Origin of the sequence: Burkholderia sp. SJZ089 (assembly GCF_007828315.1) — a bacterium.
GTDB lineage: Bacteria > Pseudomonadota > Gammaproteobacteria > Burkholderiales > Burkholderiaceae > Burkholderia > Burkholderia gladioli.
Map to the genome: position 1 here is coordinate 615,308 of NZ_VIUM01000002.1, position 53,242 is coordinate 668,549.

Sequence of the window (53,242 nt, forward strand, 5' to 3'; positions counted from 1 at the left end):
TTATCCCAAGGGAACGATTCCGATTCTGCAGTGCTTGTACAACAGCAGGCACCGTCACAACACTAAACAAGTTAGATAGAAGCAATGCCCCTTACCCCCGAGATGCGCCGCGATGTCGAACAGATACGCAACTATCTGTTCGGCGGCGGCTACCCTGATCCCGTCAGCAACGCAGAACAGCTTTCGTTCCTGTTTTACTTCTATCTGGTCGAAGGAATCGACGCCCAGAACCAGATACGCGCCAAGGTATTGAAGCAACCTTACGAAAGCGTGTTTGCTGGAGACTGGACACTCAAAAATCCGCTGAACGCCCCGCAGAAGGGCAAGAAAACCATCGCGCGGGAGCGTTTTCGCTGGTCCATTTGGGCCAAGGGCCTGTCTGGTGAGCCCCTGGTTCGCTTCGTGCGCGACGAGGTTTTCTCGTTCTTCACCGAGCTGGCTGGGGACTCCGCCGTAAACTTCATGCACGGCGCGCGACTCGTGATTGATGAGCCGACGGTGCTGACTCAGGTGGTGACGCTGATTGACGGCCTTCGGCTTGACCGTGCCGATGCCGACACCAAGGGCGACCTGTTCGAACATGTGTTGCGACAGATCAAGCAGGCAGGCGAACTTGGCCAGTTTCGCACGCCACGCCATATCATCCGCGCCATTGTCGAGATGATCGACCCACAGGTGGGCGAGACGATCTACGATCCAGCGGTGGGTACGTCCGGCTTCCTCGTTGCCGCCTATAACCATATTCGCCTGGCGAATTCTTCGCCTGCCGCGATTCAGCGCGTTGAGCTCGACGGCAAAGTTCAGGCACGGGGGCTGGGCGACCGGCTATCGACGAGGCAAATGTCGGCGTTGCAAAATCAGACGTTCTTCGGCAACGATGTCGACCCGAAGATGGTGCGATTGGCAACCATGAACCTGACGCTGCGTGGCTTACCGAATGTGCGTATTCTGCAGCGTAACGTGCTGACGACGACGCTTGATGCCGAAAGCAAGGCAGAGCTAGGCTTGCCCGAGTCTGGTTATCACGTTGTCCTAGCAAACCCACCGTTCTCTGGTCGAGTGGACAAGGACCGCATTGTCGATGATGTGAAGATCGGCACGACGACGGCGACCGAACTCCTGTTCCTGAAATACATGGTGGACTCGCTGCGTCCGGGAGGGCGCTGCGGAGTGGTCGTGCCCGAGGGCGTGCTTTTCGGCTCGACCGGCGCGCACAAGGAGCTGCGGCGCCAGTTAATCGAAAACAACCGCGTTGAGGCGGTAATGAGTTTGCCGGGTGGTGTTTTCCAGCCGTATTCGGGGGTGAAGACGTCCGTACTGTTTTTCCGCAAAGGAGGCAAGACTGAGAACGTCCTATTCCTACACGCCGAAAACGACGGCTACAAGCTGGACGCGAATCACGACGTTGCCATCGAGGACGATGACCTGCCGATGCTGATCGCCGCCTATCGCGACCGCGAGCAGAACCTCCGGACGTGGGGAGCGCGTGATGCGGCTGCACAATGGTCGGCACAGTGGTGGTTTGCCGATATCGACACCTTGCGCGCCAACGACTTTAATCTCGCCGCTGGGCATTACCGTCCGATGAGCCAGGAGCAGATCGAGCACCAAAATCCGGGTGAGTTGCTTGGCGAGCTGGCCGCTATCGAAGCTGAGATTACTGAAGAAATCGAGGCACTGCGCGCTGCGTTGGCGGAGCGTGCAGCATGAGTCGGTGGGAAGTGAAAACAATCGGAGAAATTTGCGAGATCAACCCTCGGTTGTCACGGGACCATAGTATTGGTAACGATCAACAGGTCTCGTTTGTTCCGATGGCAGCAATTGATGAAGTGTCGGGCACGATACAGGATCGCCAAGAGAGACCATTTTCCCAGGTGAGGAAGGGTTACACGCACTTCAAAAACGGTGACGTGCTATTCGCCAAGATCACACCTTGCATGGAAAACGGCAAGGCGGCGATCGCCTCTAACTTGACGGGTGGGCTCGGTTTCGGTTCGACAGAGTTCCATGTTCTTCGCGCGAAGAACGAAGTTCTCCCCGAGTGGCTGTTTTACTTCGTTAGACAGTCAACCTTCCGTGCCGACGCAAAGCGAAATTTCACTGGAACGGCCGGTCAGCAGCGCGTTCCCACAACTTTTCTTTCTTCAGCAACGATCCCAGTTCCGCCGTTGGCCGAGCAGCGTCAGATCGTCGACCTTCTCTCCCGCGCCGAGGGCATCGTCCGCCTGCGCCGCGAAGCGCAGGCCAAGGCGCAAGCCATCATCCCAGCGTTGTTCGTTGAAATGTTCGGTGACCCGTCGACGAATCCGAAGGGGTGGGCGATACGAACAATCAGGGATCTTGTCGCTCGGTTTGAAGGCGGGAAGAACCTGCAAGCCGGTAGTGAAGACGGAACGCCTTACAGAATTCTGAAGGTCAGCGCAGTTACATCCGGCCATTACCTAGAGTCGGAGAGCAAGCCAGCGCCGGCTGGTTACGAGCCGCCGAGTAACCACCTAATTCAACCAGGAGATATGCTTTTCTCTCGAGCCAATACCCAGGAACTTGTGGGCGCTACGGCGATAGTCGCGAAGACGAACGGCAAAACCCTTTTGCCGGACAAGCTCTGGCGGTTCATTTGGAACGAAGAGGTCGATCAAGCCTACATGCACGCTCTGTTCCAGAACCGGTATGTACGAGGTGAACTCGGAACGCTGTCGACCGGGACAAGTGCCTCGATGCGAAACATCTCCCAGGAGAAGTTATTCCGGCTAAGACTGCCTGTTGCGCCGCTCCCAATGCAGAGGACGTTCGGCCGATACGTTGAAAACCTACGGTCAGTCCTCGACCAGCAAGCCCTCGCCTTGCAGAAGGCGGAACAGATCTTCGAGTCGATCCTAGCGCAGTCGTTCGCCGGTGAATCCAAACCAGTCAATGCAAGCGAGGAGCGATCCCCTGAACGTACTGAAGTAGGAACCGGGCAGCCGCCTCGCGGGCGAAATTCTCATCTACACCGTAGTGCGGGACATGCACGCGACCAGCGTGCAAATCAAGCCAATACGGCCCACGAATGAACCGCGTAGGCTCGTGGTTAACCTGCCGACGTAGCCGGACCTTGACCGTGGTGTCGGAGATTTCAGAGGTGGCCGTGAACTCTTCGATTGTCTCGAATTGGGGCTGCATCATGCTTTCTCCTGTACTAAGGGAAGTGACCGAAAACACCTTGACCAAAACTTGACCGAAGTAGGCAAAAATAGCCCCTAAATGGGCGGAAAGCGCAGCCGATTAGGAGGCGGCTACCGCTGCAAGTCATTGATTTGACTGCGCTTTGATTTTTGCCTATTTGCAGGAAGCGGGACTCTTAATCCGTAGGTCGAGTGTTCGAGTCACTCACGCCCCACCAGGAATTCTCGACAAAAAGCCCAGCCTTTACGGTTGGGCTTTTTGCTTTGCGGGATCGATGTCGGCGAGGTGGTCAGAAGTCGTATTGACGCTTCAGCAACCCTTCCATTGCCCGACTCGGCGCCCCCGTCACAGTGAGCTTTCCTGCGCCATCACGAAGAAAGTGACTGCCTTTCTCTCCACATCCATCCAATCCCCTCGTTCTTGACGCATGTACAACCGCACGCATCAACTCGCGATCAAGCACAAAACGGCCATGTTACGTTCCTCCGGATTGTCGGCGTAAGGAATCTGAGGAAGCCCTTCCACGGGCTTCCCATGGATATACGAATTCGTCTCCTGGAGGCGGGCGCTGCGATGACGGCCCTTCCCTCGTATATGGAGACGGTTGAACAATGGCCTCGGTCAAAATTAACTTGGGGTTTGGCGAACAAGCAATCCTCTCCGACAATGCAAGCTCGGGAATCTGGACGGCGAAGCATCAACAGGACGCCAAGGAATTTCTGCGGCGCTGGCCGCGAACACGTTCCGTCCACGAAGAGCGCGATTACCTGCGGCAACTCCGACTTCGCACGGAATACAACCCACTCGGCGTGAATTCCTGCGATGCGAGCGCTTCGCTTCGATCGGCCGTGAGAGGCGGCAAGCTAACGGTCGTGATAGAGCGCATGCCGAGACAATCGAGCGAGTGTTGCGGAGCGCCTCAGCCCACGTTCCAAAGCCGCGCTATTGGACCTTCTCGTCGATCGTTCGCTGAGATGGCAGCAGATAGGCCTGGCACGTCCACCATCCTGAGTGATGCAGCTTCCGCTCCGAAGTCGTACTCTTGGGCGCAGCGTTACGACGACGTGAGCGCCGCCGATCTGGTCAAATATCTGGAAAGCGTTATCGCCAGCACGCAGAGCGCAGCGATTGCTCCAGACACCGCCCCATCTTCGTCACTTGGCGACGCGCACGCATTCGAGTACGTCGACAAGATGCCAGGCGACGGCTCCTTCGAGATCGCAAAAACGCCGAATACAGGCAAACCGGGCACCTGGCACACGAATCCCGGCAGCGGCCAAATGCGGTTGTACGGAGGTGATGGCAACCCGGCGGTCGATTTCGATTTTGACCATGATCACGGCCAAGGCATCCCACACGCACATAACTGGGCAATCAGCCCACTTACTGGCAAGCCGCTACGTGGGCCCGGGTCGCCTATGTCCATTCTTCCCTGAGCACAGTCGGAGCACGAGGATGCAATACGAAAATTATCAAAACGTCGTCGCACTCAAGGGCGATGGGCCGACATTTCACGACGCCGAGTTGGTCGGAATCGAACATCGTCCGGCCGATCGGGAGTTGCTACTTCGATTCGCCCGGTTTGGCGGAACGACAGGGATTTTCCGCTTCGTAGGTGTTGTCTCCCAGCGAATCGTCGACTTCGCCGAACAAAACGTCGTCTCGCGTCTTCTCATTTCGCCGACATACAGCTTCTCTGCGACCGAGGTCGAACAGTGGTCCCGATGGGTGGACAGCAGAGACGACTTCCAAGCAACTGTGGATCGAAAGCTAATCGATCAGCGTCTCGCCGATTTCGTCGCGGGACGGAAGGCTTTGTTTGTTCTCGAGCCGTCGTGTGGAGCGGAGGTAGCCGTGGTGTGTGACTCGATCTTTCTTGGCTTGGCACCAGAGGCTTGATATGCAAAGGGACTGGTGATGAAGAAAGATCGGGAGATGGCCCGGGCCGTGAGCGGAGAAGATACGATCCCTCCAGCGTAACCGGTGCACGAATTTACGGCGTTGGAGGCAGCCGGCTTTCTCAATGTATCGCGCTCGTTCGTGGTCAACGCAATCAAAGCCGGCCTACTCAAGTGTCGAATGGTCGGAGCGCGATCCCGGACCGCGCTCGCGGACTTCATCACATACTCAAGTCGAATATGCGAAAGACAGGTCGCGGTGCTGAATCTGCTAGCGGCCAGCGCAACGGAGTTGGAACCGAATTGCCAAGGCGGATGTCTGCTGACTCCATATCGGGCGCCGCGCTGAGATCACGCCCGAACTCAGACTCGACGTCATCAACTCGTCCGGCCACGCAGGAATATCCACCTTGCTCAGCCAGCCCAATCGAATCAAGCCGACCTAGAAAATCCGAGGCACAGCGGCGATATCCATTCACATCCATCCCGCCGTTGGCCCCATGCTCGCCGCCCACCCGCAGCAATGAGCCTTCGGCTTCCAACTCACATATACGTTGCATAAGCGCCTCAATCTGCTCGGCCTGACGATAGCATTCAGCGCCCATCGCAACCAGTTGTGCGATCAGATCTTCGCGGGTGTAGTCGTTCGGAAAATTGCGCTGTCGCGGATGAACAGGCTTGGCATGCTTGTGTTTGCTCATTGCGTGCTTCCCTCGATCAGAGCGCCCGCAACAGGAGTAAAAGCGGGCGCCGTGGCGGGTCGGCAGATCGGACACGGCACCATTTCCACCGAGACCCGCACATTGAAACGATGGGCGTGCCATGTCAGGCGCACGCCCACGTGAGGTATTGCACTACCAGAGCCGCCAAGCTCGGGCCGCCGCTGTTTCGGTAGCACTGCGGAATATAAAGCACGATGGACTTCCGAGCCGCCATGGATTCAGCAAAGTCTGTCCTTCGACAAACAACAGCCAGCAAATCCAATCGCAGCCCTGCCCGGACCTCACACGCTGAACCGATTCAACGTATAAGCCCGATAAGCCGCCACGAACGCATCGAACGACCCACCATCCTTGCCTTCGAGTTCCACCTGCTCGGCCAGCGACTTCTCCGCGAGCCGCTTCGCCGCATCCGCCGCCCCCGCATCAAGCGGCCGCGCACGGAAGTAAGCCGCATGCGCCTCGCTCTGCCGCCGCGCGAAGTCAAGAAACGACTCCCCCCGCTCCCGCATCTCGCGCAGCACACGCGCCGAAGGCGTGGACTCCGGATCATCGAGCTTGACGCGCTGCGCCGCCACCGCGCGCGCATGCACATCATCACCACGAATCTCATCAAGCACGCGCGCCGCCGCCTCGATCTTCACGAACACTTCCTCGGCCCAGTCGCGCATCGAGATCGCCGCGCCGTCGCGCACCAGTTCCAGCCCCGGCTTGCGCCCTTCCATCGTCACGCGGCCGAAGTTCGCATTGGCTTCGCGATACGCATCGCATTCGAGCTTCGCGCTGTCATCCAGCGCACACACCAGCAGATACGCATCCATGAAGCGCGCCGTGTCCAGCGCGATCCCCGTCGGCTCGAACGGATCGATATCGAGGCAGCGCACCTCGATGTACTGCACGCCGCGCGAGGCGAGCGCATGCAACGGCCGCTCGCCCGAGTAGGTCACGCGCTTCGGGCGGATCGTCGAGTAGAACTCGTTCTCGATCTGCAGCACGTTGGTATTGAGCTGGATCCACTCGCCGTCGCGATGCGTGCCGATCGCCTCGTAGGCCGGATAAGGCTCGCTGACCGCCTTCGACAGCGCATCGAGGTAGGCATCCAGCGAGTTGTAGTCCGCCACCAACGCAGCCTGCGCCGTGGTGTTCGAATACCCGAGATCGCTCATGCGCAGGCTGGTCGCGTAAGGCCGATACAGCGTGGTGGCGTCGAAGCTCTCCAGCGTGCTGTCGCGCCCGCGCAGAAAGGCCTTGTCGAGCGCCGGCGAAGCACCGAACAGATACATCAGCAGCCAGCTGGTGCGACGGAAATTGCGGATCTGCGCGAGATACCGCTCGGACTGAAAATCGACCTCGCTGGCCGCCGATTGCGCGTGCTCGCGCAGGCGCAGCCAGATGTCCTCGTGCAGCGAATAGTTGTAGTGGATTCCGGCGATGCACTGCATGGTGCGGCCGTAGCGATAGGCCAGGCCGCGCCGGTAGATGGTCTTCAGGCGGCCGATGTTCGAGCTGCCGTAATCGGCGATCGGGATCTCGTCGTCGGCCGGCAGCTTGCCGGGCATCGACTCGTTCCACAGCATCTCCTCGCCGAGCGCGGCATACACCTCCCGATGCAGCGCGTCGAGCCGCTCGAGCGTGAGCGCGACATCGCGCTCGGCCGGCGTGATCAGCTCGATCAGCGCCTCGGAATAATCGGTCGTCAGCGAGGGATGGGTGAGCGCGGAACCCAGCGCGCGCGGATGCGGCGTCATCGCGATCATGCCGTCGCGCGTCACGCGCAGGCTTTCCTTTTCGATGCCGCGCAGGCCGTCAACCAGACGCTCGCGCGAGGGCCCGGAGGCCAGCACGTCGAGGCGTTGCTGCAGCAAGTCGGTGTGGCTGGAAATCATCTTGTTCGACATGGATGCCAGGAAGCAGGCATGGCGGTTTGCTGCCACGCACACCGCCCGCCGGGATTGACGGTAGCGGGCACTTTAACATCTCGCCGTAAGGCTCGCTTGAGCCGCCCCGGAATCGCGTCAAAGCCAGGCTGGGCGGGGCTTTGCGCGATGCACCAGCGCCCGGCTCCACGCCCGTCGACAACCCTCAGCCGCCGCGCGCGCCGCCGGCCCGGTCGGCAATTTCATTCCACAGATGCATCGCCGCATAGGCGCGCCACGGGCGCCATGCGTCGCTGCGCGCGCGCTGGCTCGACAGACGCTCGAGCGCGGGGTCGCGCGCGGCGATCGACTGCATCAGCACCAGGTCCGAAGCCGGCCAGGCGTCGGCGTCGCGCCAGGCGCGCATCGCGATGTATTCGACGGTCCACGGGCCGATCCCCGGCAGCGCCAGCCAGGCCTGGCGCAGCGCGGCCAGGTCGAGCGGCACGCCGGCCGCGTCCACCGCGTCGACCGGCACCTCGCCCGCGGCCACCGCCGCCGCAACATCTTGCAGCGCGGCAATCCGCTTGCCCGGCATGCCGATCCCGGTCAGATCACAGGCCGCCAGCGCGGCCGGTTCGGGAAACCACCAGCCGACAGCGGGATGCGGGGGCGCCGCGAGCGGCTCGCCGGCGCGCTGGACCAATCGTCCGATGATGGTGGTGGCCGCCTTGACGCTGACCTGCTGGCCGACGATCGCGCGCAAGGCCAGCTCGAAGGCCGACCAGGCACCCGGCACGCGCAGGCCCGGCGCCGCGGCCAGCAGCGGCGCGAGCCAGGGATCGCGCGACAGGTCCCGGGCGATCGCCGAGGGCTCGGCGCCGCAGTCGAACATGGTGGAGAGCCGCGCGGCCAGCGCCGCGTCGGCCCGTTGCGCGACCGCGCCCTCGACGGTCGCGACCAGGCAGCGGCGACGCGCATGACGCCGCACGATCAGCACGCCATGCGCGCCGCGATATTCGATGGCGCGCAGGTAGGCGCCGTCGCTGACGGTTTCGACGCCGGGAATCGCGCGCCCGGCCAGGAAGCGCAGCAGGCGCGGCCAGTCGTAGGGCGGGCGCAACGGCAGGTCGATCTCGACGCGCGCCGCTTCGTCCGGCGCGCTGGCCGTGCTTGCCAGCACCTCGCTCATGCAGCGTCGTCGAGCGACAGCGCGGCCGGCTCGCCCGCCGCGTGCCGCGCCTCGGCGGCGAGCAGCGCGAGCTTGCGCGCCGTGCCCCAGCGATAGCCCGTGGCCGTGCCGTCCTTGTGGATCACGCGATGACAGGGGATCGCCAGCGCCACGGGATTCGAGGCGCAGGCGCTGGCGACGGCACGCACCGCGCGCGGCGAACCGACCGCCTCGGCGATCTGCGCGTAGCTGCGCGTCTCGCCGTAGGGGATCTTCTGCAGGGCTTCCCAGACGCGCTGCTGGAATGCCGTCGCGCTGATGTCGAGCGGCAGCGCGATGCGTTCGCTCGAACCGCGCAGATAGGCATCGATCTCGGCGAGGAAGGGCGCGAGCCGCTCGGGCGCGGCCACGCATTCGGCATTCGCGAAGGTATCGCCCAGGTCGGCGACGAGCGACGCTACAGCATCGCCAAACGCAATCTTGCAGATGCCGCGCTCAGTCGCGGCGACCAGCACCTGGCCCAGCGGCGTCGACGCGGTCGCGTACTCGATGCGCAGCCCCGCGCCCTTGCGCCGGAATGCCGAGGGCGCCATCCCGAGCTCGCGCGGCACGGCTTCGTAGACGCGCGACGAGGACTGATAACCGGCATCGACGGCCGCTCGCGTGACGGGCGCGCCGCCTTCCAGCGCATCGCGCAAGGCAGCGCCGCGGCGCGCGGCCTGGTACTGGCGCGGCGACACGCCGACAACGCGCTTGAACAGACGCTGCAGGTGGAAAGGGCTGACATGCACGGCCGCGCTCAACTCGGCCAGCGTGGCGCGATCGCTCGCGTCGAGCACCGCGCAGGCGCGCCGCACGATCTCGACCTCGCGCGGCTCGCGCTCGGGCTGGCAGCGCTTGCAGGCGCGAAAGCCGGCGGCACGCGCGGCGGCCGGATCGTCGAAGAAACTGACGTTCTGGCGGCGCGGCATGCGCGAGGCGCAGGTCGGGCGGCAGAACACGCCGGTGGTCTTCACGGCATAGAAAAAAGCGCCGTCGGCATCGGCGTCGCGCGCGACGAGAGCTTCCCAGCGGGCTTCGTCGGTCGAGTACGGGGTGGGCATGATCGCCTCGCAATAACAGTGAGAACGGGTTCAACTCTACGCGGCGAGCCACCCGCTGCCTGCCGGAATCTTGCTCTGATATTCGGGTGAACTAAAGGGGGCGCCATCGCCCTGGGGATGCCGCATCCCCGCATCCGCAATTAAGCGAAAACTACACCCAAATCCGCCAGCCTTTGCCGCAGCGCGCGATCGGGCCAAAAGGGTGCGACAGAACGACTCTCTGACGATTTTTTGCAGTTGGATTATTGCGCCGCACCATCCGCCTGTGTATAGTTGGACCTGTCTCCTCCATGTCTCCTCCTGATATGGATTAAGCCCGCTCCCCTTGAGCGGGCTTTTTTTCGTCCTGAATCTGCCAGGGCGAGCCATCGATCCAACGATTCTGCCCGCATCGGGCCACGCCCGCCGCCCTGCTTCCCCTGTCCATCACGCCTTCCCGGCGATCGTCTAGACTCGACGAGTCATTCGACAGGAGATTTCCCACAATGAAACCCCCGATACTCGGCATCGACCACGTGGTGCTGCGCGTGGCCGACATGAAGGCGATGGCGCGCTTCTACTGCGAGGTGATCGGCTGCCATATCGAGAAGGAACAGCCCGATCTCGGGCTGGTGCAGTTGCGCGCCGGCCATTCGCTGATCGACCTGCTGATCGAGAACGCACCGATCGACCGCGCGGACAGCGGCGTGCCCGGCGCCGGCCGCAACATGGATCATCTGTGCCTGCGCGTCGAGCCCTTCGACGCCGAAGCGCTGCGCGCGCATCTCGCGGCGCATGGCGCGCGGCCGGGCGAGCCCGCCGAGCGCTATGGCGCGGACGGCTACGGGCAGTCGATCTATCTGTTCGACCCGGAAGGCAACATGGTGGAGCTGAAGGGGCCGCCGCGCGCCGCGGCTGGCTGAGGGAGGTCCTAACGGACCGACGCGGGCCGGAAGCAAAACGAGGCGCGAAGAACCCGGCCCCGAATCGTGCGTCAGCCCTCGCCGCGCGGCTTGAGCACGGTCCATTCGACCGCGATCGGATCGTGCGTCGCGCTCGAGATCCACACCGTGCCGTCCTGGATCGTGCATTGCAGGCGCATGGTGCGTTCGGCCAGCGCGCCGAGCGCCTCGGCCGTACCCTCCAGCAGCGACAGCACGCGCACGTTGCGCAGCCGCTCGACCTTGCCGCGCACGCCCTGCCACCAGATGTCCGAGGTGCGGCCGCCGTAGGCGATCACGTCCACCTCGCCCGAGCGGCCGCTCGCCTTGGCGATGCGGCGCTCGTCGGGCTGGCCGATGTCGATCCAGGCCTCGATCGCGCCGGTCAGGTCCTTGAGCCAGAGGTCGGGCTCGTCGGTATCGGACAGCCCCTTGCAGAACTCCAGCCGCTCGTGCGCGAACAGCGCGAAGGCGACGATGCGCACCATCATCCGCTCGTCCGTTTCGGACGGGTGGCGGGCCACCGTCAGCGAATGATCGCCGTAGTAATGCCGATCCATGTCGGCAATTTGCAGTTCGGCCTTGTAGATCGTCGATTTGAGCGCCATCGGGGGTCTTGCCGCGTGCGGCGAAAAGTTCGGTCGGGGCGTGGATGATACCGAATGCGCGAGGCCCTCGCCGTGGCCCCGTTTCAAAAACAGTGCGGCATCAGCCTGGACGGGACGCTATGAAGATCGCCCGGTCATGCAAGAAAATCCAAAACGCCCGCGGCGCGCAATGCCTAGAATGAAAGCGAGGGTGCCGTCCCGCCCGCCAGCCGCATGGAGGCCATCGTGGTCGAGCAAGTGATCCTGGGCATTTTTCTGGTGCTGCCGCTCGTGATCGTCGCGGCCCTGTTCTCCGACGAGCTATGGCAGGAACATCGCCGGCGCCATCCGCGCGAGATGCGGCCCGTGCATGCCGGCCATATCGACTGGCGCCATCCCTGGAAACATTGGCGACGCGGGCATTGATCCCGCGCCAACGGCACGGCCGCTGAACAGCAACGCGCGTCGCTCCCTCCCTTCTTCTCTCGCCGCCGCCGGGCGCCAGGGCACGATGCCTGGCGCCCGGCGCGCTTCGTTCAGCGCGCGAAGCGGATATCGAGCGCGCGCAGGTAGGTCTGCAAGCCCGCGTCCTGCAGCGGAATCACATAGGCCACGTCGTTCGACTCGTTGAAGTGCGCATGCCAGTAGCCCGGCGGCGTGACGAAAGCCATGCCCGGCGTCCAGTCGACGCGCACCGGATCGACGATGTTGCCGGCCTCGTCCAGCTCGGTGCCCACCAGCGTGTACACGCCCGGGCGACAGGCGGGGATGAAGTCGAGCGCGATCGACTGGTGGCGATGCGGCTTCTGCACACTGTTGGCCGCGATCACGCCGAACATCGCCCACATCGAATGCGTGACCGTGCGCGTCTGCGGGAAATGGCGGTTGCCGAGCAACAGGCTCACGCGGTTGCGCAGCGCGGCGCCGGGTGCCGACGCCACCTTGTCCAGTTCCTCCTTCGCGCGCGCGGCCGGGTACAGCGTCGGCTCGAAGCGCGGGTTCGCGACGCGCGTGCCGAGATAGTCGAGCAGCGGCGCGTCGTTCACGTAGTACAGGCGCGCGGTGGAATCGGCGCTCAGCGTTGCCGGCGCGCCGCCCGGCAGCGAGAAGAAATCGCCCTGCGCGAAGCGGAACGCGCTGTCGCGCTGCGCCACCGAGCCGGCTCCCTCGAGCACGTAGAACACCAGCGAGGTCGCGTTCGGATCGACGCTGAGCTGCTCGCCCGCGACGATGCGCACGAAGTTCGCCATCAGGTCCGGGCCGGTTGCCGGGTAGTCGCAGCCGAGTTCGGCCGACAGGTCCAGCGGCACGATGCGCGTCGGGCCGCTGTCGTAGAGCGAGGCGGGGAAGCTGCGATACGGCACGCGCGAAATCAGCTTCGCGCCGATCGGGTTCGCCGACGAGGTGTATTCGAAATACTCGGCGTCGCGCATCGCGCGTTCGTCGTCGAGTTGCAGCGTGGGGGCGGGGGTCTTGTCGAGCATGATGCGGCTCCTTGATGGCGGGGAAGCGTCCGGCGCGCAGGGTCACGGCCGTCGACGTTGGAGCGACTATAGAGGCGCGCCCCGTGCCGACGGAACCGCGCCGCCGGGAAATGAGCTTTGCGCAAAAGGGACAACCCGGCCCCTGGCTTTGCCCTACACTGCATGCGACCCCAACCAGGCGCGCGCCAGCCGACGCGGCCCGTCATCCGCCATGGACTATTTCTCCGCGATCCGCGCCTTCCTGCATGCCGCCGAATCGGGCAGCTTCAGCAAGGCCGCCGACCGCATCGCCGTGAAGACCTCGACCGTCTCGCGCTACGTGAGCGAGCTCGAGCGCGACCTCGGCATCGCGCTGTTCAACCGCTCGACGCGCGGGCTGGTGCTGACCGAAGGCGGCCGCGTGTTTCGCGAGCATGCGCAGGCCGTGCTGGCGGCGCTCGACGAGGCGCGCGAGGCGACGTCCTCGCTGAATGCCTCGCCGCGCGGGCTGCTGCGCGTGACCATGCCGCGCGCCTTCGGCCTGCGTCACGTGATCCCGCACCTGCCCGAATTCACCGCGCGCTATCCCGGCATCGATATCGACGCGGTGCTCAGCGACGAGACCGTCAACCTGATCGACAACGGCATCGACCTCGCGATCCGGATCGGCGTGCTGCCCGATTCGCAGCTGATCGCGCGGCGGCTGGCCATGCATCGGCGCATCGTCTGCGCGAGCCCCACGTACCTGGAACAGCACGGCGCGCCGGACTCGCCGGCGGCGCTCGCCGGGCACGAGGTGCTGCGCTTCCCGCTGATGCCGGACGATCGCTGGTGGTTCGCGGCACGCGCGCCGCGCGACGAAGAGCAGGTTGACGAGCCGATCCCGGTGCAGCTGCGCGGCCGACTGCGCGCCGACGATACCGACGCGCTGCGGCAGCTCGCGATCGCCGGCTGCGGCATCGCCCTGCTGCCGGTCTGGGCGCTCGGCCATGCCTTGCGCGACGGCCGGCTGGTGCATTTGCTGGCCGATTGGGACGTGCAGACGGCGCGAACCGCATCGGCGATCTGGGCGGTTTATCCGCCGAAGAAAACGGTGTCGTCAAAGGTGCGCGCGTTCATCGATTTTTATGCCGATCGATATGCGCGGCTGGTGGATTGGGAAAGCTGACGACGTGGCGGATCAATAACCAGCAGGCTGGCGCTGCTCGTAGGCGCGCTCCTGGCGCACGCGTTCGTCGCGGATCCGCTGTTCGCGCTGATGCTCGTAGAGCAGGCGCTGGTTGCGCAGCTCGTCCTGGTAGTGGCGCTGGGCGCGCAGGTAGTCGTCGTGGTCATTGACGCGCAGGTAGCGCGACGCGTCGGGGCGAGCGCCCTCATCAATACGTGATTGCGCCGCGGCCGGCGTCGCGGCGGTCAGGCTGGCAAGGGCGAAAGCGCAGCAAGCGAGTGAAAACCGTGAACGTGGCGACATGCTCGTTTCCCGGTGAAAAGGTGAAGGGTCACCGTAGCATTCCCACGGCGAGCCAATCGGAAGATGGCGAAGCGGATTTCGGGGATGCGAAGCGGGGCACGCATCCAGGTTAGAGGGTGACTTGCCCAAATCGCCCCTTGCCGGCGAACGCATAAGGCACCTTGAACGCGGCACCACCGGCCATGCCTTCGGCTTGCTCGATGACGCGCGGCCACCAGCGCACAAGGGAGTACGCCTTGTCCCAGAATTTGTGGCTCGACCATCCTCGGTCGAGAAAGAACACGATCAAGCCGGCACGACGCAGGGCTTCGCGCTCCAGCCCCTTGTTCAGTTTGTCGTGGGTGACCACCGACCACCCGCCTTCCCTTGCCAGCGCAGCGATCCAGTCTGAATCGGGCGTATTCGGCGGAAACAGGTCCTTCAAATGTACGACGCGATGCCCGGCGTTTTCCGACAAGGCATGCAGCGCTCTGGCCAAAGCAGGCGGCAAGTTGTTGTCGACGAAGAAGTTCATGTGGCGACCAGGCTTTCCTCGAACGCAATGGCGGCGTCCACCGATGCCACGGGAACCTCGTAGAGCTTCGCCACCAAGTGCCGATCGCCCTCGGCAATGAAGGCATCGTGCAGGATCGACGTCCTCACCGCACCATCGGTCACGACGGGTTTTCCGAACGCAATCGCCGGATCGAGCACGACCGCCTTGCTGCGCGGCGTGGGATACCAGCGAGCCGCCACCTGGTCCGCCCCAAACTCGATACCGCTGTACAGCGAAGGTTCGATGATTCGCCGAAAAGCGTATTGCTTGCGCACCAGGTCGAGCAGCTCCGTTTCGCCGGTTTCCTCCATTGCCGAGGCGAATATCGTGCGGCCATCGGTGCGAAACTGCCGGGACGTGAAGGGATAGTCAGTGGCGAACAGTTCGCGGGCGCGTTGGCTGGCGATGCGGATCGTCTGCAGACTGACGCCATGCTGCCGAAACGCCCGCACGAACCGAACTTCCAGCAAATCGTGAAAGCCGATTCCTTCTATCTGCTGATCGAATTCCGTGGTCCAGAGCGGTGGAACCTCGACCGGCTGCTCCTTGTGCGGATCCCGATAGGAATAACCATCCAGCCAGCGACGCAATTCGCGCAGGGGAATCCGCGTGAGCAAGGCGGCTTCAGGGTAGGTGTAGAGACCGACGCCTGTCAGCTTCATGCGCACCTCCCTGGAAAGTTGACCGGCCAAACACTTCGCGTGCTCGAAAACCACACGATTCTACCGAATCTCGCCGACAACTTTCGACAAGTCGGCTCGTTATCGCCGCCATTTTGCCGCCCAGCGCCACCGTGTCGCGGACACGGCTCCCGTGCGCACACAAAACCGATAACGCCCCCCGCCACCATGTCGAAACAATGGCGCCTTGCCCGTCGCCAGCACGGACGAACCCGTGCTGGCGACACGCTGCAGTTCCACCGTCGGGCATAATGCGCCCTTCCTCCAACCCGCACGGAACCGCGCCATGCCGACGCGAGAGATGCTGTACACGGAAGTCGAATCCCTCATCCGGGAGCATGGCAAGGCGAGCTTCGAGATCGGATCGATTCCGATCACGCTCGAGCTGTCCCATCGACACGAACGCTACTACGCCGCATCGCTGCTGCTGGACATCCGCTATCCGCAAGGCGACGTCGACCGGGCTCTGTTCCGCCACTTCGTCAAGGCGGGCGACCAGGTGCTCGATGCCGGCGCGAACATCGGCGTCACGGCACTCGAGTTGCTCGAGGCGGGCGCGCGCCGCGTGATCGCGGCCGAGCCGATCCCCGAACTGTTCGCGCGGCTCGCCAGCCTGCCGACCGATCGCGTGGTGCCGATCGAGCAGGCGATCTCGGCCGCGCCCGGCCAGGCGACGATGACCGTATCGCTGGCCCATAACCAGGGCTCGAGCCTGAAGGACGAGGTGCTCGCCCTGTTCCCGTCGATCTTCGGCGACACGCATCGCACCCTTTCCGTGGCGACCACCACGATCGACGCGCTGCGCGCCGAGCACGGCAGCTTCGATATCTGGAAGCTCGATATCGAGGGCGCGGAGGTGGATGCGCTGGCGGGCGCCCGGGAAACCCTGGCCCATCGCCCGCCCCGCATCATCATCGCCGAGCTGTATGGCGAGCTGCGCCATACCTTCCGCGAGCACCTGAGAGATACCCATCCTCACGGCCATCGCGTGTTCCTGCGCAAGTCCGACTATCAGCTCGACTTCGCCGATGTCGATGCCGAGCCCGGCGATTCGCACCACCACACCAGCCCGATGTTCGTGTTCTCGCAGAAGCCGATTGTTTGAGCGCGCGCTAGACGGAATGGGCGCACGCCGCGCGCGCGGCGTCGGCGCGCGAGATCACGGCGCGGCTTCACCGAGCAGCTTCCGGCGCAACGCCTGCGCCCGGGTTCGCGGGTCCAGCCAGATCGAGAAGAACGCCTTCGCGAACACCGGGTCGTCCACCGCGGCACCAGGCTGCCCGTTGCGATAGAAACGCGCGCCCTGACCGGGCAGATAGACGCCGCAGAGGCTGTCGCCGGGCCCGACGTCATCGAACGCGCGCACCATGTCCGCCTGCCAGGCGCTGCGCACCTCGTCCGTCAGCGCGCCGCCGGCCAGCCGGTCGAGTTCGTGCATGCCGGCGCCGACCAGTTGCTTGCGCGAGAAATGCCGGCGGTAGCTCAGCTCCAGCGCGAACGGCGCATCCAAGTCGACCGGCGCACGACTCGCATACAGGCGCGCGTCATAGAGGCAGATGCCGAGCACGCAGAAATCCCCCGCACCGATCAGCCGCGCCTGCGCCAGTTCGTCGACGCAGCCCGCCTGCGCGCCGCGCGCGAGCAACAGCGCCGCGAGGCACCATCCGCGCCAGGCCCACGCGACGCTAGGCATCGCGCGCAACCAGGAAGTGGACCACGTCCGTGCGCGCTTCGAGGAAGGCGGCTTCGCAATAACTCAGGTAGAGACGCCAGGTGCGGATGAACAGCTCGTCGAAGCCCTGCTCGCGAATCGCGTCCAGACGCGCCTCGAAGGCGTCCCGCCAGACGTGCAGCGTGCGCGCGTAATCCTGGCCGAAGGCGAACACCGGCGTCGCGGCGAGCGCGGCGTCGCGCGCGGCCGCCACGAAACGCTCGGGGCTGGGCAGCATGCCGCCCGGAAAGATCGTCTCGCGAATGAAGTCGCTGGAGGCGCGATAGGCGTCGAAACGCGCGTCGTCGATCGTGATCGACTGCACCAGCGCCCGCGCGCCCGGCTTCAGGCAGCGCTGCAGCGTGGCGAAATAGCCGGGCCAGAAAGCCTGCCCGACCGCCTCGAACATCTCGATCGAGACGATCGCGTCGTATTGCCCGACCGCGTCGCGGTAATCGCACAAGTGCACGTGCGCGTGATCGGCGAGCCCGTTGCGGGCCATCCGCTGCACCGCGAACGTGTACTGCTCCTGCGAGATCGTCAGCGCGTCGACACGGATGCCGAGCCGCGCCGCATGTTCGGCGAAACCGCCCCAGCCGCAGCCGATCTCCAGCACGCGCATCCCGGCGCGAAGGCCGAGCGTATCGACGATGCGCTGGTACTTGGCGGCCTGGGCCGCCTCCAGCGAGCGGGCCGGATCGCCGTCGAAGCAGGCGCTGGAATAGGTCCAGGTCGGATCGAGCCACTGCGCATAGAAGGCGTTGCCGATGTCGTAGTGCGCGTGGATATTGCGGCGGCTCCCCGCGCGCGAGTTCGCGCGCAGCCGATGGCGCAGCGCGTACCAGAGGCGCGCGAGCCGCCCGCCGTCGATGGTCGGCGCGACGGCATCCTGGTTGCGCAGCGCGAGCCGGACCAGGGCCACCAGGTCGGGCACCTCGACCCATCCGGCGCGATAGCCATCGGCCAGGCCGATGTCGCCGCTGCGCAGGATCCGGCGGCAGGCGCGCCAGTCGTGGATCTGCAGGGTCGCGGCGGGCGCCTGGTGCGGATCGCCGAACACCAGTTGCGCGCCTTCCGGCGTGACCAGGGTGAGATGACCATGCCGCATCCGGCGCAGCAGCGCGAGGAACCATTTCGCGCTGAGCGGTTGCGCGGTTTCGGAATGGGAGCGGACATGCAGCAGGTTCATGGACGGGCCTCGTGACGGGAATTCGCCGGCGACGCGCGGTGGTGGCCGGATACGGAGGAATCGAATGCGGAAGGATCGGATGCCGCCGGCTCGGGCGACTGCGGCTGCGGCGGCCGGCTGCCGTGGAAGGGCACGCGCTTGCGTGCCAGTTGCAGCGCCTGCCAATGGATGCGCCAGAGCGTGCCGATCGTGTCGAATGGCCGGCGCGCGAAGCGCCACCACGCGCCGGGCTCGCGCCGTTCGCGCATCGCGATCGCGGTGCGCAGCAGCAGGCCCGCCTCGTCGTGATGATCGATCGCGACGGTCCAGCGGTCCCGGTCGCGCAGCACGCGAAAGCGATAGCCGCCGCTCACCGTGCAGAACGGCGAGACGTGGAAGGTCTTGCGGCAGTCGAGCACCGTCTCGCCGTCGATCGGCGCATGCGCCGGCGCGCTGAGCAGGTAGCCGTGCCGCGCGCCGAAGGTGTTGCGCACGTCCGCGTACAGCGCGCGCAGGCGTCCCTCGCGATCGTGGCAGTACCAGAAGCTCACCGGATTGAAGGCATAACCGAACAGGCGCGGCATCGTCTGGAGCCAGATCTCCCCGTCGGCCGGGATGCCGGCCTCGGCCAGGCGCGCGCGCATCCACGGTTCGAGCGGGCTGCCGTCGCAGGGGCCGTAGTCGCGCGCGGCCAGGCCGAGCGGGCGCCAGCGATCGATGCCGAACCAGAACGACGAAGGGCGCGCGAAGCGGTCGAGACGGCAGGCCACCTGCAGCAACCGGTAGCGAAACGCGTGATGCGCGGGCCGCAGGCGTTCGTGCGTCACCTGCCCGACCAGCAGCCGCAGGCTGTCGTCGGCCGGCTTCATGGCCGGCTTCATGGCCGCGCCCAGGCCGGCGCGACGCCGAAATCGCTTGCCACGCGCAGCGCCGACCTGAGCCCGTCCTCGTGAAAGCCGTAGCCCGCCCAGGCGCCCGCGAACCAGGTGCCGCGCCGCCCCTGCAGCTCGGGCAGGCGCTGCTGGGCATCGACGGCGGCCAGATCGAGCAGCGGATGTTCGTAGTGGTAGCGGCCGAGCAGCGTATGCGGTGCCGGTTCCGCCACCGGATTGAGCGTCACCACCACCGGCGTGTGGAACGGCAGCGGCTGCAGTTGGTTGAGCAGGTAGCTGACGCACACCGGCTGCGCGTCCTCGCCCTGGCGACGGCTCAGGTAGTTCCAGGCCGACCAGACGCGACGCCGGCGCGGCAGCAGCGCGGGATCGGTGTGCAGCAGCGCGAGGTTGCGCTGGTAGCGGATCGCGCCCAGCACCGCGCGTTCCTCGTCGCTGGCGTCGGCCAGCAGGCGCAGGCTGGTCGGCGCGTGGCAGGCCAGCACCACGGCGTCGAAATGCTCGGCGCCCGCCCCGTCGGTCCAGACGGTGGCCCCGCCGCGATGACGCCGCACCACCCGCACGCGCGCGTTCAGGCGCACGTCGGGCAGCGTCGCCGCGATGCGCTCGACGTACTGGCGGGAGCCGCCCGCCACGGTTTTCCAGGGCGGCCGGTGATTGACCTGGAGCAGGGCGTGGTTCAGGCAGAAGCGCAGGAAGGTGGCGGCGGGAAAGCGCAGGACGTCGCTGGCCGCGCTCGACCAGATCGCGGCCGCCATCGGCAGCAGGTAGTGCTGCCGGAACGGCGCGCCGTAGCCGCCGTCGGCCAGCAGCTCGCCGACCGAGAAGCGCTGCCGCTGGGCGGACTCGAGATGACGCTCGGCCGAGGCGTTGAAGCGCAGGATGTCGCGCAGCATGCCGAGGAAGCTTGGCGAGAACAGGTTGCGCCGCTGCGCGAACACGGTGTTGAGGTTGGTGCCCGCCCATTCGAGCCGGCCTTCGTCCACCGACACCGAGAAGGACATGTCGCTGCCATGGGCGCGCACGCCGAGCTCGTCGAACAGGGCGACGAGATTCGGGTAGGTGCGATCGTTGAACACCAGGAAGCCGGTATCGACGGGATGCCGCTCGCCGTCGAGTTCGACATCCACGGTATGAGCATGGCCGCCCAGGTAGTCGGCGGCCTCGAACAGCGTCACCCGATGCTGGCGCGCCAGCAGGTAGGCGCTGGCCAGGCCGGCGATCCCGGCGCCGATCACGGCGATGCGGCGGCCCGGCGGCATGGCGGGAACGGGATGGGACATGGACGTCGGGCTCCGGTTGGATTGAGGCGCGTTCGGCGGTTTCCCGTTGATACGGATCAGGCGCCGCGACGGATGCGGAGCGGCGCCATCTCGCGTCCTATTTATCCGCCGGCGGCGAGGCAAAGCCGGGCTGGCCGAGCTGGGCAGGCAGTTGCGGCACGCGGCGGAAGCGGCTGGTGTCGTAGCCCATCGCGTCGAAGCGCGCGAGCAGGGAGCGATAGGTGGCCTCGTCCATCTCCGGCTCGCGCGAGAAGATCCAGCCGAGCGACTTGCCGGGATAGCCGATCAGCGTGTAGCGGTAGTCGGGATCGACGTAGAGCGTCAGCTGGGAGACGTGGATCGGCCAGAACAGCCGCACCCGCCACGCGCCGCCGCCGCTGCCGGGCACCACCGTGTCGAGGAACTGGTAGCGGCTTTCCGGCTTGTCGAAACCGCCGCGCCGGCCGACGAACACGTCGTCGATCCGGCCGTCCTGCCGCAGCGTCCACTCGGCGCGGCTGGCGACGACATCGCGCTCGGCGAAGTAGGGAATGTTGGCGATCACGTACCAGCGTCCCATGTAGCGCGGCAGGTCGACCGGTACCGTGACCAGCGGCTGCGCCGCGCGCGGGTTCGGGTTCGGCGGGCCGCCCGAGCATCCGCCCAGGCCGAGCACCGCCGCCAGCAGCAGGCCGCGCAGCACGACGGCGCGCCACGTCGAGCGTGCGGGCCTCATGATCGTGCCGTCCGCTTGTCGAACAGGTAATGCGCGACGCCCCATTCCTGCCCGGCGCGATAGCCGAACAGCTCGGCCACCGCCATGTAGAACATCCGCCAGCGCTGGAACCAGACGGGCGCCTGCGCGCCGTAGGCCTCCACCAGCACCGGCATGACGCGCTCGTGCGCGGCATCGAGCGAGCTCAGCCAGTGCTCGGCGGTGCGCGCGTAATGCGTGCCGTCCAGCCACCATTGGCGCGTCACGCGCAGATCGTCCTGGAAGCGCAGCAGCAGGTTGGCCGAAGGCATGGTGCCGCCCGTGAAGAAATAACGGGACATCCAGTCGCTGCCGTCGCGAACGGTGAAGTGATAGGCGAGCGAGCGATGCGCGAACAGGTGCACGAACAGCCGGCCGTCGTCGCGCAGCCAGCCGGCGATCTTCGCCAGCAGCAGGCCGTAGTGCTTCATGTGCTCGAACATCTCGATCGACAGCACACGGTCGAAGCGCTCGGTGCCGGCGTCGAATTCGTGGTCGACCACGTTGCCGGTCACGATCCGCAGGTTCGTCAGTCCCAACTCGGCCGCGCGCTGCTCGATGAAGGCGCGCTGCCCATGCGAATTGGACAGGCCGACGATCTGGGCGCGCGGATAACGCCGAGCCAGCCACAGCGAGAGCGAACCCCAGCCGCAGCCGAGGTCGAGGATGCGCTGGCCGTCGGCCAGGCCGGCGCGCTCGGCATAGAGCGCGAGCATCGCCTGCTCGGCTTCGGCGAGCGTTTCGCTGCCCGTCGGGTAATGGCAGCACGAGTACTTCAGGCACGGCCCCAGATGCGCCGCGAAGAAGGCGCCCGGCAGCTCGTAGTGCTGCGCGTTGGCCGCCTGCGTCTCGATCGCGATCGGGCTGGCGCGCAGCTCGGCCAGCATGGCCTCGAAGGCTTCCGCCTGGCGGGCGCTGTCGCCGGCGTGCTCGTCGCGCAGGCGCTGGCGCAGCAGCGCGCGCATGCCGAGCCGGATCGCCGCGTCGGGCAGCCAGCCGCGCTCGGCGCAGCGCAGGGCGAAACCATCCGGCGCTTCGGCGCGCGGGACGGCGGACGAGTCGGTGGTGACGGCGCTCATGGTCGAGGCTCTCCTGGATCGGTGGAAGATGGAGCGGAAGGCCGGCGCGGCGGCCAGGGGATCAGCGCGCTGGTGCGGCGGCGGTATTCGCGATAACCGGCGCGGCTGTGCACCAGGTGCTCTTCCAGCAGCGGGATGCCGGATACCTTGAGCAGCAGCCAGGCCATCAGCAGCGGCGGCGCCAGCGTGGCCCAGCCCCAGGGCCGTCCCAGCGCCCAGGCGGCATAGGCGCACCAGTGCAGGCATTCGAAGAAATAGTTGGGATGGCGCGAGTAGCGCCACCAGCCGGCGTCACACACCTGGCCACGTCGATCGGGCCGGGCCACGAAGCGTCGCAGTTGACGGTCGGCGGCGGCTTCGCCCGCCACCGAGGCGATCCAGATCGCAAGCGCGATCGCCATCGCGAACCGCGAAGGCGGATCGGCTTGATAAGCCGGCACGAAGAAGGCGATCGCGAGCAGGATCGACACCACCGCCTGGAGCAGGAAGAAGGCCAGCATCCGCCATGCCGCCGATGCGCCCCAGCGCTCGCGCAGCGCGCGATAGCGGTAGTCCTCCGGCTGGCCGTGATTGCGCCGCCAGAGATGCCAGCCGAGCCGCCAGCCCCACGCGCCGCCGCAGATGGCGACGAACAGGCGGTTGAGCGCATCGCCCGGCGCCACCACGGCGACGAGCACGGCGACGCCGCCCAGCGACAGTGCCCAGACCGGGTCGATCATCCCCGCATTGCGGGTGCGCAGCTGGATGGCCCAGGCCGCCGTGAAGACGGCGATCAGGGCAAGCAGGACAAGGACGAAAGCGGCGATAAACGACATGCAGGCTCCGGGGCAGGCTTCATGGCGGCTTGAAGCGGATACGGAGCGGCGGGCGAAACGGATGCAGGAAATGTGACGAATGCACGGATAGCCGCATCGGGCCGTGATGCGGCGGGGGGCGGGAGCGCTGGAGGAAAGGCCGGCTGAGGGCAGGCGGGCCGGCGGCTCGGGCTGCCGGCACCGCCCCGCGCGGCTTCAGGCGGTATGAACCTGGCCGGTGGCAATCACCGGGCCGGTAGGCTGGCCGGTGGGCGAGCCGCCCGTCGGCTCCACCGAGACGGCGAGCACCGCCTGGGTCTTGAGCTGCGCCACGATCTGCGGCGGCAGCGACATGGTGGCCGGCGCATCGGACGGGAACACACCGAGCGCGACCGGCTTCGCGCCTGGAGCGATCAACCAGAGCTCGGTCGAGCGATCGGCGGCGATGCTCGGCTTGACCGCCGGCGTGACGATCATCTGCGCGCGCTGCAGGTCGACGGTGGCGGTCCAGTGCGCCGTGCCGTCCTCGCGGGCGATGGTCGCGACCAGGTAGGACGGCGCCGAGGCGACCGGCGTGGCCGGCTTCTCCAGCGTGCCCAGGTCCACCGCGAGCAGCGCGACCACGGCAACGCTGGCGCCGATCCCGACCCAGCGCCACAGCACCAGGTTGTTCCACCAGCCCACGCGAGCCGGCGCGGCGCGCGGCGTCGAGGGCGCATCCAGCCAGCCGAGGTCGCGCTGGATGCGCTGCCAGACCCGCGCGGGCGGTGCCACGGCCGGCACCGCCTCGGCCAGCGGCGCGAGCCGCCGTTCCCAGCGCAGCAGCGTGTCGCGCAGGCGCGGATCGCGCTCGACGCTGGCTTCCAGCGCCCGGCGCTCGTCGGCGTCGAGCACGCCGAGCACGTATTCCGCGCAGCGCAGGTCGGGGTCGAGTTCGGGAGGCGTGGTCATCGCTCGAGGCAGCTCTTGAGCTGGATCAGGCTGCGCCGGATCCAGCTTTTCATGGTCCCGAGCGGCACCTGCCGCCGCTCGGCCAGCTCGCTGTAGGACGCGCCGGTGTAGAAGGCCTCGCGCACCACGCCGCGCTGCATGGCCTCGAGCTGCTGCAGGCAGCGCTCCAGGCGCGCCCGCTCCTGGCTCGCCTCGGCATCGGCGGCCGGCGTGGGCGCTTCGTCGGCAAGCTCCGCCCAGGGTTCGTCGTCGCCGAGCGGCACCTCGCGATGCTGCCGGATCCGGTCGATGGCGCGGTTGCGCGCGAGCGTCACGAGCCAGGTCAGCGCGCCGCCGCGCGTGGCATCGAAGCTGTCGGCCCGTCGCCACGCCGTCATGAACGCGTCCTGGAGGATGTCCTCGGCCTCGCCCTTGTCGCGGACCATGCGCAGGATCACGCCGAACACGCGCGGCGCCGCCGCGCGATACAGCGCGGAGAAGGCGGCCTGGTCGCCTTGCGCGACCTGTTCGAGCAGCTTGTCGAGTTCGGGAGAGGACGGAGCCTGTCCGGCCGCCGCGCTCGGGCGGTCGGCCAGGTCGGGGCGCGTAGCGTCACCGGACGGTTCTTTCATTCGCAAGGAAGGGCGAGCGCCACCCCGGCGGGATGGTCTGTCGCAATATACCATCGCGCATCGCCATGACAGCGATTCGTTCAGCGTCGGGTGTCGCGAAGATTCCATCGTCGGCGGGCGGGCGTTGTCCTGGGTCTTCCTCGATACGGATCAGGCGCCGGGGTGGATGCAGGCGATTGGAAATCGGGCCGGGTAGATGATGTGGCTGGCGCGACGGTTACTGCCACTGCGCCACGCCGCCATGGCGCGAGCAGGTGCCGGAGCGGTGCCGGCTGAAGCTGTAGGTGCCGTCGCGGCAGCGTGCGGTGGCGCCGGCCGGGACTTCGCCGTTGCGTGAGTGCGCGGGTGAATGGACCTGCTCGCCGTCGCGGTTCGTGTAGTGGCCGTGCTCCTGGAGCTGGGATTCGTCCGGGGCCGGCTGGGACTGGTAGGCGAAGGCGGGCGCGACAAGCACGCCGAGCAGCGCGGCAAGCAGGAATCGTTTCATCGTGGTCCCCCGCGGCGGCATTGGCCGGTGGTTGTTGGGTGCCTTTCTGTCAGGCTGGGCGCCGGCTTATTTCCCAATACAAAACCGACTAAAAATAACCCCCAGCAGATCATCCGAAGTGAATTCCCCGGTGATCGAATTCAACTGCTCCTGCGCCAGCCTCAGCTCCTCGGCAAACAGATCGAGCGCCTGCGCATTCTGATCCGCATGATCCGCCGCCTGCGCCAGATGCTCCCGCGCCGCGCGCAACGCCACCAAATGCCGCTCGCGCGCGAGATACACGCTTTCGGCGCCCGCCTGCCAGCCGGCGATGCGCAGCAGCTCGGCGCGCAGCAGGTCGATCCCGTCGCCCTGCTTGGCCGACAAGCGCAGCTCGGTGAGATCGACCTCGCCCGCCGCGCCGCTATCCGGATGCGTCACCGAGGCCGCCTCGCCGCTCAGGTCCGTCTTGTTGAACACGCGCACCACCGGCACGCCGGCCGGGAAACGCTCGGCGATCGCGCGGTCCTCGGCGCCGAGGCCCGTCTGCGCGTCGAGCAGGTGCAGCACCACGTCGGCGCGCTCGATCTCGCCCCAGGTGCGCGCGATGCCGATCTTCTCGACCTCGTCCTCGGTCTCGCGCAGGCCGGCGGTATCGATGATGTGCAGCGGAATGCCCTCGACCTGGATGGTCTGCGCGACCTTGTCGCGCGTGGTGCCGGCGATCGGCGTGACGATAGCCAGCTCGGCGCCGGCCAGCGCGTTGAGCAGCGAGGACTTGCCGACGTTCGGCTGCCCGGCCAGCACCACCGACATGCCCTCGCGCAGCAAGGCGCCCTGCCGCGCGTCGCCGAGCACCTGCGCGAGCCGCTCGCGGATCCGCGCGAGCTTGCCGCGCGCGTCGGCCGCCTCCAGGAAGTCGATCTCCTCCTCGGGAAAGTCGAGCGTCGCCTCCACCAGCATCCGCAGGCCGATCACGTCCTCGACCAGCGCGTGAATGTCGCGCGAGAACACCCCGTCGAGCGAGCGGCCGGCCGAACGCACCGCTGCCTCGGTGCTCGCCTCGATCAGGTCGGCCACGGCCTCGGCCTGGGCCAGGTCGAGCTTGTCGTTGAGGAAGGCGCGGCGCGTGAACTCGCCGGGCTCGGCGAGCCGCAAGGCGTGCTCGCGCCCGGCGTCGAGGCAGCGTTGCAGCACCAGCTGCAGCACGATCGGGCCGCCGTGGCCCTGCAGTTCGAGCACGTGCTCGCCCGTGTAGGAATTCGGCGCGGTGAAGTACAGCGCGATGCCGCGATCGAGCGCCGCCCCGGCTGCGTCGAGAAAGGGCACGTAGCTCGCGTGGCGCGGCGCCAGCACCTGGCCGCACACGGCGCGCATCAGCGCTTCGGCCGCCGCGGCGCCGGCGCGACCGAACGACACGCGCACCACGCCGATCCCGCCGCGGCCGGAAGCAGTTGCAATGGCGACGATCGGATCGGAATCGGTAGCTGGCATCGGGATATCGGGATCAGGAAAGGAGGTTCGGACCAGCGTCATGAGGTCGCCGCCGGAACGCCGCATTGTAGCGTGGCCGCCCAGGCGCCACGGGCTCGCGGCGGGGACTTGGAGCCGTCGGATGTGAGTGGCATGTCGGCATGTGCCGTTTAGCTCAATCACGCTAATTTCTAGGTTCGCCGCCTCGTATTCCAAGCTGATGAAATCCGCTCGACCCGCCTATTTACGAGATAATGCGGGATATGAATCGGCCTTTCGGCCAGCACCTCCCAGCGCTCAATGAGATAAATCTTTCGCAGCCAGTTGTCATGGGCCGCGAACCCCGATTGCACAATCGGCGCATGCCCAGCCTCGACGAAAAACTGGCGTTTTCGGAACGCCTCAAATTCGCGCTACAGCGCTGTCCGGAGAAGCCCTCGGGAGCCACGGAACTGGCGCTGCATTTCAATCTGCGCTATCGCGGCGCGCAGCCGGTATCGGCACAAACCACCCACAAATGGCTGACGGGCCGCACCATTCCCACCGTCGACAAACTCGTCACGCTCACCGAATGGCTCCGGGTCGACCTGCACTGGCTCCACTACGGCCCGCCGCCGAGCAATTCGGCGGGCACGCCCAATCCCCTGCCGCGCGACGAACGTTACCCGCCCACCGCCGAGACGATCGAACTGGCCAGCAAGATCGAAGCGCTCTCATCCCATCACCGTTACCTGGTACAGGAACTGATCGAACAGTTCTACGGCGGCGCGACGGGGCGCTGAGCTTCGCATCGACGCGGCGCAATGTCGCGATCAACAGGATTCACCCACTTCGCCCAGGCCGCGCGGACTTGGCCGTTAGTTGCGCTTGAGACAAAGCCCATCAGACGGCTATCCACGATCCCGCACATTCTCCTAAACACGCTAAATCGTCGCGGGCCAGCCTCATGGCGCCGCAGCACTTCACATGCCGATCATCCCCAACCAGCAAGGTATTTTAGAGATAACGCCGCGCGCATTACCCATCCGAAAACAGCTAAATCGCCACTCATTTGAGATAAATATGGCGTGACCAGTTGTCGCTATAGCCAAGGCTCGCTTGCACAATCTGGCGCATGCCGACCCGAGATGAGAAAACGGCGTTTTCGGAACGCCTGAAATTCGCCTTGATGCGCAGCCCGGAAAAAGTCTCGGGCGCGACCGAACTCGCCCTGCACTTCAACCTGCGGCACCACGGCGAGCACCCGGTCTCGCCGCAGACGGCGCACAAATGGCTGACCGGCCGCACCATCCCGACCACCGACAAGCTCGAGACGCTGGCCGGCTGGCTGCGTGTCGACGCGCACTGGCTGCATTACGGGCCGCCGCCCTCGGTAGCCGCGCGCAACACCCCGAAGCCGTTGCCGCGCGACGAGACATACCCGCCCACGCCGGAGACGATCGAGCTGGCCACCAAGATCGAGGCGCTTTCGCCGCATCACCGCTACCTGGTGCAGGAGCTGATCGAACAGTTCTACGGCGACGCCTCCGAGCACTGATCCGCGCAACTTTCCGTTTTCCGCCACCAATAAAAAAACCGCCCGGCTAGACCGGGCGGTTTTTCTTCATGCATCCAGCTCAGGCAGCTTCCAGCTCGATCAGTTGGCCGCCTTCTTCTTGCCGATGGTGCGCGTGATGTAGTACTGCTGCGCGATCGACAGCACGTTGTTGACCACGTAGTACAGCACCAGGCCGGCCGGGAAGAAGAAGAACATCACCGAGAACGCGATCGGCATGAACATCATCATCTTGGCCTGGACCGGGTCCGGCGGCGTCGGGTTCAGGCGCGTCTGCAGGAACATCGAACCGGCCATCAGCACCGGCAGGATGAAGAACGGATCGCGCTGCGACAGATCGTGGATCCAGAGAATCCAGGGCGCGCCGCGCATTTCCACCGAGGCCAGCAGCACCCAGTACAGCGAGATGAACACCGGGATCTGGATCACCACCGGCAGGCAGCCGCCGAACGGGTTGACCTTCTCCGTCTTGTAGAGCTCCATCAGCGCCGCGTTCATCTTCTGCGGATCGCTCTTGAAGCGCTCGCGCAGCGCCTGCATGCGCGGCGTGATTTCCTTCATGCGCGCCATCGACTTGTAGCTCGCCGCCGACAACGGGAAGAACACGGCCTTGATCAGCAGCGTGAGCAGCACGATCGACCAGCCCCAGTTGCCCACGTAGCCGTGGATCTTCTGCAGCAGCCAGAACAGCGGCTTGGCGATGATCGTCACCCAGCCGTAGTCCTTCACCAGGTCGAGGCCCGGGGCGATGCCTTCCAGCACGCGCTCCTCTTCCGGGCCGGCGAACAGGCGCGCCGACACGTCGGCCGACTGGCCCGGCTCGATGGTCTTGACCTGCTCCTTCACGCCCACGCGGTACAGCGACGGGTCGATCTTCTCGACATAGATGTCGCGCTTGACGCCCTGCTGCGGAATCCAGGCCGACGCGAAGTAATGCTGGACCATCGCCACCCAGCCGTTGTCGGCCGAGTTGACGTATTCCGCCTTGTTCTTGTCGATGTCGCTGAAGGTGATCTTCTGGAAGTGCTTCTGGTCGGTATAGACGGCCGGTCCGAGGAAGGTGTGCGAGAACAGCGGCGTTTCCACCGGCGTGCTGTCGCGCACGATTTCCATGTAGACGGTCGGCGTGACCGGGGCCGTGCCGACGTTCTCGATCTTGGTGTCGACGCCGATCACGTAGCTGCCGCGCGTGAAGGTGTAGGTCTTCACCACCTTCACGCCGCCCTTCTCCTGCGACTCGAAGGACAGCTTCATGCTGTCCTGGCCGGCCGCCAGCGCGCTGGGGTTGCCCGCCGCCGGCGTGTACAGGTCGTTGTGGTTCGGGAAGTTGCCGCCCGTCACGCCGGTGCGCGCCAGGTAGGTGTGATCCTTGGTGTGGTCGAACAGCGTGACGAACAGGTCGGGCTGCTTGCCGTCGCCTTCCTTCTTCAGCGTCAGCTTCGCCAGCGTGCCCCCGCGCGTGTCGATCTCGCCGTCATAGACGTCGGTCGAGAACTTCACCAGTTGCGCCTGGGCGATCGGCGCGGTGGAATCGGGTGCCGTGGTCGAGGCGGCCGGCAGGGCCGCAGGCGCGCCGCCGGCCGCCGAGGCGCCGCTGCTCGCATCGGTCGAGGAGGCGCCGGTGGTCTGCGTGACGTTCGGGAAGAACATCGACTGGCGTCCATGGGCACGCTGCCAGTTGTCGTACAGCATGACCGCTGACATGAAGAAGATCACCCATAGGACGGTGCGTTTGATATCCATGCGTTGTCTCAGAGTCGATGGGACGGCGCTTCAGCGTCGTGGCTGGCGCAAGGACCGGAACGGGCCGGTGGTACCAGATCGATGCCGCCGGCGGAAAAAGGATGGCAGCGGCACAGGCGCCTGGCGGCCAGGTAGGTGCCGCGCGCGGCGCCATGATACTGGATTGCCTCGCGCGCGTAATCCGAACAGGAAGGGTAAAAACGGCAACGGCTGCCGAGGAAAGGACTCACGGCAGCCTTGTAGAAACGCAGCAACGCGATCAAAACCGTTTGCATAGCAGTCGGCGCCTGCGCGCCGCCATGTGGCCGGACATATCCTCGGGATGCATCCGGCCCGTACCTCGTGGGGAAAGCTCAGTCCGCCGCGGGCTTCGCGGGCCCGCGCCGCACGACCTCGCGCGCCGCCTTGTCCAGCAGCTCGCGGATCTCGCCTGCGCACAACGCGGCGAGCGGCGCGGACGCCGCGCTCGGCATCGCCTTCGCGTCGAAGCGCGTATGCAGCCGCAGCAGCAGGTCCCAGCCGGCGAACTCGGCGCGCCGCCGGCGAAACGCGTCGCGGGCGAGGCGCTTTACCAGGTTGCGCGTGACCGCGCGCGGCGCGTACTTCTTGCCGATCACCAGGCCCAGACGCGCGTCGCCGCCCGTCGGCTTGCCGTAGATCACGAAGTGCGCGCTGCGCCGCCAGGGCCGCAAACGAAAAACGGATGAGAACTCATCCGTTTTCAGAAGCCGCGCGGCTTTCGGGAAGGTCGCGCCCACCAGCAACGGATCGATGCCGGGGCCTGCGACTGCGTTGCCCGCATCGCCGCGCACGGCACACACGGCGTATCGCCCGCCCTTAGATGGCCAGGCGCTTGCGACCCTTCGCGCGACGTGCGTTGATGACCTTGCGGCCACCCGCCGTCTTCATGCGGACGCGGAAGCCATGGGTACGCTTGCGACGCGTGACGGAAGGTTGGTAGGTACGTTTCATGTTGCTCTCACTTTGACGAGAATATCGGTAATCAGGGACCGCGTGCCCGATCCTTCAGGCCACCGGGCGAACGCAATCGCCGAAAATCTAGGATTGGTTTTCGCGGAACCCGCTATTTAAACCGTTTTTCTGTGGACGGTCAATACTTTAGGCCCTGCCTCGGCCCCATTTCCGCGTCCGCCCCCGCGATCCTGTGCCCACCCGCCCAATCGCCCCTCCCCTGTGGATAACTCCCGCGACGCGCGCTTTTGGCGGTAGAATCTCGCCTTATCTCCAGGAATCCCGCACGCCGCTCCGGCCCGCCCTGTGCCCGAAACCCTTGTGGCACCAGCCTCCGGAGCATGCTCGCTCGGCCGCACCGGGCCTTGTTGCCAATCCGCGACAAGGGCGGCCTCGTGCCGCTGTGCAACCCAAGAACGACAGCAACTCAATGAACGAATTCTGGCAACACTGTTCCGCCCTGCTGGAGCGTGAATTGACGCCCCAGCAGTACGTGACGTGGATAAAACCGCTGGCGCCGGTGGCCTTCGACGCCTCCGCGCACACCTTGTCCATTGCCGCCCCCAACCGCTTCAAGCTCGACTGGGTGAAGAGCCAGTTCTCGGGCCGGATCTCCGATCTGGCCCGCGATTTCTGGAACGCGCCGATCGACGTGCAGTTCGTGCTCGACCCGAAGGCCGGCGCGCGCAGCGCCGCGCCCTCGGTCGCGCCGCGCCCGTCGGTGGCCGCCACCGGCACCGCGCCGGCACCCGAGGCGGCCATGCCGGCCGCCGCTCCGGTGCGGCAGGCCGCGCCGAACCCGGCCGTGGCCGCCGCGCAAGCCGCCCAGGCGGCCGCGCATGCCGCGGCCCAGGCCGCCGCGCTGAACGCCGACGACGCCGCCGATCTCGACCTGCCCAGCCTGACCGCCCACGAGGCCGCCGCCGGCCGCCGCACCTGGCGACCCGGCGCGAACGCGCCGGCCGGCGGCGACGCGGCCGACTCGACCTACGAGCGCTCCAAGCTGAACCCGGTCCTGACCTTCGACAATTTCGTCACCGGTAAGGCCAACCAGCTGGCGCGCGCCGCGGCCATCCAGGTGGCCGACAACCCGGGCGTGTCCTACAACCCGCTGTTCCTGTACGGCGGCGTGGGCCTGGGCAAGACCCACCTGATCCACGCGATCGGCAACCAGTTGCTGCTCGACAAGGCCGGCGCGCGAATCCGCTACATCCACGCCGAGCAATACGTCTCGGACGTGGTGAAGGCCTACCAGCGCAAGGCCTTCGACGATTTCAAGCGCTACTACCACTCGCTGGACCTGCTGCTGATCGACGACATCCAGTTCTTCTCGGGCAAGTCGCGCACGCAGGAAGAGTTCTTCTACGCGTTCGAGGCGCTGGTCGCCAACAAGGCGCAGGTGATCATCACCAGCGATACCTACCCGAAGGAAATCTCGGGCATCGACGACCGCCTGATCTCGCGCTTCGATTCCGGCCTGACGGTGGCGATCGAGCCGCCCGAGCTGGAAATGCGCGTGGCGATCCTGATGCGCAAGGCGCAATCGGAAGGCGTGAACCTGTCCGAGGACGTGGCCTTCTTCGTGGCCAAGCACCTGCGCTCGAACGTGCGCGAGCTGGAAGGCGCGCTGCGCAAGATCCTCGCGTACTCGAAGTTCCATGGCCGCGAGATCACCATCGAGCTGACCAAGGAAGCGCTGAAGGACCTGCTGACGGTGCAGAACCGGCAGATCTCGGTCGAGAACATCCAGAAGACCGTCGCCGACTTCTACAACATCAAGGTCGCCGACATGTACTCGAAGAAGCGGCCCGCCAATATCGCGCGGCCTCGCCAGATCGCCATGTACCTGGCCAAGGAACTGACGCAGAAGAGCCTGCCCGAGATCGGCGAGCTGTTCGGCGGGCGCGACCACACCACCGTGCTGCACGCGGTGCGCAAGATCGCCGACGAACGCAGCAAGGATGCCCAGCTGAACCACGAGCTGCACGTGCTGGAACAGACGCTGAAAGGGTAAATGCCGCGCGCATCGCGAATCCCGACGGGACTCGCACGCGCGCGCGATGAATACGCCGATCCGGGTGAATTTAAAAGGGGCGGTTCTGTTTTGAGGCACAATACAGGTTTGTGACCGCCCGGGCGGCGGGTAGACAGCGGCCCGCCGGGCGGGCTTGCGTGGCTTGCAGGCCGTTAAATCAACGAAGGAACTCTATGCAACTGGTCAAGACCGAACGAGACACCCTCCTCAGGCCGCTGCAAACGGTAAGCGGTATCGTCGAACGCCGCCATACGCTGCCGATCCTCGCGAACCTGCTGATCACGAAGACGGGTTCCGACGTATCGTTCCTGTCGACCGACCTCGAGCTGCAGATCACCACGCGCGCCGATTTCGGCGTGGGCGGCGAACAGGTCGCGACCACGGTGGCTGCCCGCAAGCTACTGGACATCCTGCGCGCGATGCCTGACGGGCAAGTGACGCTGTCGCTGGCCGACAAGCGTCTGACCGTGCAATCGGGCAAGAGCCGCTTCGCCCTGCAGACGCTGGCCGCCGACGAGTTCCCGACGGTCGCGCAATCGAAGGATTTCGGCGCGAGCCTGGCGGTGCCGCAGAAGGCCTTCCGCCAGTTGCTGGGCATGGTGTACTTCGCGATGGCGCAGCAGGACATCCGCTACTACCTGAACGGCATGCTGCTGGTGGTGGACGGCGACCAACTGATGGCCGTGGCCACCGACGGCCACCGCCTGGCCTATTCCTCGATGAAGATCGAGGGCGGCGCCTTCCCGCGCCAGGAAGTGATCGTGCCGCGCAAGACGATTCTCGAGCTGCAACGCCTGCTCGAGGACATCGACGACACCGTCAAGATCGACATCGCGCAGACGCAGGCCAAGTTCACCTTCGGCCAGGTCGAGCTGGTGTCGAAGCTGGTGGAGGGCAAGTTCCCCGACTTCCAGCGCGTGATCCCGAAGGCGCACAAGAACACCTTCACGATCGGCCGCGAGGAACTGCAGCGTTCGCTGCAGCGCGCCGCGATCCTGACCTCCGACAAGTTCAAGGGCGTGCGCTGCATCATCGCGCCGGGCCAGTTGAAGATCATGTCGACCAATGCCGACCAGGAAGAGGCGCAGGAAGAACTCGAGATCGCCTACCAGGGCGACACGGTGGACATCGGCTTCAACGTCACCTACCTGCTCGACGTGCTCGCGAACCTCAAGGTGGACAACATCGAGGTGAGCCTGGGCGACGCCAGCTCGAGCGCGCTGATCACCGTTCCCGAGAACGACGAATTCAAGTACGTGGTGATGCCGATGCGCATCTGAGGCATTCGACACACCGGACACACCAAGGGGCGCCACGCCCCTTTGGCGTTTTTATGGCACAGACGGGCTCGCACCCGGCCAGCCGATTCGCGACTGTTTTCCCTCCCATTTCGTACCCCGAAGCGGCGAGCCAGCACCGTGAAACGACCATTCGACGAGCCACGTTTGCCCGCAGGCAGGACCCGGCCGCAGCACTTCAGGCGGCCAGCAGAACCGGAAGACATCCATGACTGAACAGCACAACTCGCAACCCGACAACAGCAGCTATGGCGCCTCGTCGATCCAGATCCTCGAAGGTCTGGAAGCGGTCCGCAAGCGTCCCGGGATGTACATCGGCGACACATCGGATGGAACTGGTCTGCACCACCTCGTATTCGAAGTGCTCGACAACTCGATCGACGAGGCCCTGGCGGGTTACTGCAACGACATCCACGTCACGATCCACGCCGACAACTCCATCTCCATCACCGACAACGGCCGGGGCATCCCGACCGACGTGAAGATGGACGACAAGCACGAGCCCAAGCGCAGCGCCGCCGAAATCGTGATGACCGAGCTGCACGCCGGCGGCAAGTTCGACCAGAACAGCTACAAGGTGTCGGGCGGCCTGCACGGCGTGGGCGTGTCCTGCGTGAACGCGCTGTCGAGCTGGCTGCGCCTGGTGGTGAAGCGCAACGGCAAGAAGCACTTCATGGAGTTCCATCGCGGCGTGGCGCAGGACCGCGTGCTGGAGACGCGCGACGGCGTGGAAGTGTCGCCGATGGCAGTCACCGGCGACACCGAGAACCGCGGCACCGAAGTGCACTTCATGGCCGATCCGACCATCTTCGGCACGGTCGAGTATCACTACGACATCCTGGCCAAGCGGATTCGCGAACTGTCGTTCCTGAATAACGGCGTGCGGATCCGCCTGACCGACCAGCGCTCGGGCAAGGAAGACGATTTCGCCTTCGTGGGCGGCGTGAAGGGCTTCGTCGAGTACATCAACAAGACCAAGACCGTGCTGCATCCGACGATCTTCCACATCATCGGCGAGAAGGATGGCGTGGGCGTGGAAGTGGCCATGCAGTGGAACGACAGCTACAACGAGAACGTGCTGTGTTTCACCAACAATATTCCGCAGCGGGACGGCGGCACCCACCTCACGGGCTTGCGCGCGGCGATGACGCGCGTGATCAACAAGTACATCGTCGACAACGAGATCGCCAAGAAGGCCAAGGTGGAAACCTCGGGCGACGATATGCGCGAAGGGCTTTCCTGCGTGTTGTCGGTGAAGGTGCCGGAGCCGAAGTTCAGCTCGCAGACCAAGGACAAGCTGGTGTCGTCGGAAGTGCGGGCGCCGGTCGAGGAAGTGGTGGCGAAGGCGCTGGAGGAGTTCCTGCTCGAGACGCCGAACGACGCGAAGATCATCTGCAGCAAGATCGTCGAGGCGGCCCGGGCGCGCGATGCGGCCCGCAAGGCGCGCGAGATGACGCGACGCAAGGGCGTGCTGGATGGGGTTGGCCTGCCGGGCAAGCTGGCGGACTGCCAGGAGAAGGATCCGGCCAAGTGCGAGATCTACATCGTCGAGGGTGACTCGGCAGGCGGGTCGGCCAAGCAGGGCCGGGATCGGAAGTTCCAGGCGATCCTGCCGCTGCGCGGCAAGGTGCTGAACGTCGAGAAGGCGCGGTATGACAAGCTGCTGTCGTCGGAGCAGATCGTCACGCTGGTGACGGCGCTGGGTTGCGGGATCGGCAAGGAGGATTACAACCTCGAGAAGCTGCGCTATCACCGCATCATCATCATGACCGACGCGGACGTGGATGGCGCGCATATCCGGACGCTGCTGCTCACGTTCCTCTATCGCCAGATGCCGGACATGATCGAGCGCGGGTATGTGTATATCGCGCAGCCGCCGCTGTTCAAGATCAAGGCCGGGAAGGACGAGCGGTATCTGAAGGACGAGAGCGAGCTGAACGCGCATATGCTGCGGCTGGCGCTGCAGGGCTCGGAGCTGCAGCCGGGTAGCGGCGCGGATGCGATCTCGGGTGAGGCGCTCGGGGCGCTGGCTCGGTCGTATTTGCTGTCGCGGGCGGTGGTGGGGCGCTTGGGGCGCCTGTATGACCCGGCGGCGCTCGAGGCCGTGATGGATGGCGTGGCGATTGATCTGGCCGGCGAGGACGCGGCGCTGAAGTCGGCCAGCGCGCTGCAGGCGGCGATGCTGCAAAGCGACGCGATGAAGAATGAAGTGCGCGTGATTCCGACTTATGACGAGATTCGCGAGCACTGGTCGCTGCGGATCGAGCGGCCGCATCATGGGAATGTGCGGGTTTCGGTGATCGATGAGGAGTTTTTGCTCACCGCCGATTACAAGCAGCTGGTTAGCACCGCTGACACGTTCAAGGATTTGATCGGGGAAGGGGCGCTTATCAAGCGTGGCGAGCGTTCGCAAGCGGTGAAGGACTTCAAGGGGGCGATGCAGTGGCTGATGGCCGATGCGGAGCGCAATGTCTCCAAGCAGCGGTATAAGGGGCTGGGGGAGATGAACCCCGAGCAGCTTTGGGAGACGACCATGGATCCGAATGTGCGGCGCTTGTTGCGTGTGCAGATCGAGGACGCGATTGCCGCGGATGGGATCTTTACGACGCTGATGGGCGATGAGGTGGAGCCGCGTCGGGCTTTCATTGAGTCGAATGCGTTGAGGGCGGGGAATATTGATGTTTGAGGGGTGATGTAGTGTCGAATGTCACGATAAGTGAAAAATTCGACACTAAAGCTGAAAACTGAAGACGTATTTAGTGAAAATTTCCGAAGAAATTGGGTGCGCATCGCGCACCATTCCTGGCGGAAGTTTTTGAGCGCAAGGGCAAACTCCTCAGCTTTGCAGCACCAAGTTGAGGGCTTTGCTCCATCTGCTCTCCGACAAACGTTCCAGCTCGTTGCATTTGAGATAGGAAGGGTATTTTTACACCAAGTGCAAAGATATCCTTCGACAACAAAGCCGACTGCAAGTCGGCTTTGTTGCTTTAAGGCCCGGACTTCTTCATCGGGAGGCCAAGCCACAGACTGTCCGCTGAAAAGTGTCAGGGGTGACGGGGAGAGCTATGATCGTCTGGTGCGGCGTTCGAGACCTGCAGCCGAACGCCCCCTCAACAAACCCGCCCCCTCAGATCCGACTTTATTGACGCATCTACCCGCCCACGAAGTGTCAGAGTCCCCAAAAACAGGGCCGTAACGACCTTGGCCCCCCATGCGCGTTAGCGGCACGAGCCGATAGTTGGCTGATAATCATGCTGGCTCTAGGATTGAATCTTCTGCATCTGAGCGCTACGCGGCGGCGTCGTATACTTGACGCCACTACGTTGAGAGGTCGCGGACGCTGGGTTGCAAGCGCGCGGACCGCTGTTGCTTGAAGCAATTCGGGCGGGGAGCTCCGATCATCACCCTTCGGCACCGTGGGGCGGCTGGTACGCAAGATGCCAACAATGTGGCCTGGCATGAGCGTTCAACGGTCAGACGGACCATAACAAAACTGGCCACAACAATAAGGAAGCAGATTCAGTGGACGTGCTAGGAACCCACTCCAGAGTTGTTGACGACTACGCTAAGTACATCCAGAGCTTCCTCAACATTCTCGATCCTCAGATCCGCGCGGCGGTCGAGGCACGTTTGTCTGAAGGGCGGCTCTGGCCAGAGCCGTTGCTGCAGTTCAACCCAGCGTTCGAATCCGCTGGCACGGTCGCCGAAGTCGCCGCTAAGGGCATCGTTCACCCGGACCTTGTCTCCGTTCTCAAAGGCTACTCGCTCTACAAGCATCAGGTCGACGCCATCCAACTCGGCACGGCCGGTAGGGACTTCGTCGTCACGTCAGGCACGGGCTCTGGTAAGTCACTAACCTACATCGCAACGATATTTAATGACTTGCTGGCCAAGCCTGCTGTAGGAGGCATCTGTGCGGTTATCGTCTATCCGATGAACGCGCTGATCAACTCGCAGTTCGAAGAGTTTCGCCGCTACCAAGAGAACTACGAGAAGGCGACAGGCAAGGTCTTTCCTATCACCTTTGGTCAGTACACTGGCCAGGAGAAGCAAGACAAACGCGATGGTATGCGTGAGAACCCGCCGAACGTCCTGCTTACCAACTATATGATGCTGGAGTTGTTGCTTACGCGTACTGCCGAGCAGACCATACGCGACAGCATCTACGAGCATTTGCAATACCTCGTCTTCGACGAATTGCACACTTACCGTGGCCGCCAAGGCGCGGACGTGGCGATGCTCATCAGGCGTATTCAGGCGCAATGCAAGCGCAAGCTTGTCTGCGTTGGCACTTCCGCCACGATGGCCTCCGGCGGCGATCTCGCTCAACAAAAGCAACAGATTGCCGACGTCGCGTCGGTGTTGTTCGGCAGGCCCTTCTTGGCCTCGCAGGTGGTGAACGAGTCGCTCGCGCCGTCTCTTGGAGACAAACTTGAACGGCCCGATGTCGCCGCACTCAGGAAGGCGGTTCAGGCAGGGATAGACATTAAGGCCGGACTTGATGTTTTGTGCGCCAATCCGCTTGGCAAATGGTTGGAAAGCTCTATCGCGCTGGCCAAGGTGCCAACCGGTCTTGTCCGTGGCAAGCCGCAAACCCTGACCGAGGTCGTACATCAGCTTGCTGCGGATGCGGGGGTCGACGCACCCATTGCTAGGCAAGCTCTCGGCGATTTACTGCGTTGGATCAGCAACGTAAACCAAACACTGCAAGAAGCTGGGCAGCGCTACACAGTGCTTCCCTTTAAGCTGCACCAGTTCATTTCGCAGACCGGCTCTGTCTACACGACATTGGATCAGGACGAGAACCGCTCGGTCACGCTAGAGCCAGGCTTCTTCAAAAGCGACGAAGAGAATAAGAAGCCCATTTTCCCCAACGTTTTCAGCCGCTCCAGCGGTCACGCCTTCATCTGCGCCACGCGTATCGGCGACCGCCTGGTGCCGCGGGAGTTCCGTGAGTCTAGTGATGAGGAGGGCGGCGGCCAGGATGGCTACCTGATCGTCGGTGACGACGTTTGGGACGAGCGTGAGGATTTGGCTTTTCTTCCCGACACATGGCTCAACCGCGGCCGGAACGGTCCGGATACCCGCAAACGCGCGCTCTTCCCGGTTCGCCTGTATTTCGATGAAACGGGCCGCTGCTCAGAGACCGAAACGCTCAAGTGGTGGGGCTGGTTCATGAAGGCACCACTGTTGTTCGACCCAACGGCTGGAGTCTTCTTCGACACCAAGACCAACGAAGGAACCAAGCTTACCAAGCTGGGCAGCGAGGGGCGCAGTACATCCACGACGATCACAACGTTCTCGATCCTCAACCGCCTCAGTGACGCTGGTTACGATTTGCGCAGCCAGAAGCTCATCAGCTTCACCGACAATCGCCAGGACGCCGCTCTCCAGGCGGGCCATTTCAACGACTTCGTTCAGGTCGTGCGCCTGCGCGCGGGCATTCATCGCGCGGTCGTGAGTGCTGGCGATGCAGGTCTCACGTTCGAGCGCCTTGGGCCTGCCATTTTCTCGGCGCTGAAGCTCCCGTTCATTGAGTACGCGAACCGGGCAGACGAGCCTGAGCTGCCCAATATCAAGCGTAGCTATGACGAGCAGTTCCAGACTTTCCTGCTTTATCGTGCGCTTGGTGACCTGCGCCGGAGCTGGCGCATCGTTCTGCCCAATTTGGAGCAGTGTGCGCTGCTTGACGTGGATTATGTGGATCTGGCCGAGGTTGCGGCCCAGGATAAGTATTGGAGAAGCGTACCGATCTTGGATGAGCTAGAACTCGACGAGCGGGTGCTCTTCCTCACGGCGATCCTCGATTTCTTCCGTCTCGAGTACGCACTCCACAGCGAGAATTACCTAACCCACGCCAAGCTGCGCGAACACGAGAAGCTATTCCGCGAGAAACTGCGTAGCCCGTGGACCCTAGATCCCACCGAAACGCTGCGCGAACCTTTCTATATGCGCCTGGAGGCGCTGCATCGCAGCGCCAAAGTGGCATCCAAGAGCATGGGGCCGGCCAGCGGCTTGGGGAAGTTCATTAAGCTCTTCGTCAAGCAGCGTGACCTAGATGTCGAATTGCGTGGCGACCATTACGGCGTCTTTATAAGGACTCTGCTGAAGAAGCTCGAGGGCGCCGACTATCTTGCTTCACAGTCTGCTAAAGGCGAGAACAGCGAGAGCATCACTCTCTACCGCTTGCGTATCGAGAAAATCCTATGGCGCCCAGGTGACCTGGAGACCGTCAAGGCTGACCTCATTAAGCGCCGCAGCTATAAGGAGCAAGCACCCAAGCCAAATCGCTTCTTTCAGGATCTGTATCAGCGTAACTTTGCCGCCGCGAAGCGTCTGCGCGCGGAGGACCACACGGGCCAACTTGGCGTGGCTGAACGTCGCGACCGAGAAGAGCGTTTCCGCGCCGAGTGGTTCCTTGATCCCGAAAAAAATATTCCCGATCTGCCTCGCATTCGCAGCCAATCGATCAGCGCATTGTTCTGCTCACCGACCATGGAGCTGGGCATTGACATCGGTGGGTTGAGCGTTGTGCATCTGCGTAATGCGCCACCTAACCCGGCGAACTACGCCCAGCGTGCGGGTCGCGCGGGCCGGGGTGGGCAGGGAGCGCTAGTTTTTACCTATTGTTCAACTTATTCGCCGCACGACCGCCACTATTTTAGTCGCCAGGTCGATCTAGTCGCTGGCGTCGTGCAGGCACCACGCCTGGACTTGGCGAATCGCGAGCTCCTGCAAACACATCTCAACGCGTTGGCGATATCCGAAGTCGGCCTGCCGGGCCTTGAGAACAGTGAGAGCGGTCGCCCGTCCGTGACCCGCTTCATCGATGAAGAGGTGCACGAACTTCCGCTGCTTCCAGCAGTTCGTGCCGGCCTGCAATTAGGCATGGCGACTAAAGACCGTATTCGCGCCAGCTTCCAACGTGTCATTCAGGACATCGAGTCCACTCTGAAGGAAAAGGCCGTGCACTGGTTCACCGACGTGTGGCCCGAGCAGACCCTTCAGGCGTTGCCCGATAACTTAGACCATGCCATCGAGCGCTGGCGTGCTCTTTATCACTCCGCGCGCAGTACACTCGATAAAGCTACGCAGAAGATTCAGAGCGGCACCTTGAGCCTGGGTAGCGAAGAGTACCGTAAGTACAAGCGCGCCCAGGATCAGGCCACCCGCCAACTCGACCTGCTGCGCAATCAAGGGGGCGGATTCTCTGAGCTCTCGGAGTTCTATCCCTACCGATACCTAGCTGCCGAAGGCTTCTTGCCTGGCTACAACTTCACCCGTTTACCTTTACGCGTATTTCTGCCCACGGCCGACACGCACGGCGAATTCATTTCGCGTCCGCGCTCGATCGCGTTGCGCGAGTTCGGCCCACTGAACATCATCTACTACAGCGGCCGCAAATATCAGGTTCGCCAGTCGGTTGTGCAGGAGCCGGATGCCGCGCTGACCGAAGCTAAGGTCAGCACCAAGGCTGGTTACTTCCTTGTCGGTGACCAGTTGCAGCTAGAAACCTGCCCAATCTCAGGCGTCAGTCTTGCAGACAATGCCAACAAGCTGCACTTGCATAACCTTCTTGAAATGGCTGAGTCGCGTGCTGAAGAGGTAGACCGTATTTCTTGTGAAGAAGAAGAGCGTGCCTCTCGCGGCTTTGAAATTAAAACTTATTTCAGCATCGACGGCGGTGACGTAGATCGGGTGCAACGCGCCCGCCTCAAGGTGGCTACGGACGCGATGGTCAACCTGATGTTCGTACCTGCAGCGCGCCTGATTCACGTTAATGGAAAGTGGCGCTCGCAGAACACCGATGGCTTTCCCATGGGTATGGTTAGCGGTGAGTGGCGTGCCTCGATGCCTGAGGCCAACGATCAGCAGCGCGAAGATTATCGCCGTGTGAACCTCTGGACCTCAAACTTGGCCGACGCGCTCTACATCGTTCCCGTCCAGCCTCTCGGCCTCACGCCGGAGGGCGTCATCACGCTTCAGTATGCGCTCAAGCGCGCCATCGAGCAGGTTTTCCAAGTCGAGTCCAGCGAAGTCGGCGTCATAAGTGTTGGCGACCCAAAGGCACCCAATATCCTGCTCTACGAGTCAGCCGAAGGGAGCCTAGGCATCCTCTCGCGCTTCATCGAAGATATTGACGCTTTCCGGGTCGTGGTTGAGCATGCGCGTAATCTATGCCGCTTCGACGCCTCCGACTACAAAGGTCCGGCCTCGTACGACGACTTGCTCAGCTACTACAACCAACGCGATCACCAAATCATCGATCGCCACCTGATCCAAGATGCCCTTGCCAAGCTAGCTCTCTGCGAGCTGGAGATCCAGACCAACAAGAGCTATATCAGTTACGAAGACCAATACGCTGATTTGTTGAGGAACTTGGATCCCAGCTCGTCCACTGAGCGGAAATTCATCGAGTACCTTCACGCTAACGGTCTGCGCTTGCCCGACGCTGCACAGAAACCAGTCGAAGGTCTATACGTGCAACCGGATTTCTATTACGAGCCCCGTATCTGGATCTTCTGCGACGGTACGCCACACGACGATCCTGCGGTACAGGCCGATGACGCCACCAAGCGCCAGGCCATCCTCGCTCGCGGAGACGAGGTCTGGGTCTATTACTACAAGGACAATCTGGCCGCCAAGGTGGCCGCGCGTCCGGATATCTTCAAGAAAGTGAAATGAGCCTTACCCTGCAACCCGGTAAGCTAGTCGCGCTACGCGGGCGCGACTGGGTCGTACTGCCCTCGGAAGACCCGGAACTACTGGTCCTGAAGCCATTGGGCGGCTCCGACGACGAAATTGCTGGCGTATATCTGCCGCTGGGTGGGGAGCACCCGCAGGACGCCCGATTCAAGGAACCCGAGTCCGCTGACCTTGGCGACTTCGCCACTGCGCGCTTGCTCTATGATGCCGCTCGCCTAGCCTTCCGAAATGGCGCGGGGCCGTTCCGCTGCCTAGCCAAGCTCTCGTTCCGCCCTCGCTCGTACCAGATGGTCCCACTCGTCATGGCATTGCGCCAAGACCGTATTCGCCTGCTCGTGGCAGACGATGTCGGCGTGGGCAAGACCGTCGAGTCGCTGCTCATCATCCGTGAACTACTGGAGCGCCGCCGCATCAAGCGCTTTGCCGTCGTCTGCTTGCCGCATCTATGCGAGCAATGGCAGGCCGAGATCCGAGCCAAGCTCGACCTTGAAGCCGTGATCATCCGCTCCAGTACGCAAGCTGGGCTGGACCGTCAGATTCACGGCGATGCGAGTGTCTACGACCACTATCCGTATCAAGTTATCAGCGTCGACTTTATCAAGTCCGATGTACGGCGCGATGTCTTCATTGAGCAATGCCCCGAATTGGTCATCGTCGACGAGGCTCACACCTGTGCGCGTCCGGCTGGCACGTCGGCTAGTCAACAACAGCGCTACCATCTGATAAGCCGCATCGCCGCGAAAACCGACCAACACCTGATTTTGCTCACCGCGACGCCGCACAGTGGGAAATCCGAAGAGTTCCAGTCTCTGCTTGGTTTGCTTCAGCCCGAGTTCGAGCTCATCGACCTGCCCTCTGCCCCTCGCGCTGAGCGCGCGGAGCTGGCCCGCCATTTCGTCCAGCGCAAGCGCGGTGACGTCGAAAAATGGTTGGGCGAAGACACGCCGTTCCCGAGCCGGGATGCCTTCGAGGTGAACTACAAGCTCTCGGCGCGCTACCTGCAACTCTTCGGCGAGCTGATCGACTTCTCGCGCAAGCTGATCTCCCCCGACAAAGATAGTCACCGCCAACGCGTTCACTACTGGACTGCACTGGGCCTCCTGCGTGGCGTGATGTCAAGCCCTGCAGCTGGCATTGAGATGCTGAACACTCGCATGTCCGCACTCGCGAAGGTGGGGCAAACGGAAGATGGCGATGCTCAGCTTGACGACGCTCCCAATCCGGTCGGTGACACCGAGTTCGGCTATGAAGGTGACAACGCGCCCATCCAGATCGTTGAACGCGCAGACTGGTCCGAGTACCAGCGCCGCCAATTGCGTGGATTTGCCGACCGTTTGCAAGCTCTCGTCGGACCGGACCATGACCGCAAGCTAGCAGCCACAGCCAAGGAAATCGCGGATTGGCTCAAGTCCCCCATACCCTTCTGTCCTGTCGTCTTCTGCCGTTACATCGAGACTGCCAAGTATGTCGGCGAGCATCTGGAACCACTACTACGGCGGCAGTTCCCTAAACTTGACCTGCAAGTCATCACCAGCGAACTGCCTGACGAGATGCGCAAGCAGCGCATCGAAGCCATGGGCAAATCCGGTTTGCGCGTGCTCATCGCCACAGACTGCCTGAGCGAGGGCATCAACCTGCAGGATCAGTTCACCGCCGTCCTCCACTATGACCTGCCTTGGAATCCCAACCGCCTGGAGCAGCGTGAAGGCCGCGTGGACCGATTCGGTCAAGTAGCGCCTGTGGTAAAAGCCTGTCTGCTCTACGGCGCTGATAATCCAATCGATGGCGTCGTGCTCGACGTACTGTTACGCAAGGTACGTGAAATCAAACGCTCCACTGGCATCAACGTGCCTTTCCCTGAAGACTCGCAGAGCATCATCGACACCATCACCCAGGCACTGCTGCTTAACCCCAATCGCCACATTGGTACCGAGCAGGGTGTGCAAGGTCTGCTCTTCGACTTCAGCGAGTTCGAGGAAGCCGCCACCGCCAAGATAGAAGTCACGCATAAACTTGACGAAGCTGCCGCACGAGAGAAAGCCTCACGCAGCATCTTTGCCCAGCACGCCATCAAGGCGCACGAGATTGAAGCGGATCTGCGCGAAGTGGACGAAGCGATTGGCGATCCAAAGGCGGTGGAGAGTTTCGTTACCGGCGTGCTAAACAACCTGATGGGTGTACAGATCACCCCCATGGGCGTGGGCTATCGCCTTGTTACTGCCAACCTGACGGCAACACTACGCGAGGCACTACCCGCAGGCGAAACACTGCTCATTAGTTTCCGCTCACCCACGCGTGAGGGCTATCTGTACCTGGGGCGTAACCACCCCTTCGTCGAACTGCTGTGCCAGACGGTAATGGCTAACACCATCAACCGTCAGGACAAGCGTGCGGCCCGTGCCGCCGTGATTCGTACCAGCGCGGTAAACGTGAAGACCACGTTGCTGCTCTTCCGATGTCGCAATGTCATCGAGCAGTCGCGTAACCATCACCAGATCGTCGCTGAGGAGATGTTGCTCTGTGGCTGGCGCGGCACGCCGGAACAGAAGGAGTTCCTGGACCATGCTGCGGCTAAATCCCTCATCGCCGAGGCGCGCGCAACTTCCGACCTATCACCCCAGGCGCGCGCTAGCTTCCTGGAAAACGAACTAGGCTTGCTGTATGCACTAGGTGAAGCCTTCACGGATATCGCCGAAGCGCAATCTAAGCGACTCGTAGAAGCCCATGAGCGCTTCAGTGCGCTCATGGACAAGCAGCGTTTTCAGGTCGTCTATCCGGTGTTGCCGATGGACACGTTGGGCATCTACGTGTTGCTACCAGAGGTAGCGCAATGAACTATCCGAGTATCCGTATCGAGGGCTCCATCCTGTCGCCCGACGTCTTAGGCCGCCTCGACGATGTAGCTGGCCAGCGACCCGCTGACTTTGGTCTAGAGGGTACTACTAGGGTCAAAGACGAGATTGCCCGTGCATGGGCCGATGCGCAGGATTACTGGCGCATCTTCGAGCGCAAGCTTGAGTCGCTGCGTCCCGAGAGCCCCGCTACCACAGAAACGCGGCAACAATGGGTATTGCCACTATTGGGTCTGCTTGGCTACCAGCTTGAGTACCAAGCCAAGAGTGCTGAGGCCAACGGCAAACTCTACCCTCTCTCGCACCGAGTGACCAACCGAGGGGGCACCGTGGTGCACGTGGTCGGCGCACGCGACCCAGCTGGACTTGACCGCAAGCCGGAACCGCGCCCCGGTGTGCTCCGCATGTCCGCCCACGCCGTCGTGCAGGAATACCTGAATCTGACGGACGAGCTATACGCCTTGGTCACCAATGGTCGCGTGTTACGCCTGCTACGCGATAGCTCTCGCCTGATCAAGCTCACCTACCTTGAATTCGACCTCGACCGAATCTTCGGCGATGGGCTGTTCGCCGACTTCGCGGTACTTTACCGCCTACTGCATGCCAGTCGCTTGCCCGCTAATTTTGAAGAGGCTGCACACAGCTGGATTGAGCGCTACCATCAAGACTCGTTGGACGCTGGCTCGCGCATACGTGAGGGTCTCTCGAAGGCAGTGGAACAGGCCATCGTTGGCCTAGCGAACGGCTTTTTGCAGCACAAGTCCAACGAGGTGTTGCGCGAACAGGTCGTTAGTGGCCAGCTAGGTGCTGCGGATTTCTACAAGCAGCTGCTGCGCTTGATCTACCGCCTGCTGTTCCTAATGGTCATCGAGGAGCGCGGCCTTGTCTTCCCACAGGGCACGCCGACGCGCCAGCGCAATATATACGAACAGTTCTATAGCGTGACGCGGCTGCGCCGCCTGAGCGAGAAACGCCACTTGGCCGATCGCAGTCATGCCGACCTATGGCCAGCGTTGCAGGCTAGCTTTCGCCTTTTCGAGGCCGACGGCCCGGGCACCAAGCTAGGTGTGCCTCCGCTGGCTGGTGACCTGTTTGATCCTCAGGCGATAGCAACGCTGGCCGGTTGTACGCTCGGCAATGATGCGCTGCTCGCGGCGCTACGCGCGCTGAGTCTTTACCACCATCTCGACACCGGCCAGCTTATCCGCGCCAACTACGGTGCGCTCAACGTAGAGGAGTTTGGTTCGGTGTATGAGGGCTTGCTGGAGTACGAGCCAGCAATCTTGACTGACGGAGCGCGGACCAGTTTCGCCTTCAAGCGGGGTGACGAGCGCGCCAACACTGGCTCGCATTACACACCCGACGAACTCGTGCAGCCGCTTATCAAACACTCCGTTGATCACCTGATCACTGAGCGACTGAATGCGCCGGACCCGCAGGCTGCACTGCTCTCTCTGCGCGTGGTCGACGTAGCTTGTGGCTCGGGCCATATCCTACTAGCCGCGGCGCGGCGCATCGGGTTGGAATTGGCCGTCGTGCGCACTGGCGAAGATCAGCCTTCGCCGTTGGCGCTACGCGCCGCGGTGCGCGACGTCATCAGCCACTGCATCTATGGCGTCGACTTGAATCCGTTGGCAGTGGAGCTATGCAAGGTGGCACTGTGGCTTGAAGCACACGTGCCTGGCGAGCCACTGAATTTCCTGGACCATCACATCAAATGCGGCAATGCGATCGTTGGTTACATGCGACGCGAGGACATCGAGCTGCGAGGTATCCCCGACGACGCCTTTGTCGCGATGCCAGGGGACGACCGCGAGATCGCGACTCAATTGCGTCAGCGCAACCGCATGGAGCGCGCAGGACAGCGCACAATGAGGTTTGCTCCCCAAGTCGAACGGCAGCTCAACGCGACGTTGGAGCGCTGGCGCGAGTTGGAAGCGTTGCCTGAACACACGCCGGAAGAGGTGGAGGTCAAACGACGGCGCTTTGACGTACTGTCGCATTCCGTAGAGGCCTTACGGATGGAGCAGCTTGCGGCACTGCCGATCGCACAGTTCTATATCCCGAAGCGTAAAAGCCCGTCGGCGATGCACATCACCGAGGAAGAGTTTCGCGCTTACTGGAAAGGTGAGAGCGAGCCTCAGGGGCCGGCGATTGCCGAAGCGTGGGAATTGGCTAGGAGGAAACGCTTCTTCCATTGGTTCCTTGCGTTCCCAGAAGTGATGGCAGGAGGAGGGTTCGATTGCATCTTGGGGAATCCGCCTTACCTCGGAGGCCAGGATCTGAGTGGTAGCTACGGACACCCGTTCTGCCACTACGTGAAGTGGGAGTACGCCCCCGCGGGACTTAGCGATCTTGTTGTCTATTTCATTCGCCGCATCTTCGGTCTGTTAAAGCCGCTTGGCTTTATTTCGTTCTTAACCACAAACTCTATCAAGGACGGGGACATACGACGCGATGGTCTTGAGCAAATCATCGCAGCTGGTGGAACGATCAATCACGCTGTCCGAGCGATAAAGTGGCCGGGCACTGCGAAGCTGGTGGTGGCGGCCGTTACGATTCGTAAGGGGGCATGGGATCAGCCACGCGTGCTGGACGGGCGGGCAGTGGAAATGATCAGCGCCTATCTAGATGATGCCATCGATGCTGGGGAACCGCTCAAGATTCAAATGAATGCGGCGAAGATGTTCCAGGGCTCGATCTTTCTAGGCGATGGGTTCCTGATGGATCACTGCGAGGCCGAAAAGCTGCGCGAGGATGACCCCAAGAACTCTGACGTTCTCTTTCCGATAATCAACGGACAGGAACTCAATCGCGATCCCGAGCAGAAACCGGGAAGGACCATCATCAACTTCTTCGATTGGCCTATTGAAAGGGCACGGGAATACAAAGGGCCCTTCCAAATCGTCGAGCGTTTGGTGAAACCGTTTAGAGCGGCACAGAACCGAGAGCGTTATCGGGACGTTTGGTGGATCTACGCAGAGCACCGCCCCGGATTGACGAATGCCATAAAGCAAATTCGTCGCTGCTTCATCGCGGCTCGCACAACGAAGCATCTCAACTTCTCGGTGTCCCCGACCAATCGGGTGTTCTCCGATGCGCTTTATGTATTCACGTCGGACCGATGGGACCATTACGCCGTTGTTCAATCCACGCTTCACGAAGTTTGGGCGCGCAAGTACAGTGGTGCGCTGAAGCAAGACTTACGCTATTCGCCGTCGAACTGCTTCGAGACATTCGTGTTTCCCGGCGACCTGTGGCGAATCACGGATGCAACCTTGGCCAATCTCGGCGAGCAGTACCACGAGCACCGTCAGCGCCTTATGCAGGAACTCTGGGTGGGTGTCACCGACGTCTACAACCTGTTCCACGCTCGCAACCTGAGCCCCGAACTAGTCGCTAAGGTCAGCAAGAGTTCCCTCGACGTTGCTCGCAAGGGCTTCGAGGGACTGCTGGAGTTGCGTCGCCTGCACGTCGCTCTAGACAACGCCGTCCGTGATGCCTACGGCTGGAGCGAGTTGAACTTGGGCCACGATTTCATTGAGGTAGAGACACTGCCTGAGAACGATCGCGTGCGCTATACGTTTAGTCTTGCGGCGCGCAAGGAAGTGCTCAAGCGGCTACTGGCACTGAACCATGAGCGTGCTAGCCAAGAGGCCATGGAAACGCCCGAGAAAGGTAAAGCTAAGCGTCCGTCGGTCAAGCGCATCGCCAAAGCTGTGCAGCCAACGGTACTCGTCGACGTGCCTGCGTTCAAAACCGTCTTGACCGAAGTCGCCGCGTTACCGAATGCCGTCTGGGCCTCTGCGGGTGAGGATCCGGTAACGAACGACACATTGGCACTGGCGGCTGTGTTGAAGGCATTTGCCGCGCCGGCTGCAATGCAGCAGGTGCGACTAGCGGCCCTGATGTGCGCCGAGCCTAGGTTGTTCGCCCGCATTGCACCACCGCCCGTGGCAGTCCAATGGTGCCAGCTCATCGGTGATCAAGCCAAGGAACTTCCTGCTGGAATCGGCAGGCTAGCACCAGTCGCACGCACAAGCTTCGGGGTGGCTGTGAAGAAAATGCGCGCCCGTGGCGAACTAATAGAAGAACCGCTTCTGGACACATGGGCACCAGGAGATGGTCTGCAGTTTTACGACACCTCGGGTTGGGCAAATGGCCGGGCGCGCTGGATCGTCGGTTGGTTGAAGGAGAAGGATATGGGCAAGCTGTTACAGGGCCTCCCTCTAGATTTGGTGGAGTTCGTCAATGAGCAGGCAGCCTGATTTGTTTGCTGGTGAACCTCTGAAGGTTACGCCTCCCATAGGCGAGCACGAGCCGCGCCTATGGGTGCGTCGGCTCACGCTCTGGAGGGACGCCGAAACCATAATCCGCGACATCTATTTACGCCCGGGATTGAACATCGTTTGGTCACCCGATCCAGCGGAAGCAGGTGACGACACCGACAGTAACCGCCTAGGCCATGGCAGTGGCAAAACGCTGTTCTGCCGCTTGTTACGCTACTGTCTGGGCGAACAAGGGCACTCGACAGACGAGCAACAGCAACATATCGCCGCAGCTTTCCCGGCAGGCCGGGTCACCGCCGAAGTGATGCTGTGCGGAAAACTGTGGGGCGTGGTGCGTCCATTGGGACTGAGCCGAGAGCACTACGCCGTGCAAGGGCAATTGCCTCAGACGGTACTGAAGTCGCCGCCGGAACAGCCGACTGGAATGGCTCCGATTATCGAGGAGATCCAGCGCCAGGTGTTGACCGAACCTATCGCTGCGTTGATCCAAGGCGAACGAGCGCACGATCCATGGCTGATCGCGCTGGCTTGGCTGACGCGTGACCAAGAGTGCCGCTTCGACAAAGTTTTGGATTGGCGTGCTGCAGATTCCGAGTCTGGGTCACCAGTACGGTCGATGTCTCAGACGCGGCTGCTCGAAGCTCTCCGGGCATTGTTGGGGGCTATAGGTGCCGAAGAGCTCCAAGCACGAACAGAGATTTCGAAGATTGAAGAGGGTGCCAAGGCAACCAGCACTGAGGTCGACCGATTGCTATGGCAAGTGAGACGTTCGCGGAGGGAAGCGGCGGAGGCTGTTGGCCTGATTGTAGAAGATCTGCCTGACGGAAAGCTATGCGTTGACATGCTTCGGCGCACTGCAACCGAGAGACTGGCGAAGCTTGCCAAAATTGATCATACGGATATGCAGGGTGATGTTGCGGAACTGCGTGCAAAGTATGAAGCTCAGCAGAGCGTTGTTTCAGAACTGGAGAAAAGCGAAGCAGCCGCGAAAAACACGATTGTGGTGCTAAAAGGACTGTTACCAACACTAAAAGGCGAATTGAGCGCTGGAACGATGCTGGTTCATGATGCAGCCTCACCTGTTTGCCTCGTCTGCGAGGTGCCTATCGATCGTGCTCTCGCAGAGGGGTGCGGGTTGTCGCACAAGATGCCCGATCTAGATGGCTTGCGTCGACGCGCTAAGCAGTTGCAAGACAAAATCCGCCAGTGCGAACTGGACCTAAAAGCGAACAAGGATTCCTTACGTGGGGCTGCTCAAGCATTGCCAGCCGCCCGCACTCATCAACGAGAGCTGAAAAAAGCGCTCGATGCTGCCGAGAAGGCGCAAAACGCACGGTCGGGAGCTTGGCGCGGCGCGCAGATGGGAAGAGAGGGGGCGAAGCGGCTCGCGGATCTTTATGAGGAACTTGCGGCGGCGAGAGCCAAATCGGACAGGCATGCTGAACTCATAGAAGCCAAGCGTGATCAGTTGGGATCCTATCGCGACGCGGCACAGCGCGAGGCCTTCGACCAATTGTCTACACAGTTCGACGCCGTGATCCGTGCGCTGATCGCGCCTGAGTCGAACGGCCGCGTGCTTCTTGGTGCAGATCGATTGAAGTTGAACGTCGAGCTCGGGGGGGCGCGCTCAACTGCGGCCATCGAGTCACTCAAGGTCATCGCCTTCGACCTGGCCGCCTTGTGTATGAGTATCGAGGGAAAGACATATGTACCGGCATTCCTTGTCCACGATAGCCCGCGTGAAGCTGATCTGGGGCTGAGTGTGTACCGGAGGCTGTTTGAATTGGTTGCCGAACTGGAGCAGATCGGCCCCGCTCTATTTCAGTACATCGTGACAACAACGACAAGTCCTCCTCAGCATCTCTCCGCCAAGCCATGGCTCGTGGAGACACTATTTGGTTCGCCAGCGAATAGACGGTTGCTTAGTGTGGACTTGTAATTGGTTGGGTAGTCCCCCCGTTTTTAACGGCGGTCAGAAGTAGAGGTTATGGCGCGATAAGCAACTTCTGTTTCGGCGGTACGCCGCCAATGGCCGTGTTCGGGCGTTCGTGATTGTATGACCACAGCCACTTCGTCGCATACTCCTGAACGTCGGCCACGGTCTCGAAGAGGTAATGGGCGAGCCAGTCGTATCGAACCGTTTTGTTGTAACGCTCGATGTACGCGTTCTGTTGTGGCTTGCCGGGCTGGATAAACTGCAGAACGATGCCGCGTCGAGCGGCCCAGTCCCTGAGCGCATCGCTGACATATTCCGGTCCGTTGTCGCAGCGGATCTTCAGCGGCTTGCCGCGCCATTCGATCACCTGATCCAGGGACCGGATAACACGTAGCGCCGGCAACGAGAAGTCCACCTCGATGCACAGGCCTTCCCGGTTGAAGTCGTCAATCACGTTGAACAGCCGGATGCTACGCCCATCGGCAAGCTGATCGTGCATGAAATCCATTGACTAGCACTCGTTCAGTGCCTGCGGCACGGCCAGCGGTTCCGGTTGCTCACGCATCAGTCGTTTGCGTGGCTTGATCCGCAGATTCAGTTCCAGTTCGCGATAGATGCGATAAACGCGTTTGTGATTCCAGACGAAGCCCTTCACGTTGCGCAGGTACAGGAAGCATAGGCCAAAGCCCCAGTTGCGCTGGTTATGCGTGAGTTTCACAAGCCACTCGGCGATCACCCCGTTTTCCGGGCAGCGCTTTGCCTGGTAGCGGTAGCAGGTCTCGCTCACGCCAAACGCCTCACAGGCCGCCCGTACGCTCATCGCCCGATCCTTGACAGCACGCATGGCCATCTCGCGCCGACGAGATGGCCTCACCACTTTTTTTCGAGCGCCTCACGCACCACTTCGGCCTTGAGTCGTTCTTCGGCGTACATCTTCTTGAGCCTCGCGTTCTCCGCTTCAAGCTCCTTCATCCGGGTCATCAGCGCCGCGTCCATGCCGCCGTATTTCGAGCGCCATTTGTAGAAGCTCGGTAAGCGATCGAATAACGACGCCCTTGTGTAGAAATCGCTGCACTCTGATGCTACGTGTCCACGTGGACAGCTGGCATCAGAGTGTATGAGTGAA

42 protein-coding genes and 1 pseudogene (1 of these 43 only partly in view) are annotated in these 53,242 nt (G+C 63.3%); 18 read left to right on the forward strand and 25 right to left on the reverse strand.

The features are described from left to right. The 5 genes from FB600_RS05875 to FB600_RS05895 all read left to right on the forward strand — a co-directional run. Positions 1 to 66, forward strand: the final stretch of a protein-coding gene (locus FB600_RS05875) for a DEAD/DEAH box helicase family protein (protein WP_145756359.1). It extends 2,088 nt beyond the left edge of the window; the window shows 66 of its 2,154 coding nt (coding positions 2,089-2,154); the start codon falls outside the window, past its left edge; its stop codon occupies positions 64 to 66. An 18-nt stretch (positions 67 to 84) separates the two neighbouring features. Then, a complete protein-coding gene (locus FB600_RS05880) occupies positions 85 to 1,710 on the forward strand; it encodes a class I SAM-dependent DNA methyltransferase (protein WP_098181468.1) in 1,626 nt (541 codons plus the stop codon). Continuing rightward, complete coding sequence (locus FB600_RS05885) at positions 1,707 to 3,053, forward strand: restriction endonuclease subunit S (RefSeq protein ID WP_145756360.1); 1,347 nt, start codon at positions 1,707 to 1,709, stop codon at positions 3,051 to 3,053. Before FB600_RS05880 ends, FB600_RS05885 begins: the two co-directional genes overlap by 4 nt. Before the next feature lie 723 nt (positions 3,054 to 3,776). Then, positions 3,777 to 4,601, forward strand: a complete 825-nt coding sequence (locus FB600_RS05890) for a hypothetical protein (protein WP_145756361.1) — start codon at positions 3,777 to 3,779, stop codon at positions 4,599 to 4,601. A gap of 19 nt (positions 4,602 to 4,620) precedes the next feature. After that, entirely contained in the window at positions 4,621 to 5,064 is a 444-nt protein-coding gene (locus FB600_RS05895; RefSeq protein ID WP_145756362.1) for a hypothetical protein, read from the forward strand. Between the two features lie 220 nt (positions 5,065 to 5,284). On the opposite strand, the gene FB600_RS05900 is transcribed toward FB600_RS05895, so the two are convergent. The 4 genes from FB600_RS05900 to ada form a co-directional block, all read right to left on the reverse strand. Beyond that, a complete protein-coding gene (locus FB600_RS05900) occupies positions 5,285 to 5,764 on the reverse strand; it encodes a hypothetical protein (RefSeq protein ID WP_145756363.1) in 480 nt (159 codons plus the stop codon). A 302-nt stretch (positions 5,765 to 6,066) separates the two neighbouring features. Beyond that, on the reverse strand, positions 6,067 to 7,680 hold the full coding sequence (gene gshA / locus FB600_RS05905) for a glutamate--cysteine ligase (RefSeq protein ID WP_186016327.1): 1,614 nt from the start codon (positions 7,678 to 7,680) through the stop codon (positions 6,067 to 6,069). A 184-nt stretch (positions 7,681 to 7,864) separates the two neighbouring features. Continuing rightward, the gene (locus FB600_RS05910) at positions 7,865 to 8,830 is read right to left on the reverse strand and encodes a DNA-3-methyladenine glycosylase family protein (RefSeq protein WP_098153501.1); all 966 of its coding nucleotides are present in this window, start codon (positions 8,828 to 8,830) and stop codon (positions 7,865 to 7,867) included. Further along, positions 8,827 to 9,915 (reverse strand): bifunctional DNA-binding transcriptional regulator/O6-methylguanine-DNA methyltransferase Ada, encoded by a 1,089-nt coding sequence (ada, locus tag FB600_RS05915; RefSeq protein WP_164467606.1) that lies wholly within the window; start codon positions 9,913 to 9,915, stop codon positions 8,827 to 8,829. The genes FB600_RS05910 and ada overlap by 4 nt, the downstream gene beginning before the upstream one ends. A 482-nt stretch (positions 9,916 to 10,397) precedes the next feature. Between ada and FB600_RS05920 the strand changes: the two genes are divergently transcribed. Further along, on the forward strand, positions 10,398 to 10,814 hold the full coding sequence (locus tag FB600_RS05920; protein WP_013699772.1) for a VOC family protein: 417 nt from the start codon (positions 10,398 to 10,400) through the stop codon (positions 10,812 to 10,814). Between the two features lie 71 nt (positions 10,815 to 10,885). On the opposite strand, the gene FB600_RS05925 is transcribed toward FB600_RS05920, so the two are convergent. Next, entirely contained in the window at positions 10,886 to 11,440 is a 555-nt protein-coding gene (locus tag FB600_RS05925) for a YaeQ family protein (RefSeq protein ID WP_013699773.1), read from the reverse strand. 225 nt (positions 11,441 to 11,665) lie between these two features. Between FB600_RS05925 and FB600_RS05930 the strand changes: the two genes are divergently transcribed. Continuing rightward, complete coding sequence (locus FB600_RS05930; protein ID WP_036048785.1) at positions 11,666 to 11,845, forward strand: hypothetical protein; 180 nt, start codon at positions 11,666 to 11,668, stop codon at positions 11,843 to 11,845. Between the two features lie 110 nt (positions 11,846 to 11,955). Here the strand turns inward: FB600_RS05930 and FB600_RS05935 are convergent, their stop codons facing one another. Then, positions 11,956 to 12,903 carry a cupin gene (locus tag FB600_RS05935; protein ID WP_098153500.1) on the reverse strand — a complete coding sequence of 316 codons (948 nt, stop codon included), beginning with the start codon at positions 12,901 to 12,903 and terminating at the stop codon, positions 11,956 to 11,958. 211 nt (positions 12,904 to 13,114) lie between these two features. Here FB600_RS05935 and FB600_RS05940 point away from each other — a divergent pair, with 211 nt between their 5' ends. Next, positions 13,115 to 14,050, forward strand: a complete 936-nt coding sequence (locus tag FB600_RS05940) for a LysR family transcriptional regulator (RefSeq protein ID WP_096750004.1) — start codon at positions 13,115 to 13,117, stop codon at positions 14,048 to 14,050. A gap of 12 nt (positions 14,051 to 14,062) precedes the next feature. On the opposite strand, the gene FB600_RS05945 is transcribed toward FB600_RS05940, so the two are convergent. The 3 genes from FB600_RS05945 to FB600_RS05955 form a co-directional block, all read right to left on the reverse strand. Continuing rightward, positions 14,063 to 14,353 (reverse strand): hypothetical protein, encoded by a 291-nt coding sequence (locus tag FB600_RS05945; protein ID WP_098153499.1) that lies wholly within the window; start codon positions 14,351 to 14,353, stop codon positions 14,063 to 14,065. Positions 14,354 to 14,462: 109 nt separating this feature from the next. Continuing rightward, the gene (locus tag FB600_RS05950; protein WP_013699777.1) at positions 14,463 to 14,867 is read right to left on the reverse strand and encodes a DUF5615 family PIN-like protein; all 405 of its coding nucleotides are present in this window, start codon (positions 14,865 to 14,867) and stop codon (positions 14,463 to 14,465) included. Then, a complete protein-coding gene (locus tag FB600_RS05955; RefSeq protein WP_098153498.1) occupies positions 14,864 to 15,550 on the reverse strand; it encodes a DUF433 domain-containing protein in 687 nt (228 codons plus the stop codon). The genes FB600_RS05950 and FB600_RS05955 overlap by 4 nt, the downstream gene beginning before the upstream one ends. Positions 15,551 to 15,854: 304 nt before the next feature. Between FB600_RS05955 and FB600_RS05960 the strand changes: the two genes are divergently transcribed. Next, positions 15,855 to 16,673, forward strand: a complete 819-nt coding sequence (locus FB600_RS05960) for an FkbM family methyltransferase (RefSeq protein WP_145756364.1) — start codon at positions 15,855 to 15,857, stop codon at positions 16,671 to 16,673. A 54-nt stretch (positions 16,674 to 16,727) separates the two neighbouring features. Here FB600_RS05960 and FB600_RS05965 read toward each other — a convergent pair whose 3' ends face one another. From FB600_RS05965 to mnmE, 11 genes are all read right to left on the reverse strand, one after another. Continuing rightward, entirely contained in the window at positions 16,728 to 17,261 is a 534-nt protein-coding gene (locus FB600_RS05965) for a chalcone isomerase family protein (RefSeq protein ID WP_013699780.1), read from the reverse strand. After that, complete coding sequence (locus FB600_RS05970; protein ID WP_145756365.1) at positions 17,254 to 18,468, reverse strand: SAM-dependent methyltransferase; 1,215 nt, start codon at positions 18,466 to 18,468, stop codon at positions 17,254 to 17,256. The genes FB600_RS05965 and FB600_RS05970 overlap by 8 nt, the downstream gene beginning before the upstream one ends. After that, positions 18,465 to 19,328 carry a DUF1365 domain-containing protein gene (locus FB600_RS05975; protein ID WP_105820164.1) on the reverse strand — a complete coding sequence of 288 codons (864 nt, stop codon included), beginning with the start codon at positions 19,326 to 19,328 and terminating at the stop codon, positions 18,465 to 18,467. The genes FB600_RS05970 and FB600_RS05975 overlap by 4 nt, the downstream gene beginning before the upstream one ends. Further along, a complete protein-coding gene (locus FB600_RS05980; protein ID WP_017918374.1) occupies positions 19,325 to 20,623 on the reverse strand; it encodes an NAD(P)/FAD-dependent oxidoreductase in 1,299 nt (432 codons plus the stop codon). Before FB600_RS05980 ends, FB600_RS05975 begins: the two co-directional genes overlap by 4 nt. Positions 20,624 to 20,720: 97 nt before the next feature. Then, positions 20,721 to 21,338: a lipocalin family protein gene (locus tag FB600_RS05985; protein ID WP_013699784.1), complete on the reverse strand. Its 618-nt coding sequence runs from the start codon at positions 21,336 to 21,338 to the stop codon at positions 20,721 to 20,723. Further along, positions 21,335 to 22,435: an SAM-dependent methyltransferase gene (locus tag FB600_RS05990; RefSeq protein ID WP_036048763.1), complete on the reverse strand. Its 1,101-nt coding sequence runs from the start codon at positions 22,433 to 22,435 to the stop codon at positions 21,335 to 21,337. Before FB600_RS05990 ends, FB600_RS05985 begins: the two co-directional genes overlap by 4 nt. Then, complete coding sequence (locus tag FB600_RS05995) at positions 22,432 to 23,250, reverse strand: DUF1295 domain-containing protein (RefSeq protein ID WP_096750000.1); 819 nt, start codon at positions 23,248 to 23,250, stop codon at positions 22,432 to 22,434. The genes FB600_RS05990 and FB600_RS05995 overlap by 4 nt, the downstream gene beginning before the upstream one ends. A 195-nt stretch (positions 23,251 to 23,445) precedes the next feature. After that, positions 23,446 to 24,180 carry an anti-sigma factor domain-containing protein gene (locus FB600_RS06000; protein ID WP_145756366.1) on the reverse strand — a complete coding sequence of 245 codons (735 nt, stop codon included), beginning with the start codon at positions 24,178 to 24,180 and terminating at the stop codon, positions 23,446 to 23,448. Further along, positions 24,177 to 24,791 (reverse strand): sigma-70 family RNA polymerase sigma factor, encoded by a 615-nt coding sequence (locus tag FB600_RS06005; RefSeq protein WP_096749998.1) that lies wholly within the window; start codon positions 24,789 to 24,791, stop codon positions 24,177 to 24,179. The genes FB600_RS06000 and FB600_RS06005 overlap by 4 nt, the downstream gene beginning before the upstream one ends. A gap of 217 nt (positions 24,792 to 25,008) precedes the next feature. Then, a complete protein-coding gene (locus FB600_RS06010) occupies positions 25,009 to 25,278 on the reverse strand; it encodes a DUF3761 domain-containing protein (protein WP_103690812.1) in 270 nt (89 codons plus the stop codon). A gap of 66 nt (positions 25,279 to 25,344) precedes the next feature. Next, on the reverse strand, positions 25,345 to 26,751 hold the full coding sequence (gene mnmE / locus FB600_RS06015; protein ID WP_145756368.1) for a tRNA uridine-5-carboxymethylaminomethyl(34) synthesis GTPase MnmE: 1,407 nt from the start codon (positions 26,749 to 26,751) through the stop codon (positions 25,345 to 25,347). Between the two features lie 341 nt (positions 26,752 to 27,092). Between mnmE and FB600_RS06020 the strand changes: the two genes are divergently transcribed. Continuing rightward, positions 27,093 to 27,512 (forward strand): transcriptional regulator, encoded by a 420-nt coding sequence (locus FB600_RS06020; RefSeq protein ID WP_160293265.1) that lies wholly within the window; start codon positions 27,093 to 27,095, stop codon positions 27,510 to 27,512. Between the two features lie 332 nt (positions 27,513 to 27,844). Beyond that, the gene (locus tag FB600_RS06025) at positions 27,845 to 28,267 is read left to right on the forward strand and encodes a transcriptional regulator (protein WP_013699792.1); all 423 of its coding nucleotides are present in this window, start codon (positions 27,845 to 27,847) and stop codon (positions 28,265 to 28,267) included. Positions 28,268 to 28,366: 99 nt separating this feature from the next. On the opposite strand, the gene yidC is transcribed toward FB600_RS06025, so the two are convergent. From yidC to rpmH, 4 genes are all read right to left on the reverse strand, one after another. Beyond that, entirely contained in the window at positions 28,367 to 30,028 is a 1,662-nt protein-coding gene (gene yidC / locus FB600_RS06030) for a membrane protein insertase YidC (RefSeq protein WP_145756369.1), read from the reverse strand. An 8-nt stretch (positions 30,029 to 30,036) separates the two neighbouring features. Next, entirely contained in the window at positions 30,037 to 30,303 is a 267-nt protein-coding gene (yidD, locus tag FB600_RS06035; RefSeq protein WP_081060853.1) for a membrane protein insertion efficiency factor YidD, read from the reverse strand. 78 nt (positions 30,304 to 30,381) lie between these two features. After that, positions 30,382 to 30,849, reverse strand: a complete 468-nt coding sequence (gene rnpA / locus FB600_RS06040) for a ribonuclease P protein component (RefSeq protein WP_013699795.1) — start codon at positions 30,847 to 30,849, stop codon at positions 30,382 to 30,384. A gap of 16 nt (positions 30,850 to 30,865) precedes the next feature. Beyond that, a complete protein-coding gene (gene rpmH / locus FB600_RS06045; protein WP_004198824.1) occupies positions 30,866 to 31,000 on the reverse strand; it encodes a 50S ribosomal protein L34 in 135 nt (44 codons plus the stop codon). A gap of 430 nt (positions 31,001 to 31,430) precedes the next feature. Here rpmH and dnaA point away from each other — a divergent pair, with 430 nt between their 5' ends. The 7 genes from dnaA (at position 31,431) to FB600_RS06085 (ending at position 52,119) form a co-directional block, all read left to right on the forward strand. Continuing rightward, entirely contained in the window at positions 31,431 to 33,014 is a 1,584-nt protein-coding gene (dnaA, locus tag FB600_RS06050) for a chromosomal replication initiator protein DnaA (protein WP_013696088.1), read from the forward strand. A gap of 194 nt (positions 33,015 to 33,208) precedes the next feature. Next, a complete protein-coding gene (dnaN, locus tag FB600_RS06055) occupies positions 33,209 to 34,315 on the forward strand; it encodes a DNA polymerase III subunit beta (RefSeq protein ID WP_013696089.1) in 1,107 nt (368 codons plus the stop codon). A 226-nt stretch (positions 34,316 to 34,541) separates the two neighbouring features. Beyond that, positions 34,542 to 37,019 carry a DNA topoisomerase (ATP-hydrolyzing) subunit B gene (gene gyrB / locus FB600_RS06065; protein ID WP_145756370.1) on the forward strand — a complete coding sequence of 826 codons (2,478 nt, stop codon included), beginning with the start codon at positions 34,542 to 34,544 and terminating at the stop codon, positions 37,017 to 37,019. A gap of 836 nt (positions 37,020 to 37,855) precedes the next feature. After that, positions 37,856 to 43,018: a DEAD/DEAH box helicase gene (locus FB600_RS06070; RefSeq protein ID WP_145756371.1), complete on the forward strand. Its 5,163-nt coding sequence runs from the start codon at positions 37,856 to 37,858 to the stop codon at positions 43,016 to 43,018. Continuing rightward, on the forward strand, positions 43,015 to 45,873 hold the full coding sequence (locus FB600_RS06075) for a helicase-related protein (protein ID WP_145756372.1): 2,859 nt from the start codon (positions 43,015 to 43,017) through the stop codon (positions 45,871 to 45,873). The genes FB600_RS06070 and FB600_RS06075 overlap by 4 nt, the downstream gene beginning before the upstream one ends. Continuing rightward, entirely contained in the window at positions 45,870 to 50,159 is a 4,290-nt protein-coding gene (locus tag FB600_RS06080) for an Eco57I restriction-modification methylase domain-containing protein (RefSeq protein WP_145756373.1), read from the forward strand. The genes FB600_RS06075 and FB600_RS06080 overlap by 4 nt, the downstream gene beginning before the upstream one ends. Next, complete coding sequence (locus tag FB600_RS06085; RefSeq protein WP_145756374.1) at positions 50,143 to 52,119, forward strand: chromosome segregation protein SMC; 1,977 nt, start codon at positions 50,143 to 50,145, stop codon at positions 52,117 to 52,119. The genes FB600_RS06080 and FB600_RS06085 overlap by 17 nt, the downstream gene beginning before the upstream one ends. 46 nt (positions 52,120 to 52,165) lie before the next feature. On the opposite strand, the pseudogene FB600_RS06090 reads toward FB600_RS06085, so the two are convergent. Continuing rightward, positions 52,166 to 53,145: pseudogene (locus FB600_RS06090) on the reverse strand (IS3 family transposase); the annotation flags it as partial. Positions 53,146 to 53,242: the final 97 nt, after the last annotated feature.

Excerpts from the sequence above, each read along its gene's own strand:
- FB600_RS06010 (WP_103690812.1), bottom strand. The coding sequence starts at position 25,278 with ATGAAACGATTCCTGCTTGCCGCGCTGCTCGGCGTGCTTGTCGCGCCC.
- FB600_RS05895 (WP_145756362.1), top strand. The coding sequence starts at position 4,621 with ATGCAATACGAAAATTATCAAAACGTCGTCGCACTCAAGGGCGATGGG.
- FB600_RS05935 (WP_098153500.1), bottom strand. The coding sequence starts at position 12,903 with ATGCTCGACAAGACCCCCGCCCCCACGCTGCAACTCGACGACGAACGC.
- FB600_RS06080 (WP_145756373.1), top strand. The coding sequence starts at position 45,870 with ATGAACTATCCGAGTATCCGTATCGAGGGCTCCATCCTGTCGCCCGAC.
- gyrB (WP_145756370.1), top strand. The coding sequence starts at position 34,542 with ATGACTGAACAGCACAACTCGCAACCCGACAACAGCAGCTATGGCGCC.
- FB600_RS06025 (WP_013699792.1), top strand. The coding sequence starts at position 27,845 with ATGCCGACCCGAGATGAGAAAACGGCGTTTTCGGAACGCCTGAAATTC.
- FB600_RS05980 (WP_017918374.1), bottom strand. The coding sequence starts at position 20,623 with ATGTCCCATCCCGTTCCCGCCATGCCGCCGGGCCGCCGCATCGCCGTG.
- FB600_RS06075 (WP_145756372.1), top strand. The coding sequence starts at position 43,015 with ATGAGCCTTACCCTGCAACCCGGTAAGCTAGTCGCGCTACGCGGGCGC.
- dnaN (WP_013696089.1), top strand. The coding sequence starts at position 33,209 with ATGCAACTGGTCAAGACCGAACGAGACACCCTCCTCAGGCCGCTGCAA.
- FB600_RS05885 (WP_145756360.1), top strand. The coding sequence starts at position 1,707 with ATGAGTCGGTGGGAAGTGAAAACAATCGGAGAAATTTGCGAGATCAAC.
- yidC (WP_145756369.1), bottom strand. The coding sequence starts at position 30,028 with ATGGATATCAAACGCACCGTCCTATGGGTGATCTTCTTCATGTCAGCG.
- FB600_RS05880 (WP_098181468.1), top strand. The coding sequence starts at position 85 with ATGCCCCTTACCCCCGAGATGCGCCGCGATGTCGAACAGATACGCAAC.
- FB600_RS05990 (WP_036048763.1), bottom strand. The coding sequence starts at position 22,435 with ATGAGCGCCGTCACCACCGACTCGTCCGCCGTCCCGCGCGCCGAAGCG.
- FB600_RS05890 (WP_145756361.1), top strand. The coding sequence starts at position 3,777 with ATGGCCTCGGTCAAAATTAACTTGGGGTTTGGCGAACAAGCAATCCTC.
- FB600_RS05945 (WP_098153499.1), bottom strand. The coding sequence starts at position 14,353 with ATGTCGCCACGTTCACGGTTTTCACTCGCTTGCTGCGCTTTCGCCCTT.
- FB600_RS05910 (WP_098153501.1), bottom strand. The coding sequence starts at position 8,830 with ATGAGCGAGGTGCTGGCAAGCACGGCCAGCGCGCCGGACGAAGCGGCG.
- FB600_RS05940 (WP_096750004.1), top strand. The coding sequence starts at position 13,115 with ATGGACTATTTCTCCGCGATCCGCGCCTTCCTGCATGCCGCCGAATCG.
- FB600_RS05965 (WP_013699780.1), bottom strand. The coding sequence starts at position 17,261 with ATGCCTAGCGTCGCGTGGGCCTGGCGCGGATGGTGCCTCGCGGCGCTG.
- FB600_RS05920 (WP_013699772.1), top strand. The coding sequence starts at position 10,398 with ATGAAACCCCCGATACTCGGCATCGACCACGTGGTGCTGCGCGTGGCC.
- FB600_RS06085 (WP_145756374.1), top strand. The coding sequence starts at position 50,143 with ATGAGCAGGCAGCCTGATTTGTTTGCTGGTGAACCTCTGAAGGTTACG.
- FB600_RS06020 (WP_160293265.1), top strand. The coding sequence starts at position 27,093 with ATGCCCAGCCTCGACGAAAAACTGGCGTTTTCGGAACGCCTCAAATTC.
- FB600_RS05950 (WP_013699777.1), bottom strand. The coding sequence starts at position 14,867 with ATGAACTTCTTCGTCGACAACAACTTGCCGCCTGCTTTGGCCAGAGCG.
- mnmE (WP_145756368.1), bottom strand. The coding sequence starts at position 26,751 with ATGCCAGCTACCGATTCCGATCCGATCGTCGCCATTGCAACTGCTTCC.
- yidD (WP_081060853.1), bottom strand. The coding sequence starts at position 30,303 with ATGCAAACGGTTTTGATCGCGTTGCTGCGTTTCTACAAGGCTGCCGTG.
- FB600_RS05955 (WP_098153498.1), bottom strand. The coding sequence starts at position 15,550 with ATGAAGCTGACAGGCGTCGGTCTCTACACCTACCCTGAAGCCGCCTTG.
- rpmH (WP_004198824.1), bottom strand. The coding sequence starts at position 31,000 with ATGAAACGTACCTACCAACCTTCCGTCACGCGTCGCAAGCGTACCCAT.
- FB600_RS05970 (WP_145756365.1), bottom strand. The coding sequence starts at position 18,468 with ATGAACCTGCTGCATGTCCGCTCCCATTCCGAAACCGCGCAACCGCTC.
- FB600_RS05900 (WP_145756363.1), bottom strand. The coding sequence starts at position 5,764 with ATGAGCAAACACAAGCATGCCAAGCCTGTTCATCCGCGACAGCGCAAT.
- gshA (WP_186016327.1), bottom strand. The coding sequence starts at position 7,680 with ATGTCGAACAAGATGATTTCCAGCCACACCGACTTGCTGCAGCAACGC.
- dnaA (WP_013696088.1), top strand. The coding sequence starts at position 31,431 with ATGAACGAATTCTGGCAACACTGTTCCGCCCTGCTGGAGCGTGAATTG.
- FB600_RS05975 (WP_105820164.1), bottom strand. The coding sequence starts at position 19,328 with ATGAAGCCGGCCATGAAGCCGGCCGACGACAGCCTGCGGCTGCTGGTC.
- FB600_RS05960 (WP_145756364.1), top strand. The coding sequence starts at position 15,855 with ATGCCGACGCGAGAGATGCTGTACACGGAAGTCGAATCCCTCATCCGG.
- FB600_RS06005 (WP_096749998.1), bottom strand. The coding sequence starts at position 24,791 with ATGAAAGAACCGTCCGGTGACGCTACGCGCCCCGACCTGGCCGACCGC.
- FB600_RS05995 (WP_096750000.1), bottom strand. The coding sequence starts at position 23,250 with ATGTCGTTTATCGCCGCTTTCGTCCTTGTCCTGCTTGCCCTGATCGCC.
- FB600_RS05925 (WP_013699773.1), bottom strand. The coding sequence starts at position 11,440 with ATGGCGCTCAAATCGACGATCTACAAGGCCGAACTGCAAATTGCCGAC.
- FB600_RS05985 (WP_013699784.1), bottom strand. The coding sequence starts at position 21,338 with ATGAGGCCCGCACGCTCGACGTGGCGCGCCGTCGTGCTGCGCGGCCTG.
- FB600_RS06000 (WP_145756366.1), bottom strand. The coding sequence starts at position 24,180 with ATGACCACGCCTCCCGAACTCGACCCCGACCTGCGCTGCGCGGAATAC.